Here is a 56,453-nt window from a genome sequence, read left to right as displayed (position 1 = left end):
CCTGCGCGCGGCTTACGCCATGCTCAAGGCGCGCTCGGCGCGCTGACCGCCCGGCAATGCGGCGGGGGCGTCCCGCCGCATCCAGTTGCTTGGCCAGGGACCGCACACACACCGCAACCTCGCACGCAGCGCTCGTCCCGGCGCGAATCCGCAAGCCCTGCACAAAACGGATGGCGCCCGCGAATTGGCGCGGAAGTCGTGTATCGCCGCGCGCAAAGAGCGTGAAACCATGACGTTTGTCATGAAAAACCGCCGACACCGGCGCTGACAAAAACTGACTTTCTGCACGTTGGCGCGCAAGGGCTACCGCAGTCACACTAGCCAATATCTGGCGTCTTGGTTGTGACCATGAGTGCATCCGCTGATCTGCTGAAAGAGCTCCGCATCGACCGCAATCGTCCGCCCGAGCGCTCCGGCCCGGGTCGTGGCCTGTTCATCGGCATCGCCGTGCTGATTCTCGTCGTACTCGGCATCGCCGCCTGGGCGATGTTCGGCCGCAACGGCGGCCCCCGCGTGGAAACCGCCACGGTCACCGCGATCGGCGGCGGCAACGGCGCCGGCGCCTCGGTGCTCGATGCCTCCGGCTATGTGGTCGCGCGGCGCATGGCCACGGTCTCGGCCAAGATCACCGGCAAGGTCCGCGAGGTCATGATCGAGGAAGGCCAGCGCGTCGAGGAAGGCCAGATCATGGCGACGCTCGACCCGATCGACGCCAACGCCCAGCGCGAGCTCAGCGCCGCCCAGCTCGGCGCGGCGCAGAGCGAGACCGCGCGCGTGCAGGCGCAGCTCACCGAGGCCGAAGCCAACGCCAGGCGCCTGGCGACGCTCGCCGGCCAGCAGCTCGTGTCCAAGTCGCAATACGACCAGGCCGTGGCCACGCGCGATGCACTGCGTGCGCAACTGCTGACCGCGCAGCGCAACGTCAAGGTCTCCGGCGACGGCTTGCGCATCGCCGACATCGGCGTCGACAACACCATCGTGCGCGCGCCGTTCTCCGGCGTGGTCACCGCCAAGGCCGCCCAGCCCGGCGAAATCGTATCGCCGCTGTCGGCCGGCGGCGGCTTCACCCGCACCGGCATCGGCACCATCGTCGACATGGATTCGCTGGAGATCGAGGTCGACGTCGGCGAGGCCTTCATCGGCCGCGTGCAGCCCAAGATGCCGGTCGAGGCCGTGCTCAACGCCTACCCCGATTGGAAGATCCCGGCCGAGGTGATCGCGATCATCCCGACCGCCGACCGCGGCAAGGCCACGGTCAAGGTGCGTGTGGCGATCAAGAACCGCGACCCGCGCATCGTTCCGGACATGGGCGTGCGGGTGAGCTTCCTGGAGGCGGCCAAGCCGGCCCAGGCCGCCCAGCGCAAGCCCAGCGCGATGGTGCCGGCCGCGGCCATCGTCCAACGCGACGGCAAGGACAACGTGTTCGTCGTCGCCGACGGCAAGGTCGCGCAGACCGCGGTGACCCTGGGCCGCAAGCTCGGCGAAGACCAGGAAGTGACCCAGGGCCTGAGCGGCGGCGAGACCGTCGTGCTCGCCCCGCCGGATTCGCTCGCCGACGGCGGCCCGGTGCGTGTCGAAAACGACGCCCCCGGTTCGTCGGATAGCAAAGACTGAGCGAGCGCGAGCCGCTCGCCTGCCGAATCCGCCTGCCAAATCCGCGAGCGGCGCCGCCTCCGGCGCCCTCGCTCCTTCACCGATCCACGTTCGAGGAAGTCGAAGATGGACACCCTGGTTTCGATCAACAACCTCACCAAGACCTATCAGCGCGGCCCGGAAAAGGTCGAAGTGCTGCACGGCATCAACCTGGACATCGCCAAGGGCGATTTCGTCGCCCTGATGGGACCGTCGGGTTCGGGCAAGACCACCTTGCTCAATCTGATCGGCGGCCTCGACAACCCCAGCGGCGGCGAGATCTCGATCGAAGGCGAGCGCATCGACCGCATGAGCTCCGGCCAGCTGTCGCAGTGGCGCAGCCGCCACGTCGGCTTCGTGTTCCAGTTCTACAACCTGATGCCGGCCTTGAGCGCGCAGAAGAACGTCGAATTGCCGTTGCTGCTGACCCCGCTCAACGGCGCCCAGCGCAAGCGCAACGCCGAGATCGCCCTGACCCTGGTCGGCCTGGCCGACCGCGGCAAGCACCGCCCGAACGAACTGTCCGGCGGCCAGCAGCAGCGCGTGGCGATCGCACGCGCGATCGTCTCCGACCCGACCTTGCTGATCTGCGACGAACCGACCGGCGACCTCGACCGGCATGCGGCCGAGGAGATCCTCAATCTGCTGCAGCTGCTCAACCGCGAACACGGCAAGACCATCGTGATGGTGACCCACGATCCGAAGGCCGCCGAATACGCCACCCACACCCTGCATCTCGACAAGGGCACCCTGGTCGAGCAGCAGTCGCACGCGGCCTGAGCCGGGAGCGGCCCTCATGAAATATTTCCATCTGATCTGGGCGGAGCTGATGCGTCGCAAGACGCGCACGCTGCTGACCCTGCTGTCGATCATCGCCGCGTTCCTGCTGTTCGGCCTGCTCGACGGCGTGCGCGAGAGTTTCGAGCAGGCCGGCAACAGCGCCAACGGCGCCAAGCGCCTGCAGACCGGCTCGCGCCTGTCCTTCATCCAACCGCTGCCGATGTCGCTCAACGACCGCATCGGCCAAGTGCCGGGCGTCAGCCAGGTGTCGTACGCGAACTGGTTCGGCGGCGCCTACCAGGACCCGCACAACCAGATCTTCAGCTTCGCGGTGGCGCCGAACTACCTCGACCTGTATCCGGAAATCGCCGTCGACAAGGCGCAGCGCAAAGCCTTCGAGGCCACCCGCACCGGCGTGCTGGTCGGCGAAGGCCTGATGAAGCGCTTCAACTGGAAGGTCGGGCAAAAACTGCCGCTGCAATCGACCATCTTCCCGAACCGCGACGGCAGCAAGAACTGGATCTTCGACATCTCCGGGGTGATCTCGGCGACCGACAAGAAATCCGGGGCCTGGTTCGACCAGATGATCCTGCTGCACTGGAAGTACTTCGACGACTCCACGCCGTACAACACCGGCCAGGTCGGCTGGTACGTCACCGAGGTCAAGGACGTCAACCAGGCCGACCGCATCGCCAAGGCCATCGACGCGATCTCGGCCAACTCCGACCACGAGTCCAAGACCCAGACCGAAGCCGCAGCCTCGGCCAGTTGGATGAAGCAGATGGCCGACATCGGCCTGATCGTCGGTTCGATCATGGGCGCGGTGTTCTTCACCTTGGTTCTGCTGACCGGCAACACCATGGCCCAGGCGGTGCGCGAGCGCACCTCCGAGCTGGCGGTGTTGAAGACGATCGGCTTTTCCAGCCACAGCGTGCTGTGGCTGGTGTTGGCCGAATCGGTGCTGCTGATGTTGATCGGCGGCGTCGTCGGCGTGGCCATCGCCGGCGTGCTCGGCCCGATCGTCAGCACCGCCAGCGGCGGCGCGATCAGCGTGCCGCCGATCGGCCTCAACAGTTGGTCGCTGGGCCTTGGCCTGATGATCGCCATCGGCCTGCTGGTCGGCGCCTTGCCGGCGATCCGGGCGATGCGCCTGAACATCGTCGATGCATTGGCCGGACGCTGAGGAGAACGCAATGAAGAGACTCAAATCGTTCGCACGCGGCCTGGCCGTATTCGTGGCCCTAGTGGCCGGCCTCGTCGCCTGGTCGATGCTGCCGTGGCCGGCCCTGCTGGGCTTGGCCGCGCTGTTCGCGCTATGGATGTTCTTCACCCGCAGCGGCCGCCAGGCTGCCTCGGTGGCCGGCGTCGGCATCAGCACCCTGAGCCAGCGCCTGGGCTCGTCGTCGGTGGTCGTGATCGGCATCGCCGGCGTGGTCGCGGTGCTGGTGGCGATGCTGTCGATGGCCGAGGGCTATCAGCAGACGCTGCGCCGCACCGGCAGCGACGACAGCGTCATCGTCCTGCGCGGTGCGTCCGCGGCCGAGGTGATGTCCACCCTCAGCCTGGACAGCATCAACGTCATCGCGCAGGCGCCGGGCATCGCCCGCAGCGCCGACGGCCGCCCCTTGGCTTCGGCCGAGACGGTGGTCGCGGCGAACCTGCCGATCAAGGGCGGCGCGCCCGACGAGGACGGCAGCGTGCAGTTGCGCGGCGTCGGCGACCGCGCCTTCGACGTGCGCCCGCAGCTCAAGATCGTGGAAGGCCGCAAGTTCGAATCCGGCAAACGCGAAGTCGTGGTCGGCAGCGGCGCGGTACGCCAGTTCACCGGCATGCAGGTCGGCAAGCAGATCCGCCTCGGCAGCGAACTGTGGACCGTGGTCGGCGTGTTCCGTTCCGGCGATGCGATGGATTCGGAGCTGTGGGCCGATGCGGAGATGGTCGCCTCGACCTACCGTCGCGGCGCTTCGCGCAATTCGGTCATCGCCAAGCTCAGCGACGCCAAACAGTTCAAGAGCTTCAAGGCGGCCCTGGCCGGCGACCCGCGTCTGCAGGTCGACACCACGACCACCGCCGAATACTTCGCCAAGCAATCCGAAACCATGACCAAGGTGATCCGGGTGATCGGCATCGTGGTCGGTTCGATCATGGCGATCGGCGCGGTGTTCGGCGCGCTCAACACCATGTTCGCCACCGTGGCGACGAGGGCGCGCGAGATCGCGACCCTGCGCGCGATCGGCTTCCGCGGCGTGCCGGTGGTGGTGGCGGTGATGCTGGAAACGATGTTGCTGGCCTTGCTAGGCGGAGTGATCGGCGGCGCCTTGGCGTGGCTGATCTTCAACGGCTACACCGCCTCGACCATCGCCGGCGGCGTCGGCCAGCTGACCTTCGATTTCCGCGTCACCGGCGAACTGCTGTGGAGCGGCCTGAAGTGGGCGCTGGCGATCGGCTTCGTCGGCGGCCTGTTCCCGGCGTTGCGCGCCGCCAACCTGCCGGTGACTTCGGCCCTGCGCGCACTGTGAGGGATCGCACGGCGGGCCCGTCGGCGACGATGGGCCCGCCGCTTTTGCCGGATTGACCGGTGCGCTAGCGTAGGCGCCGGCGCATGGAAGCCGAGCCGTAATGAACGCAACGATCCGCCGACGTTTTTACCGTGTCCTCAGCATCGTGCTCGGCGCGATCGCCCTGCCGCTCGCCTTCAACGAGCAAGGCCTGTCGCCGCAGCACCCGCCCTGGCTCACTCTGGCGCTGTTGCTGGCATGCCTGGCCGGCCTCTGCGCCAGCGTCGTTGCGGTATATCGCATCGACCGTCGCGAAGACGATCACCTGCACCGTTCGACCCGCGAGGCACTGGGCACTGGTTCGGTGCGCGGTATCGCCCATCATCCACGCACGACCTTGTGGTGGCTGACCGGGGCGAGTGCGGCGACGGCTCTGCTCGCCTGGGTAGCCTGGGGCCCCGGCCATTACGGCGCATCGGCAATGCTCGGCGCGCTCGCGGCGCTGCTGGCGGGCAGCGCGTTCGTGCTGCGGCGTATCAACCGGGCCGAGCTCGAGTTGCGCATCGACGCCGCCGGCATCCATTGCCCCGATTTCGGCCTGATCGTCTGGCACGACGTAGTCGGATTGCGGCGCTATCGCGACGACCGGTTCGAGGTGCCGCGCGAAGGCCTGCAGGTCTGCCTGAGCGCGCCCGGCCGCTACCTCGCCCGGCTGCCGGCCTGGCAACAGGATCTGCTTTCCTTCGACGGCGCCTCGGCGCGGCGCTACGCACCGGTGCTGCTGTTTCTCGATCGCTATCGAATGCCGGTCGACACCGCCTATACGACGGCCTTGTCGCTGCGCCGGCGGGTGCCGGCGCCGTTCGTCGACGACTGGGAACCGCAGATGGACGATGCCGAGGTCGCCGAGTACCTGCTCGCGCGCGCTCCGGCCCTCGCATCGACGCACCAGGCGAATGCGCCTGCGTTTACGCCTGCGCTGATCGATGCCAACGGCGATGCGACGACCGCCGCGCCCGACTTCGCGCGACGTCTGCAGGCGCAGCAAGAGGCCGCCGCGCTCGCGACGGTTTCGCAGCGCCGCCAGCAGGTTCGCCAGCGCACGCGCCAACGGCGCTGGCATGAAGGCGCGCTCGGCCGCGGCCTGCTCGCAACCGCAATAGTGACGGCGTACGTACTGGCGAAGGCGTTCTCGGAGGGTTTGATCGGTTGAGAGCGGGCGCACGGCGGCGGCGCTGTCCGTGGGTTGCTCGCGACTCAGAAGCGAGGGAGGGCGATGTGTGCACTGTCGGCTTCGCAAGGCGCTGTCGCTGAAGAGACTGCCCGCATCCAGCGAACTGGGATCGCCTCGCACATCTCAAGCTGTTGCAGCGACCCCCACCCGCCGCGAGCGCAGCACGCCCTCGCCGGCGAAGATCATCAGACCGATCCAGATGATGACGAAGCCGATCGCGCGCTCGGCGTTGAACGGTTCGCGCAGGATCAGCACGCCGATCAGGAACTGCAGGGTCGGGGCGACGTACTGCAGCAGGCCGATCGCGGTCAGCGACACGCGCCGCACCGCATAGGCGAAGCCGATCAGCGGCAGCGCGGTCAGCGCACCGGCAATCACCAGCAGCAACGCGGTACCGAGCCCCCAGCCGCCGATGAAGCTGCCCTGCCCGTGGGTTTCGCCCCAGAACATCAAGGCCAGGGCCGGCACGAACAGATAGACGTTCTCGACACCGAGGCCGGTCACCGCCTCGACCGCGACCAGCTTGCGGATCAATCCGTACAGGGCGAACGACACCGCCAGGCCGATGGCGATCAGCGGCGGCCGGCCGTATTCGAAGGTCAGCCAGGCCACGCCGGCGAAGGCGAAAGCGATCGCGATCCACTGCGCCGTGCGCAGGCGCTCGCCGAGGAAGACCACGCCGAGCATCACGCTGACCAGCGGGCCGATGAAATATCCCAGGCTGGTCTCGATCACATGCCCGGCGTTGACCGCCCAGATGTAGAGGCCCCAGTTGAAGGCGATCAAGGCGCCGCTGACGCCGAGCATGGCGGCCTTGCGCGGCTGGCGCAGGACCTCGCGCAGCCAATGCCGGCCCAAGGTCCAGCCGAGCCAGGCGGCGACCAGCAGCGTGCTCCAGACGACGCGATGGGCGACGATCTGCAGCGACGGCACCGCCTTGAGCAAATGCCAATACAGCGGCATCAGGCCCCACAGGACGAACGAGGCGACCGCGATCCACAGTCCGCGGCGGTCGGTGGCAGCATTCATGCGCGTGTTTCCTTTTCGGCCGGTGCGCCGGGCTCGATCGCATCGATCGCGTCGATTCTGCTTTCCACGAGCTTGGGCACGGCCGGCTTGGCCGCGCGGGCGCGGGCCAGGGTGATGATGACGACGCCGACCAGGATCACCGCCATGGCGCCGAGGTCGTGCGAGGTGAAACGCTCGCCGGCGAGCAAGGCGCCGAACAGCACCGCGATCGGCGGGTTGACGTAGGCGTAGCTGGTCGCCAGCGCCGGGCGCACGTGGTGCAGCAGCCAGATGTAAGCGGTGAAACCGAAGATCGAACCGGCGACGACCAGGTACAGCATCGCGCCGGTGGCGGCCCAGGTCGGCATCGCGGTGATGCGCTCGCCGGTCACGACCGCGGCACCGAGCATCCAGATGCTGCCGGTCAGCATCTGCGCGCTCGCGGCCATGAACGGCGACGGCAGGTCCTGGTCGCGGCTCCAGATCGAACCCCAGGCCCAGGCGATCGGCGCGACGGTCAGGCACACCAAGCCGAGGATCGAGGCCGACAGCTTGCTGCCGGCGTTGAGCCAGATCACCCCGAGGAAACCGATCGCCAGGCCGATCCACTCGATCTTCGAGGGATGGCGCCCGCGCAACATGGCGAACACGCCGGCGAACAACGGCATCGAGGCGACCGCGATCGCGGCCAAGCCGGAATCGACCTCGGTCTCGGCCAGGTTCACCAAACCGTTGGACAACAGCACCATCCAGATCGACAGCAGCCATAGGGTGCGCCACTGCTTGCGGCTCGGCGGGGCGACGCCGCGCCAACGCAAGACCGCATACATGATCGCGCCGGCGAGGAACATGCGGCCGGCGCCGAGCAGGAACGGCGGATAGCTTTCGAGGGCGAAACGGATCGCCAGGTAGGTCGATCCCCACAGCACATAGACCGACCCCAAAGCGAAGGCGACCGCGAGGGCGCCAGGGGCCAGTCGTTCAGCGGTCGGTGAAACGGCGCTCATGACGCGGATTCCGGGGGAAGAGCAACAGCGGAGGGACGGACGACGCGGGTCGGCCGGTGGTGACGTGCATTCGGGTCGAAACGGCGAGGAGCGAAAACACCGGCGTCGCGATCTCGACGATCGCGCCGCCCTCGATCAGGGATGCGGCCCGTAACGCGACACCGCCGTCCTGCGGCTGCCTACGTCGCGGCGACGCGGATCGTCGAATACGTCGATCACCACGAAGCCGGCCTTGCGCATCATTCCGGCCGAACCTTGGTTTTCCTCGTGGCGCTCGACGTAGATCTCGATCAAACCCATTTGCAACAGGCGCGAGACCGCCGCCTTCAACAATCGAGTGCCGAGTCCTTGTCCGCGATGACCGCGGTGCACTACGACTTCGCCGACATGACCCTGCCATTCGATCTCGCGACCGGACGGCTGGTAGCGATGAAAGGCATCGCTCGGCTCAAATGTGACGACGGCCACGATTTCTCCGTCGTGCAAAGCGACGACCGCCTGCGTTCTTCCTCGCCGGATCGCCGACAGATGTGCGGCGAGCTCGACGTCGGGCAGGAAATTCCAGGGATTGGGGCCGTGTTCGCGGATCAGCGCGAGAATCTCGCCGACCTGCTCGGGCATAGCGGCTTGCATCACGTACCGGGACATCCCGGGGGCGTCCGTATCGAATAGGTCGGGGGAGCGATCCCGCACATAAAAATTCCTCATGCGACGGGATCGTGAATAGCGTATCGATGTCAGTCAAATTGCGGTTGAATATTTGCCCGCATCAACGCAAAAATCTTGCATGAGCACCCCACCCCTGGTTTTGGACGAGTTCGACCACAAGCTGCTCGAACTGCTGCAGCGCGACGCTTCGGCGACCCTGAGCGAGCTCGGCGACGCCATCGGGCTGTCGCCGAGCGCGGTACAGCGGCGCATGACCCGCTACCGCCAGGAAGGCCTGATGCGCCAGGTGGCGGTGCTGGATCCGCTGTCGCTCGGCAGCACCCTGGCCGCGGTCTGGGTCACGATGGAGCGCGAGTCGGCCGAACGCCATGCGGCCTTCCACGCCCGCGTGCGCGCCGCGCCCGAGGTCCAGCAGTGCTACACCCTGGCCGGCGAGTGGGATTACCTGGTGATCCTGGCCACGACCGGGGTCTCGCACTGCCGCCAGGTGGTCGACCGCCTGTTCCTCGACGAAGGCAACATCAAGCGCTACGACACCCACCTGGTGTTCGACGTGGTCAAGCACGGCCTGGAACTACCGACGCGCGATGCGCCGCGGGCCGCGCGCAAGCGGAGGGGCTGAGCCCAGCGGCGGCGCCGCTGGGCGGGAATCGGGAATGGGGAGTCGGGAATCGTAGAGGCACGAGCTCGGCAATCGCTTTTTACGATTCCCGACTCCCCATTCCCGATTCCCGCTTCTCAGGCCGCCCGCTCGCGCTGCAGCAGGCGCTCCTTGAGCGGCAGGCCCCAGCGGTAGCCGCCGAGCGAACCGTCGCCGCGCACCACGCGGTGGCAGGGCACGACCACGGCGACGCGGTTGTTGGCGCAAGCCTGCGCCACCGCGCGCGCGCCACGCGGCGCACCGACCTGTTCGGCGATCTGCGCATAGCTGCGGGTCTGCCCGGCCGGAATCTTCATCAGCGCGTCCCAGACCTTCTTCTGGAAGGCGGTGCCGATCAGGTCCAGCGGCACGGCATGGCCCTGCCCGCCCAGGGTATCGGCGACCGCGCGCAAACGCGGGGCCAGGAATTCGTCGCGGCCGGCATCGACGCGCTCCAGCAGCGCCTGCGGGAACTCGCTGCGCAACTTCGCTTCCAGCGCCTGCGGGTCGTCGCCGAGCTCGACCATGCAGATGCCGCGCGCGGTGGTGGCGACCAGGGCGGTGCCGATCGCGGTCGGCGCCAGGCTCCAGCGGATCTGCTCGCCGGCGCCGCCGGCGCGGTAACGCCCCGGGGTCATGCCGAGCTTGGCCGCACCGCTTTCGTAGACCCGCGACGGCGAGCCGTAGCCGGCGTCGTACAAGGCGGCGCTGACGTCGTGGCCTTCGCGCAACGCCGAACGCAGGCTACCGAGCTTGCGTTGCGCCAGGTACTCGGCCGGGCTCAGGCCGAAGCGCGCGCTGAAACGCCGCTGCAGGTGCGAGGGGCTGAGGCCAACGGTCTCGGCCAGTTCGGTCAGGGAAGGCTCGCCGCCATCGAGCAGCGCGCGGGCCTGTTCGAGCTTGTCGTTGTGGGGTTTGCTGTTCATAGCCGACAGACTAGGCCTCGTGCCGCGGCCTCGCTATCCGGATCTTGCGCGGCGCCGGGTCGGATTTTCGGCCGTGGTTCATCGGGGCGGAAGAAGCCGCCGATGACCGGGCCCGGCGCGGCGAGACAGTCGCTACGCGGTCGCGGCTCGTGAGCGAAGGACATCCCGCTGAGACGCCGCTCCTGCCCTTCAGCTTCGGGGGCTATCGCTTACCCGCGACACAAAGAAAAAGCGCGCCACACGGGCGCGCTTTTCGTTTCGCGATGCGGAACCCGGCTCAGTCGGCCCAGTGCCCCGGCATGGTCGCGGTCGGCAATACCTGCGCCGACAGCTGACGGTCGTTGTTGAGCAGGCGCACCGCGTCGGCGAGGATCGAAGCCGATTCGCGCAACAGCGGGTCCGGACGCTTTTCGGCCAGCTTCTCGCGCGCCGCATCCTTGGCGATATCGCGCTCGGCGGCGGCGAGGCCGTCGTCGTTGGCATCGTCGGCCAGCGGATCGAGCTCCAGGCCCAGTTGCTTGCGTTCGGCCTGGCGCTGCTTGCGCTTGGCATCGTCGCGGTCGCGCTCGGCGCGGCGCTCGGCCTCGTTGAGCGAGATCCACTTCTTGGCGCGCTCTTCGCGGAACTGGGCGACGTCCTGCGACCACCACTGGAACTCCTTGTCGCCGGCGATGCGGCTGCTGTGCAGCGTCTCCAGCTTGGGCAGCAGCGGTGCGAAGTTGCCGTAGCTGGTGTGCGGCACGGCGGCGATCTTGGTCCACGGCAGGGCGTTGTCGTAGGTGCTCTCGCCGTACTCGGTGGCGTCGACCGACACCGGGAACGCCAGGTCGGGCACCACGCCCTTGTTCTGGGTCGAGCCGCCGCTGACGCGGAAGAACTGGGCGATGGTCAGCTTGACCTGGCCGAAGCGCGGACCTTCGTTGGCCGGCCAGCGGTCGAGATCGACCAGGTTCTGCACCGTGCCCTTGCCGAAGGTGGTCTCGCCGATGACCAGGCCACGGCCGTAGTCCTGGATCGCGCCGGCGAAGATCTCCGAGGCCGAAGCCGAGCCGCGGTTGATCAACACCGCGAGCGGGCCTTCCCAGGCGATGCCGGTGTCGCTGTCGCCTTCGACGCTGACGCGGCCGCCGGATTCGCGCACCTGCACCACCGGGCCGCGGTCGATGAACAGACCGGTGAGTTCGATCGCTTCGTTGAGCGAACCGCCGCCGTTGTTGCGCAGGTCGAGGACCACGCCGTCGACCTTGTCGCCGCGCAGCTTGGTCAGCAGCTTGGCGACGTCGCGGGTGGCCGAGGCGTAGTCGTTGGCGTTCTTGCGGCGGCCTTCGAAGTCCTGGTAGAAGCCCGGCAGCTTGATCACGCCGATGCGCTTGGCCGGCGCGTCGCCGGCGGCGGGGATGTCGATGACCTCGGACTTGGCGGCCTGGTCTTCCAGGCGCACCTTGTCGCGCACCAGCACGATGCGGTTAGGCTTGCTGTCCAGGCCCGACTCGGCCGGCACCACGTCCAGGCGCACCTTGGTGCCCTTGGCGCCGCGGATCTTGGCGACCACATCGTCGATGCGCCAGCCGATCACGTCTTCCATCGCGCCGCTGTCGCCTTGGCCCACGCCGACGATGCGGTCGCCGGCCTTGAGCAGGTTGCTGCGCGCGGCCGGACCGCCCGGGATCACTTCGCGGATCGCGACCACGTCGTCCTGCTTCTGCAGTTGCGCGCCGATGCCGTCCAGCGACAACGACATGGTCATGTTGAAGTTGTCGGCCGACTTCGGCGTCAGGTAATCGGTATGCGGATCGATCGCGTTGGCGTAGCTGTTGACGAAGGTCTGGAAGACGTCTTCGCCCTTGAGCTCGGCGATGCCCTTGGCCATGTTGGCGTAGCGCTTGTCGAGGGTCTTGGCGATGTCCTCGGGCTTCTTGCCGGCCAGTTTCAGGCGCAGCCAGTCGTTGCGCACCGACTGCTTCCACAGCGCGTCGAGCGCGGCGGTGTCGGCGACCCAGGGCGCGTCCTTGCGGTCGTAGTCGTAGCGGTCGTTGCCGGTGAACTCGAAACCGGCGGGCTGCTTGAGCAGGCCGCGGGCGTAGGCGACGCGTTCGTCGACGCGCTGCTTGTAGGTGGCGAAGATCGCGTAGGCCGGCGACAGGTCGCCGCTCTTGATCGCGTCGTCGAGCTTGTTCTTGCTGGCGTCGAAGCGGGCGATGTCGACGGCGCTGAAGAACTGCTTGCCGCCGTCCAGCGATTCGAGATAGCGCTTGTACATGTCGGCCGACAGCGCGTCGTCGAGCGCGCGCGGCCGGTAGGCGTAGCGGCTGTCGGACAACAAACCGTAGACGAGTTTCGCCGCCGTGGTCTGGTCCGCGGTCGGCGCGCTCGGCAATGCCGTGGACGCCTTGGGAGCGCTGACTGCGTCGGGCCGCGCCAACAGCGCCAGCGGAGCGGTCAGCAGGAAGCCTGCTAGCAGGGTAACGGCACGCTTGTTCTTGAGGGTCATCGCGAAGTCTTCTCGGCCAAGAGGGCCGATGTCTAGGATGTAGCGGCTTTGGACAAGACCACAGTGCCGAAAGTTGCCGGCCCTGTCACGTCCGCAACGCGCGATTAGGCGTTACCGGCGTGAAAGCGGTTCAGTTTGAGCGTGATCGGCGTTAGCGAGTCGTTATCGCGGCCGGCAAACGCCTGTTTCGGCGTTCATGTCGGGCCGTCCCGGCCGTCGCGGCGGGACGAGACTGTGCCACTGGATCAGCGTTGCGCGAAGCAACGGCGCCGGTCGCTGCGACCGGATACCAGCCGCCGGCGAGGTCCGCCGGCCGGCTTTGCGCGGGCCGGCGTTCGAGGCGGCCCTGCGGCCGCCGCGCGGCTCGGGCGAGCCGCGAAGGCTTAGACCGCGGCGCGGTCGGTCCAGTCGTTCGAGGTCTCGGCGAAGCCGGCTTCGATCGCCTGGCGGTCGGCATGGTACGAGGAACGCACCAGCGGGCCCGAAGCGACGTGGGTGAAGCCCAGCGACAGACCGTAGACCTCGAGTTCCTTGAACTCTTCCGGGGTCCAGTAACGCAGCACCGGGTGGTGGTGCGCGGTCGGCTGCAGGTACTGGCCGATGGTGATCATGTCGACGTCGTGCGCGCGCAAGTCGCGCAGGGTCGCCTGCACCTGCTCCATGGTCTCGCCGAGGCCGAGCATGATCCCGGACTTGGTCGCGACCTGCGGATGCTGGGCCTTGAACTTCTGCAGCAGGGTCAGCGACCACTGGTAGTCGGCGCCGGGGCGGACGTTGGTATACAGGTCCGGCACCGTCTCGACGTTGTGGTTGAACACGTCCGGCGGATTGGTGTTGAGGATGTCCAGCGCGCGCTCCATGCGGCCCTTGCCGCGGAAGTCGGGCGTGAGGATCTCGATCTTGGTGCGCGGGCTCTCGCTGCGGACCGCGGCGATGCAGTCGACGAAATGCTGGGCGCCGCCGTCGCGCAGGTCGTCGCGGTCGACGCTGGTGATGACCACGTACTTCAGGCCCATGTCGGCGACGGTGCGCGCCAGGTTGGCCGGCTCGCTCGCATCCGGCGGCTTGGGCCGGCCGTGGGCGACGTCGCAGAACGAGCAGCGGCGCGTGCAGACCTCGCCGAGGATCATGAAGGTCGCGGTGCCGTGGCTGAAGCACTCGTGGATGTTCGGGCAGCTGGCTTCTTCGCACACGGTGACCAGGCGGTTCTCGCGCAGCTTCGCCTTGAGCTGGGCGACCGAATTGCCCGAGGGGATGCGCACCCGGATCCACGAAGGCTTGCGCAGCGCCGGCACGTCGGCGAACTGCACCGGCGAGCGGCTGATCTTGTCGCTGCCGATCTGCTTGGCGCCGGGCGTCATGGTGGTCGACTCCAGCACCGCCGGCACGAGCGCCTCGGGCGCGCCGCCGCTGACGACGGTGAGCGGGATGGACTTGGAGACGGGGTTGGTCATGACGTTGCTTCGACTCTTGGCGGTTGAATCCCTCGCCCGCGAGCGGGAGAAGGCTGGGGCGAGGGCATGGCTACCGCGAGTCGCGGCGGCTGGCGGATAGGCGCGCCCTCATCCGCCCTGCGGAAATCAAAAGCTCAACGGCGCCGCATCCTCGACCGTCAGTCCGAACTGGCGCGCAAGCTGCGCGACCAGCACCGGCTTGACCTGATCCAGGCCCGAGGGGCCGCCCAAGTCTACCACCGAGGTCACCTGCAACCCCTGGTAACCACAGGGATTGATACGCCGATACGGCTCCAGGTCCATGGCGATATTGAAGGCCAGGCCGTGGAAGGTGCAGCCGCGGCGGACCCGGATGCCCAGGGCCATGACCTTGGCCCCGGCCACGTAGACGCCGGGGGCGCCGTCGCGGCGGGCGCCCTCGATGTTCCACTCGGCCAGGGTGTCGATCACCGCCTGCTCGATGCGGTCGACGTACTCGCGTACGCCCACCTTGAGGCGGCGCAGGTCCAACAGCGGGTACAGCACGATCTGGCCGGGGCCGTGATAGGTCACCTGGCCGCCGCGATCGACGTGGATCACCGGGATATCGCCCGGCATCAGCACGTGTTCGTCCTTGCCGGCCTGGCCGAGGGTGAACACCGGGTCGTGCTCGACCAGCCACAGCTCGTCGGGCGTGTCGGCGTCGCGGGCGTCGGTGAAGGCTTGCATCGCGCGCCAGACCGGTTCGTAGGGCTGGCGGCCGAGGTCGCGCAACTGCGCGCGCGGCGGCGCGTTGACGCCGCCGAGCACGGCGGCGACGGCGTCGATTACAGCGTCCACTTCACTTCCGGATGCTCGCGCAGGACCTGGTGGGCCAGGTCGTACTGCTCGCGGTTCTCGGCGCGGAAGCTCAACCGTACCGACACGTATTTGCCGGTCGAGGAATGCTTCCACTGGATGGTTTCGGTTTCCACGCTGATCCCGGCCTGGAACAACAGCTGCGGCAGTTCGCGCTCCAGGCCGGCGTCGGCCGCTCCCATCGCGCTGAGCTCGAACGAGCCGGGGAACTGGAAGCCGTGGTCGGGGTTATCGGAATGAATGTCCATGAGCGCCATTATGGGTCCGCTGGCGGGGCAACCCAAGCGCAGGGATGGGACGGCGGCGTGCCGGGGGTGGAACGGACCGAGACGGCACGCAACCCTGTCCAAGTCGCAGCGGCGCGCACCATGACGACGGGCACCGCCGATGTCCCGTAAAGCGTGGTTTCCGTACCTGAACTCGTGCGACGCGGCAAGCGAAAGGCACACGGTCGCGGCTTGCGCCGCTCCTACCCTCGTACGAACGTGGCTTCGTGATGAAACATTGCGCCGTATCGATTCGGGGTTGGAGCGGCGCAAGCCGCGACTACGTCGATCCGCATTCCAGCGCTTCCGCCTAGACTCTTCGTGCCATTGAAATCTGAATCCGGCACTGTTTGCGCCTCGCGTATTCAGTGGCAAAGCTGGCCGCGCGCGCGCAACACTGCCGTTCTCAACGAATGAGTCGAACAGGCGGTAATTTACCCACGGACCAGCGCCCGCTCACAAGGAACGACCATGCCCGCCAGCCAATCCGTCGCCCTGCCCTTGCGGGGCCAGTTCCGCAGTCTTTACACCTCGCTCAAGCGCGCTCGTCTGTTGGAACGCACGCCGGTGATCTTCTGTGAAGGCGATTCGTGGTTCTCCACGCCGCTGGCGATGAACCTGCTCGACTGGATCGTCTCGCCGGCCCCGGAGGACGAGGAGCGCGGCATACCGCTGTTCGGCCAGGGCGGCCTGTTCTTCCGCGCCGAGCACAGCGGCGACCACGCCTCGCGCAACGAGGACCATCCCAAGCGCTCGATGTTCGTGCCCGAGAACATCGAGGACATCATCGGCTGGTACGGCAGGTTCGAGTTCGACCTGATCCTGCTCAGCGCAGGCGGCAACGACTTCGTCGACCAGTTCCTCAAGCGCACTTTCGCCGGCCAACAGAATCTCTCCGCCGAAGCCGCGTTCCAGCGCGTGCTCGACACCGGCAAATACGAAAAGGTCCGCCAGGCCTATGCGCTGTTCGTGCAGGCGGCGCTGGCGGCCCGGCCGAATGCGCCGATCCTCGCCCATAGCTACGACTATCCGCAGCTGGTCGGGCGGCCCGGTGCGCTGACGCCGGGCAATATCGGCGTCGCCGCGCTGCTCAAGAAGAGCGTCGGGCCCTGGATCGGGCCGCACATCAACGCCATCGTCCATGCCGACCCGGCCAAGACCCCGGACGAGCGCCGACGCTTCGGGCGCATGCTCATCGACGGCTTCGAGAAGCACGTGCTGCGCGAGCTCAAGCACGATGCGCGCTTCGCCGGGCGCTTCGATTACGTCGACCTGCGCGGCACGCTGTCCGCCGAAAGCCAGTGGTTCGACGAAATGCATCCCAGCGAAGCCGGCTTCCACGCCTTGGCGACGAAGTTCCGCAGCGCGATCATCGCCAAGCTGCCGCTCGCCAAGCGATAGCCTTCGATCCTGCGACGCCGCCTCCGTGCGCGCCCGGCGCGCGCCGACGCCTGACCTCGAGCCGGCGCGTGCCGCGACCCCGCGGCCCCGCCCGTCTTCACAAATCCCCCTGCGAAACGCTTAACACGGTGCCGCACCGGCATGGGCCGGTGCACGCGATCCCGTGTGGCGAGGGCCGGACGACTCGCCTCGACGTCACCCGCTATGTTCGCAGGAAGATTGCTCATGAAGAACGTGTTCTTTGGCCTCGGTCTCGAGTACGAAAAAGGCATCCATGCCCGTGTCGCCTTGGGCCGCGACGGTCGCATCATCGAAGTCCACGAATCGGCCGACGCCAGCGGCCTGAACTATTGCAGCGGCCGGCTCAGGCAGATGGCGATCGAATGGGACGACAGCGTGGCGTTCGGCGAAGGCGCCGAGCCGGGCATCGCCATCGAGGGCCGGGTTATGGTCGAGGTGCATCGCGCGGCCGGCGGATCGGACCTGTATTGCCGCATCGGCGTATGGGACGAGGACGGCATCGTCTTCGGCGAGAGCGTCAAATACGCCAGCGGCGAAGCCCCCTGCGTGGCGATGAACCGGCAGGCCATCGTCGAGGTTCACGAATCGTCCTGGAACGCCAAGATCTGGTGCAACCTGGGCCGGCTGGACGAGGACACCGACTCGATCGTCTGGCAGGGCAATACCTATCTGGATGCCGGCATCCAGCCCGGCATCGCGATCAACGCCCAGAACGACGTGGTGATGGTGCGCGGCAACACCTCGGACTCCGATCTGCACTACCGCGTCGGCAAACTCGGCCTCAACGGAATCAGCTGGGGGCCACCGACTCTCTATGGCGCCGGCAGCCACGCCTCGGTCGCGCTGACCCCGGAAGGCGAGGTCATCGTCGTCTACGAAAACACCGACCAGAAGACCGTGCTGCAGCGGTTCGGCAGGATCCGCGGCAAGAGCATCGACTGGGCCGGCGAAGCGGTGTACTTCGACGACGGCGCCCGGCCCAGCGTCGCCTGCAACGGCGGCATGGCGATCCAGGTGCACCAATCGGAAAACTTCAATGCGTTGTGGGCGTCGACCTCGCGCGTCGCCGACCGCTCGCGCTGGATGCAGGACAATCTGCGCGTGCTCGGCGATCTCACCCTGCCGTGGCTGACCACCGGCGCCTCGCACGACGCCGGCATGTACCAGCACGGCCTGCTGATGTCGCTCGGCAAGACCCAGAACCTCGATCTGTACCAACAGCTCAGCAACGGCATCCGCTACTTCGACCTGCGGCCCAAGTGGGACGGCAGCGCACTCTACGTCAGCCACGGACCGATCACCGGGCCGGCCTTGGCGGAAATCGTCGACGACGTCAGGCGCTTCATGAACGAAGGCAACCGCGAGCTGGTCATCCTGAAGTTCTCGCACTACGCCAAGTTCACCGACGGGATCTACGAGCAACTCGTCGAGATGCTGCAGGACAAGCTCGGCCGCTGGCTGTTCCAGAACCTCCCGCAGGGCGCACGCCTGTCGGATATCCCGCTGGGCGAGTACCTGCGCCAGTCCGGCGTGGTCCTGGTCGTCTGCGACGAGGACTATCCCGTCGACATTCCCGCCGCCGGTATCTGGGTGTATCGCGATTCCGACTCGCCCACGGCCGAGCTCGGCGATCTGCGCATGTACGACAAGTACTCGAACACGACCAGCTACGACACCATGAGCACCGACCAGATCGCCAAGTTCCAGGCCTACGACGGCACCTGCGTCGACCGCCCCGAACTGCCCTGCGATCAGTTCCTGTTGTCGTGGACGCTGACGCCGCCGACCGGCGTGTGGCTGCTGTCGAAGGAGGCCAACCGCAACCTGGGCGCGGCGATGGCCGCCCTGCCCCGCGAGAACGCCAGCGGCCGCGTGATCAATCAGCTCTACGTCGATTACGCCGAGTATTCGCGCGCCACCGACGTGGCGATGTCGATGAACAGGATCCCGTGATCGGCGCAACCGCGCGTCGCAGCACCAGGCCCCAAACGCGACGAGCCGGCAATGCCGGCTCGTCGTTTCAACTCGTGCGGGATCGCTGGAAGCGATCGGTCACTCCGACTCCCACCACATCCAGAACTCGTCCCACAGGCGCTTGAAGAAACCGCCTTCCTCGACCGCGGCGATGGCGACCAGCGGCCGCTGGGCGACGACCTTGCCGTCGAGCATGACCTTGACCGTGCCGAGGGCCTGGCCCTTCTTGATCGGCGCGACCAGCGTCTTGGGCACGTCGATACTCGGCTTGAGCTGGGCGTACTTGCCGCGCGGCACGCTGACCAGCATCGGCTCGGCGACGCCGAACTGCACCTCGTCGGCCTGGCCCTTCCAGACCTTCTGCTTGGCGATCACCTTGCCGGTGTCGTAAAGCTTGTGGGTTTCGTAGAAACGGAAGCCCCAGTTGAGCAGCGCCTGGCTGTCGGTTGCGCGCTGGGCTTCGGAGGTCGAACCCATCACCACCGAGATCAGGCGCTGGTCGCCGCGCTGGGCCGAGGCCATCAGGCAGTAACCGGCCTTGGAGTGGTGACCGGTCTTGATGCCGTCGACCGTGGAATCGCGCCACAGCAGCAGGTTGCGGTTGGGCTGGGTGATCGGCCCGACCTTGAGTTCCTTGATCTTGTTGTACGAGTACGCGACCGGGAAATCGTGGATCAGGGCGCGGCCGAGCAAGGCCAGGTCGTGCGCGGTCGAGTAATGGTTCGGATCCGACAGGCCGTGCGGATTGACGAAGTGCGAGCCCTTCAGGCCGATGCGCGCGGCGTACTGGTTCATCAGCGCGGCGAAGGCGTCTTCGCTGCCGGCGACGTGTTCGGCCAGGGCGATCGCGGCGTCGTTGCCGGACTGCACCACCATGCCCTTTTCCATGTCGACCAGCGCCGCGGTCTTGTTGACCTCGAAGCCGGAGTAGCTGCCGTCGGTGGCCGCGCCGCCCTTGCGCCAGGCGTTCTCGGTCATCATCACCTGGTCGGTGTCCTTGACCTTGCCGCCGGCCATTTCGGCGGCAATCACATAACTGGTCATGACCTTGGTGATGCTGGCCGGCTCGACCCGGACGTCGGCGTCCTTGCTGGCCAGGATGTTGCCGCTGGCGGCATCCATGAGCACCCAGGCGGTGCCCTGGATCGCCGGCGGCGGCGGCACCGGCAAGGCGTCGCTGGCCGGTCGCGCGGCAGCCGGCGCGGCGGTCGCGGCGGCGGGCGTCTGCGCCCAGGCCGAGGCGGCGCCGACGGCGGTGGTGACCAGGAAGGCCGAGGTCAGCGCGGCGAAGGCGGCGGCGCGCGGGGTGAAGCGGACTTTCATCGTTGAACTACTCCGGGAGCCGGCGCTGCGCCGGCCAAGGTGTTGGGTGGTCTCCGGCGCGGCCGTCCTGGCGCCCGCCGCTGAAATTGCCGGAACCGGGCGATCCTTCCGGTTCCGCGAAACCGTGCATCCTGCCTCAGATGCGCGGTCGCTGCAGCCGCCGGCGGCGCCGGGGCGGCATGAATCGATCAATCGCGCACGCGCTGCGGCTGTCCGAACCCCAGACCGACGATACGCGCCGCAAGTTCCGGCGCGGCCGAGGCCTGCAGCGGGCCGACCCGCAAGCGCCAGACTTTCTGGCCGTTGGAGGCGTTGCCGTCGAGCAGGCGGGCGGCACCGATGCCGGCCCCACGCAGCATCGACAGGGCCCGGTCGGCATTGCTGCGGGCCGAGAAACTGGCGACCTGCAGGGTCACGTCGCTGCCGCTGGGGGCGGCGTTGCCTTCGACCGCGGCGGCGACCACGGCGGCCGCCTTGGACGGGCTCGGCGGCGGCGGCGCGGCGGCGGGCGCCGGCAAAGTGGCCGCGGACGCGGCGGCGACGGCGGTCGCGGGCGGCAGCTTGCCGGCCTTCTTGGCCGCCTTCTGCGCGGCGGCCAGGGCACGGGCCTGCTCTTTCTGCTGCTTGGCCATGGCGCGTTGCTCGGCCCGGGTCAGCGGCTTCGGCGGGGCAATGTCGGCGCCCTTGCCGGTGGCGACCCGGACCTGGCGCGACTTCATCCAGGTGTCGAACTCGTCGGCCGTCATCGACTTGCCGTTCTGCATCATGTCGAAGCGGTAGTCGTTGCCCGGCAGCAGCTTGCCGCCGGAAGCGGCGGACGGCTTGGCCGCGGCGACCGTGGTCGCCGGCTTGGCTGCGACAGCCGATGCGGCGGGCTTGCCGGTCGCGACCGTGGTCTTGACCGCGGCGCTGGCGGGCGCGCTGGCGAGCGTGGCCGGCTTGCCGGTGGCGATGCGCACGCCCGGCGGCAGTTCGCCGGCATTGGCGCTGGCGATCGGCATGGCTGAGACCAGCCGGTCGATCGCCGACGGCGAGCTCGGCTTGGCCGCGGCCGGCGGTGGGTTGTTGGCGGCGCTGGCGTAGACCGGCGGCGCGGCATCGCCCGGGTGCAGCGCGCGCACCTCGACCCGGCCGGTGCCGCGCTGGGTGATGCCGAGCTTGACCGCGGCGGCGTAGCTGAGGTCGATCACGCGGCCGTCGTGGAACGGGCCGCGGTCGTTGACGCGCACGGTCACCGACTTGCCGTTGTCGAGGTTAGTGACGCGGGCGAAACTCGGCAGCGGCAGCGACTTGTGCGCGGCGGTGAAGGCGTACATGTCGTACACCTCCAGGTTGGAGGTGCGCCGGCCGTGGAATTTCTGGCCATAGTAAGAGGCCGTGCCGCGCTCGAGATAGTCCTCGTGCGAATCGAGCACCTTGTAGCTCTTGCCGAGCACCTTGTACGGCGAACGGTTGCCGAACTGCGAGCGCGCCTCGGCGACGACCTCGGGCTCGGGAATCGCGTCGACGTCGGGGATATAGGTCGGCGTGGTGTCGGACACGCCCGGCGCGTACAGGCCGCCGGCCTTGTAGTTGCCGCGCTTGCTCAGGTCTTCCTGGGCCGGCGCGTACGGCGACTTCTTGCGGCCGCCGTGCGACTGCGCCGACGGCAGGCCGCTGGCGTGGACGCGATCGCGCTCCGGCAGGGCCAGGGCCTCGGAGGAGCCTTTCTTCGGTGCGCTGGCGCAGGCGGCCAGGGCCAGCGGCAGGACGGCGGCGGCCAGTCGCCCGATCATCGCGATCGGCGGCCGCTTCGTGCCCGGCCCGCTCATGCCCCGCCTGTCCATGCATGCACCGCATTGGCCGCAGGAGCGTTGGCTGCGGGGGCCTTGCCGGCAGCGGCGTTGCCTGCCGGAGCGGCGGGCTGGGCCAGCGCGGCGGGCGGAGTGGCGATATCGGTGGCCAAGGGATTCTCCCGTCCGGCGATCGCCTCGGCCAGCTGGTACACCGCCATCGCGTAGTGCTTGGAGATGTTGTAGCGGGTGATCGCGTAGAAGTTGCGGAAACCGAGCCAATACTCGGGACCGTTGACGCCGTCGAGGTTCAGCAGCGTCGCGGTCTCGGTCGGCGCCACCGTGCCCAGCGGACGATAGCCGCGTGCGGCCAGGTCGCTGAGCGAATACACCGGGTCCATGCTCTCGGGTACGAAATCCTGCGCGGTCGCGTCGCGGTTGGCGCGCACCGTCACCGGCCCGCCGCGCACCCAGCCGCCCTTCTTGACGAAGTAGTTGGCGACCGAGAAGAACACGTCGTCCAGATCGGTGAACAGATTGCGCTTGCCGTCGGCGTTGCCGTCGACCGCGAACTCGCGATAGCTGGACGGCATGAACTGGCCCCAGCCCATCGCCCCGGCGTAGCTGCCGATCAGGGTGGTGATGTCGATCTGCTCTTCCTTGCCGAGCGCGAACAACTGCGCCAGCTCGCCGCGGAAGAAGGCCTCGCGGCGGTTCTCGCGGTCGGCCTTGGCCGGGTCGCCGCTGCGCGGATAGGCGAACGCCAGGGTATAGAGCGCATCGACCACCGAGTACTTGCCGGTGTTTTTGCCGAAGCTGGTTTCCACGCCGATGATCGAGACGATGATTTCGGCCGGAACGCCGGTCGCGGCCTCGACCCGCGCCAACTGGGCGCGGTGCTCGGCCAGGAAGGCCTGGCCGCCGTCGATGCGGGCCTGGGTGATGAAGATCGGGCGGTAGTCCCGCCACGGCTTGGCCTCGGCCGGGCGCGACATCGCCGCGACGATGCCCTCGCGGATCTGCGCCTTGGCCAGCACCGATTCGATGTAGACCGGATCGACGCCGTAGCGGCTGGCGGTATCGCGCACGAACTCGGCGCGCGCCTGCGCCAGCGGCATCGGCTTGACCGGCTCGGGCAGCGCGGGCGTGCCGACGACGGGCGTCGGCGCGGCGACCGGGGCCGGCGGTTTCGGCGCCGGGGCGGCCGCGAGGGTAGACGTCGGGATCGGCGGCGTCTGCGTGGCGCAGGCAGCCAGGGCGATCATGAGTGCGCAAAACAAGGCGCGACGGGCAGTTTGGCGTCGGGTCATCGCGGCGAGGTTAGCACGCGAAAGCGGGGCAAAAAACCTTGGGTTTGCGGGACTTAACCGATTTTATTCATGTCAGGTTGTCGAATCGGAAGCGGGCGGCGCGAGGCGACGGCGCCGCCCGCACCGTCATGCTCAACATGAATAGCGCTCGTCGAGACTGTCGTCTCGGCGCGGCTCATCCGAGCAAGGCGTTGCCGATGGTGAGGTGCAAGGCCGGTTGCGACTCGCGCGGCAGGCCGAGTTCCTCGCGCAGGTCGAGCAGCGCGGGACAGCGCACCTCGCACCAGACATAGCCCTGTGTTTCTTGTGGATACGGGTCGTAGTCGAAGGCTATCGTCGCCCCGTCCAAGCGTTTCCACGCCGCCGGTTTCGGCGGCGTTTCGCCGCGCACCACCGAGACATGCGTCCCCCACAACGGCGCCTGCAGGCTGCGCGTGCGGCGATGGCCGATCCAGAACTGCTGGCGCAGGTAGCGGCCGAGCTCGGGGTCGCCGTCCACGATCAGCCACCACAAGGTGCTGCCGCCGTCGCGGCGGGTGTGGCCGCCGCGGCCCAATGGCGGGCTGTAGCGCAGAGTGCCGCTGGAGGGAAGCCAGATGGACGACATGCGATGGCCCACGAAAACAGGCATCAAAAACGATACCCGGATATGCGCATGGTGATGCGCGCACTCAAACATCCGATGTGATCGAAGCCGTGCGCGACGGCCCGGGCCAGGACGCCGAGCGTACGCGCGTTGCTGGCGGAACCCGCGGCCACGACGACCGCCGGCGCTTGAGTGCAGTACGCGGCAGCTCACTTAGGCTCGTACCCACAGCGGACACGATCGCCGCCGGCATCAACCCCGATTGAAGAACGACGCCTGCAGGAACCGCATCCCCGCCAGCACCTGGGCCACGCGCTCCTCCGACAACGCCCCGATCCGCTCGCCCAATCGCGTTTTGTAGATCGACGACACCTGCGAAACGACCACCACGCTCTGCTTGAGCAGGCCGCCCTCGCCGGGTTCGAGCAAGACGTTGCCGGGCTCGCTGATACGCCCGATGTTGGAGCTGAGCGCGCACACGATCACGGTGCTGATGCGCGAGTGGTTGAACAGATCGTCCTGCACCACGACGTGCGGATGCGCGACGCCGGGCACCGAACCTCTCGACGGGTCCGGCGGCAGCCAGAACAGATCGCCGCGGTTCACGGTTCCACGGAAAACACTGCGGTGGGCCTCTTCTTCTCTATCCATCGGATGCATCGCTCGGCATGTCTGCGGTTCGCTTCGCTAACGGATCGGACTGGGAAGCAGCGAAGCCGGACGCCGCCCGATCAGGCAGATCACCTGGACTGCCTGACGAAACGCCAGCCAAGAATGCCGGTGCCGGCCGAGAATACGACGAACAGCCAGAAAGCGATCCTTCCGTTGCTCAAGCGCGCCTGATGGGCCGCTTGCGGCTGCACGACTATCTGCTCGTTGACGGTGAGGGCCCAGACCCCGGAGTGGTCGGCCGGCGAAAAACCGACCGTTGCCGTATTGCCTGGTTTGATCAGGCGGCGCGCAAGCGCCGCCTTCGGCAGGATGCTTGTGTAGCCGAATTCGCGCCCGGCGACGAAAAACTCGATGCGGTTGCGATGCACCTCCGTATTGGAGATCACGCCCGTCAGATACTCGAAATGAGTCGGCATCGGCTCCAGCGACGCTCGCCAGCCCCACAGCGCGGCCAGCGATACCGCGGCGCTCAGCGCAACGTGATACCAGGCAGTCCGCTCCGCCTTGCTACGAAATGCCGCTTTGTCAGTCCTGATGATCATCGAACTTGCCGACCCAACGAGCCCGGCAGTTTAACGGCTTCGCTACCGAAGCTCGTCCAAGCGAGATGGCAGCCATCGCCCCTGCCAATCGGCAAACGCCCGCTGCACTGCCGCCCTGCCCCGCATCCGCCATCGCTCCACGGATCTTCGTTGAAGATCCGGACAGCGCAGGACGCCATCTCATCGAGACTCGCCGGCCTGCTACTTCAGCGACCGAAACTGGCCTAGACTTTGAATCGACAGCGACGTCGTTCAGCTGCCGCGCGTTCGAGCCAAGACCTGCCGCTACCCACCGAGGAAGCAAGCGCATGATTGATGGCAACCGACTCGTCGATCTTCTCGGACACTCCTCGGCCCAGGCCAGCCTGGCCCGCTACCTCACCGATGCCGGCATGATCGAGCGGCCGCAAGGCCCGGACGTCGTCCAGTACCTCGACTTCGACGACCTCGGCCTCGCGCTGATCTTCACCGTGGCGAGCCTCTACCGGGAAGAGATCGGAGAGCCGCGCGACGACGGCTATTGGATCCTCAGCGGCATCCATTTCTACAACCGCCACCAGAACGGCCAGAACGACAAGTTCGCCGGCGTGCTGCCGTACGAGTTGAGCTTCGAATTCAACCGGGCCCGGACCGCGGCCGCCCTGGGCACGCCGATCGTCGACGAGGAAGACGACGGCTATGTCATGAACACCTTCCGGGCCGATAACGAAATCGTCGTCACCACCTCGACCGCCGTCGATCACGGCGAGGCGCTTTGGTTCAAGGTCGAGAAGATCGACAAATTCCACAAGGAACGGGGCGACGTCTGATCGTTCTTCCGGGGACGCGACTGCAGCAGCGGCAGCGTTGCCGGCGAGAACGCCGGTCCGCTCGGCGGTCTGGGCTTATCGCCCGAACTCCGAATCCAGAATCGGTTCCACCGCGAGCACATGCCAAGCCCCGAACACCACCAAGACGCGGTCGTGCTCGCGCATCGCCCGTTCGATGGAAGCGATCAGGCGACGATCCCTCACGGCATTGGTACTGCGCGCCAATTCGCTGAGCCGACCGTTGTCATGAATCGGGCTGGCCAGGTCCGGGTTCCAGCCCTTGCTCGTCAAAGGCTGGCCGACCAGGCGTCGATATTCGTGCAGAAAGCCTGACCATCGGTCCGAGCCCTCGCGCTTCGGCAGACCGTTTGCAACCAGATAGTCGGTGTAGAAGGCCGCGTATTGGGCCGCGGACGCCTTGAGGTCCGGATTGCGGCGGGTTCCTATCAGGCGCTGCGCCACCATGAATACGAGAATTTCTTCGGCGCTGTGGTGGGCCAGCAATGCCGCGATCTCTTCCCTTACCGATGCATCGCCGCTGCGGATCGGGACACCGCGCCGGTGCGCCAGATAGGCGATGAAGCCGAGATCGGCGCCACGCGCTATCGCCGCATCCTTCGACATGGTCTTGAGGTCGTCGGGGATTTGGCTTTCGTGCAGCACCAGCTGCGGGCGGACACGCTCGAACACGGCTTCGATGTCGCCGTACATTGGCGAGTGCGGATTACTGAGGTGCCTGGTACCGAGCACTACGAGGTGCTTGGCGCCGACCTTGCGCTCCCACACGTAGGGTCGCGTCGCCGACTTTCCGCCCTCCGGCAGTTTCAGGTAGCTACGCGCCGCGACGCGCCTTCCGCTTTCGCCGGCGAGCGCCTGCGGTAAGGCCGCAATGACGAGCAATAGAAGTACCAAGGGTACGGAACGAACGATCGCGAATCCTTTCATGCCGCCTCCTGCGAGAAAGAAATGCTCAGCCCAGCTCGGAACCGTTCCGCTACGCGCGCGCGATCAGACGCCGGCGCACCCCGTCGAACTCAACGCCCGCCATGCACCGGCCGGTGCGCGCGCACCGCCATCACCACGCCGAGGCCCGCCAACAGAGACACCGCCGAGGTGCCGCCGTAACTGAGCAGCGGCATTGGCACGCCGACCACCGGCAACAGGCCGGAGATCATGCCGCCGTTGACGATGACGTAGACGAAGAAAGCCAGGCCCAAGGCGCCTGCGATCAATCGCGAGTAGCCGTCGCGGGCGTCGGCGGCGATCCACAGGCAGCGGCCGACCACGAACAGGTACAAGGCCAGCACCACGATCACGCCGACCCAGCCGAACTCTTCGCTGAGCACGGCGAAAATGAAGTCGGTGGTGTGTTCGGGCAGGTAGTTGAGGTGCGACTGCGAGCCTTGCAGCCAGCCCTTGCCGGTCATGCCGCCGGCGCCGATCGCGATCTTCGACTGGATGATGTTCCAGCCGGTGCCGAGCGGGTCGGTTTCGGGGTTGAGGAAGGTCAGGATGCGGTCTTTCTGATACGGCCGCAGCAGCCAGAACCAGGCCACCGGCGCGGTCGCGGCGACGGCGCCGAACGCGGCGCCGAACCACCACCACGGCAAGCCCGCCAGGTACAGGGCGAAGGCGCCGCTGATGCCGACCAGCATCGCGGTGCCGAAGTCGGGCTGAAGCAGAATCAAGGCGGTCGGTGCGCCGATCAACACCGCGGCGATCAGCACGGTCTTGAGCTTCGGCGGCAAGGCCTCGCGATTGAGATACCACGCGACCATCATCGGCAGGCTCAGCTTTAGCAACTCGGCCGGCTGGAAATAAAACACCTTCAGGTCGATCCAGTGCCGACCGTGTTTGCCGGTGCCGACGATGAGCACCAGCAGCAAGGGAATCATCGACAGCGCGTAGACCAACGGGGTCCAGTTGCGCAGCTGCGACGGCGGCATGCGCGACAGCCCCCACATCGCCAGCAGGCCGACGCCGAAGCGCGAACCCTGCGCGATCACCATGCGCATGGAGTGTTCGCCGGCGCTGTACAGCACCGCCAGGCCGATCGCCATCAGCGCCAGCAAGGCGGCCAACATCATCAGGTCGAGGGTGCGGGTGAAGCGCTGCAGCAGATCCCACAGGTAGCGCAGGATCACTTTCATCGGCGCGGCTCCGCCGCCGGCGCGACGGTCGGCGCGGGCTCGGGTGCGACGGGCTCGTCCTCGGGTTCGCCGGAGGCGTCGTCGGCGGCATCGCTCGGCACGGCATCGGCCGGCGCTTCGGCGCCCGGCAATTGCGGGCGCAGCAGCGGCCGGCGTTCGAGCGCCTGCGGCGCACGGCCCGGTTGCGCGGCGACCACGGCGTTCGCCGCGGCCACGCTCTCGGCCCAGGCGCCGTTGACGGCGACCGGCACGATCCTGGGTTCGCTCTCTGCGGGCGCAGCCTCGTCGGCCTTGTTGGCGTCGGCCGCGGCCAGTTTCGGCACCGCCGGCGGCTCGTTCTTGCCCGGCAGGGGCTCGGGCATCTTGCCGAGCAACCAGGCGTCGAAGATCTTGCGCGCGATCGGCGCGGCGGTGCTGCCGCCGTAACCGCCGTGCTCGACCACCACCGCCACCGCGATGGTCGGGTTCTCGGCCGGCGCATAACCCACGAACAAGGCCTGATGGCGCAGATGCAGCGGCAGCGAATGCGGATTCATGCTGACGTTGCCCTTGCGGCTGATCTTCTGCGCGGTGCCGGTCTTGCCGGCCATGCGGTAGGGCGCGCCGCGCGCCATCACCTTCGCCGTGCCGCGCCCGCCGTGGATGGTCGAGACCATGCCTTCCTGCACCGCACGCAGGTGCGCGGGGTTGTCGGTGATCAAGGTCGGCGCGGCGACTTGCTTGGGCAGCCACGGCGCTTCGTAGCCGGTGCGGCTTTCACGCACCAGGTGCAGTTGCTGCAGATGGCCGCCGTTGGCGATCGCGGCGGTGCCGCGCGCGAGTTGCAGCGCGGTCACCACCCAATAGCCCTGGCCGATGCCGGCGATGACGGTTTCGCCCGGGTACCAGCCTTCCTTGCTGCGCTTGGCCTTCCACTGCGGCGACGGCAGGATGCCGATGTTCTCGCCGGCCAGGTCGATGCCGGTCTTCTGGCCGAAGCCATAGCGCGTCATGTACTGGTCGAAACGGGCGATGCCCATCTCCAGCGCGAGCTTGTAGTAGTAGGTGTTGACCGACTGGGCGATGGACTCGCGCAGGTCGACCCAGCCATGGCCGCCGCCGTGCGAATCGCGATAGCCGCGCTTCTGCCCGGGGATGTGGAACTCGCCGGTCGACAGGGTGCGGTCTTCGGCGCGGCGCAGGCCGCTGTCGAGGCCGGCCAGGGCGACGAAGGGCTTCATGGTCGAACCCGGCGGGCCGCCGCCGAGCACGTTGCGGTTGAACTGCGGCCGCGACGGATTGCCCGACAGCGCCTTGTAGTCGACCGAGGAAATGCCGTTGACGAACAGATTGGTGTCGTAGCTCGGCAGACTGACCATCGCCAGCACCTCGCCGGTGCGCGGATCGACCGCGACCGCCGAACCGTCCATGTCGCCGAACGCGGTGATCATGGCCTGCTGCAGGTCCATGTCGATGCTCAGGCGCAGGTCGGCGCCGGGCTTGGCCGGGACGTAGCCGACCTGGCGGATCGGCCGGCCGTCGACGTTGGTCTCGATCTGCTCGTAGCCGATCTGGCCGCGCAACTGCTCGTCGTAGAAACGCTCCAGGCCGGTCTTGCCGGTGTGGGTCAGCACGCCGGCGTTCTGGCCCATCGCCTCCTCGTCCTTGGTGTCGATGCGCCCGACGTAGCCGATCACGTGCGCGAACAGCGAACCATAGGGATAGCGGCGGTTGAGGTAGGACACCAGTTCGACGCCGGGGAAGCGCCAGCGGTCGACCGCGAACGCGGCGACCTCTTCGTCGCTGACCCGCATCTTCAGCACGATCGGCTTGAAGCCGCGCGTGGCCTTGCGCTCGCTCTCGAAGCGGGCGATCTCCTCGGGCGTCAGCGCAACGACCTGGGCCAGCTGCGGCAGCCAGTCCTTGCTGTCGCCGGCTTCGCTGGGGGTGACCTCGATGCGGAACGCCGGCACGTTGTCGGCGAGGATGCGGCCTTGGCGGTCGTAGATCAGCCCGCGCCCCGGCACCACCGGCCGCAGCTTGACCCGGTTGGCCTCCGAACGCATGGCGTAGTCGTCGTGCTGCCAGACCTGCAGGCGGAAGTACCAGAACCCCAGGCCGATCACCCCGAGCAGGACGAAGGCGAAGGCGATCGCGGCGCGGGCGCGGAACTGGTCCGCCTCGGCCGCGGCGTTCTTGAGGACGCGTTTCTTGATCGGGCTGCGGCGCGGGCCCATCTCAGCGCCTCCGCCAGCTGCCCAGACGCAGCGCGTCGAGCAACAGGAAAATCAGCGGCCACAGCAGCATGCCGGCCAGCGGCGACAGCCAGAACGTCGACGGCAACGCCGGCTCGCGCAGGACCACATGGATCGCCGAGGTGACGATGCGGTCGTTGAGCATCAGGCCGCCGACCGCGAGCGCTTGCTGCGACAGCGGGAAGAACCGCAGGCGGGCGCGGAAGCGCTGCAGGATGAAGGCCATGACCACCAGGCGCAGGGCCTGTTCGCCGAGCAGGCCGTCCGAGACCAGGTCGCCGGCCAGGCCGACCAGGAAGGCGAAGCCCAGGCCGACCCGGTCTGGGTCTTCGATCACCCAATAAGCCAGGACCAGACCGAGCCAGTACGGCCGCAAGGGCAGCAGGAACTGCGGCAACGGCAACAGGCTCAAGGTCAGCGCCGCGATCAGGCTGACCGGCAACACCCAATGGTGGCGGGCGCGGGTCATCGATCGTCTCCGGCGGCAGGCGCGGACGGGGCGGTGGACTTGGGCGCGGCCGGGATGCGGTCGCGCGCGACCGGCGTCTGGGCCGGCGCTCGGGTGGCCGAGGCGGTAGGCGTCGTGGGGGTGGCGTTGCGGCCGGCGCCATTGCCGCCAGCGCGGGCGTTTGCGACCGCAGGCACGGCCGCCGTGTTCGGCGTCGCCGCAGCGCCGCTGGCGGTCGCAGGCGCGGTAGCGGCAGCAGGACCCGGCGCCATCGCCGGCTGCGTGTCGAATTGCGTGGTATCGGCCGGCGGCGGCGGCAACGACAGCAGCACCAGCACTTCGCGGCCGCGATCGAGCTGGGCGGCCGGGCGCACCTCGCCGACCAGGAAGGCGCGGCTGTCGTCGGGACGCAGCGCGGTGATGGTGCCAACCGGGAAGCCCGACGGGAAGCGTCCGCCCAGGCCCGAAGTCACCAGTACGTCGCCGACCCGGACGTCGCTCGACAGCGGCACGCTGCGCAGGGTCAGGCTGTCGCTGCGGCCTTCGCCGTAAACGACCAGACGCACGCCGTTGCGCGCCACCGCGACCGGCACCGCATGCGAGGCGTCGGTGATCAGCAGCACGCTGGCGTGCAAAAGGGTAATGCCGGTGATCTGGCCGAGCAGGCCGCCGGCGTCGATCACGCTCTGGCCCACCCGGACCCGCTCGCGGCTGCCGGCGTCGAGCACCAGGCGCTGGCGGGTGGGGTCGAGGTCGATATCGAGAATCGGCGCCAGGACCACGTCCAGGTTGCCGCGCTCGGCCGCTTCGAGCAGGCCGCGCAGGCGCTGGTTGTCGGCGGCGACCGATTGCAACCGTGCCATGCGCGCCTGGTTGACCAGGGCTTCGTTGCGCAGGCGGCGGTTTTCGTCGGTGAGCTGGCTCATGGTGCCGGCGTCGTCGCTGACGCGCTCGACCAGGCGCCCGGGCCATCCGGCGACCGCCCACAGCGGCGCCACGAACAGCGCGGTCTGCTTGCGTGCCTGGTTGAGCCAACCGCCGCGATGATCGAGCACGATCAGCACGACCGCCAGAGCCAGGTACGCCAACAGGCGCAGCGTGTCGGCGACTTCGCCGCTACGGGCTGCGGTGGGTGGACCGGCGTAAGGGGGCATTAGAGCCGGAAATGGGCAATGGAGAGTGGGGGATCGGAAAAGCGCGACGCGGCGACCATCGGGCGCCGCGCACGAAACCTTACTTCAGTTTGCGGACCGCGTGGGCGAGAGGGAAACCGGGACGACGACGAAACGGCTTTCGACGATTTCCGAATCCCCATTCCCGCCTCTCCTGCTTACTCAGGCGCGAAGAACTCGTTGCCGTGCATGTCGACCAGTTCCAGGGCGCGGCCGCCGCCACGGGCGACGCAGGTCAGCGGATCGTCGGCGACCTGCACGTGCAGGCCGGTTTCCTCGCTGATCAGGCGGTCCAGGTCGCGCAGCAGCGCGCCGCCGCCGGTCAGGACGATGCCGCGCTCGGCGACGTCGGCGCACAGTTCCGGCGGGGTCTGCTCCAGCGCCAGGCGGATCGCCGAAACGATGCCGGCCAGCGGCTCGCGCAGCGCTTCCAGCACTTCGTTGGAGTTGATCTTGATCATCTTCGGCACGCCCTCGGCGAGGTTGCGGCCGGAGACCTCGATGGTGGTGGCGCGTTCCTGCGGGTAGGCGCAGCCGATCTCGAGCTTGATGCGCTCGGCGGTGGCTTCGCCGATCAGGGTGCCGTAGGTGCGGCGCACGTAGTTGATGATCGCCTCGTCGAAGCGGTCGCCGCCGATCCGGACCGAGGCCGAGTAGACGATACCGTTGAGCGCAATCACCGCCACTTCGGTGGTGCCGCCGCCCACGTCGACCACCATCGAGCCGCGCGCCTCGGTCACCGGCATGCCGGCGCCGATCGCCGCGGCCATCGGTTCCTCGATCAGGTAGACCTCGCGGGCGCCGGCCTCTTCGGCCGATTCCTTGATCGCGCGGCGCTCGACCTGGGTCGAGCCGCAGGGCACGCAGACCAGCACGCGCGGGCTCGGGCGCAGGAAGCGCGATTTGTGCACCTTGCGGATGAAATGCTTGAGCATTTCCTCGGTGTAGGTGAAGTCGGCGATGACGCCGTCCTTCATCGGCCGGATCGTGGTGATGTGCCCCGGGGTGCGGCCGAGCATCTGCTTGGCCTCGCCGCCGACCGCCGCCACCGTCCGGTTTCCGCCGATCAGCCGGTCCTGGCGCACTGCGACCACGGACGGCTCGTTCAGGACAATCCCTTGCCCGCGCACATAAATAAGTGTGTTGGCCGTGCCCAGGTCGATGGACAGGTCATTGGAGAACATGCCGCGAAACTTCTTGAACATCGGGGGATTGGGCCGTCAAAAGTAGGGGCGGAGTGGGGGCGTTAGCCTAGCAACCGCCCCCCCTGCGAGCAAGGAAAATCAACGGTTTCGAGCGAACTGGGCCGTTCAGGAGCGGCGGTGGATACCCTGGGGATAACCCTGGGTCGGGGTGCCGGCGGACCCTGCCGGCCACCCCGGACCGACCCGGTCGAGGCCCGATCCGCACCCTGCCCGACCCCGGACCCGGGTCACCGATCGAGTGGGTCGCAAGCCCGGCAAAGCACATTAGGAACTGGCCGCGAGAGGTCTCAGCCGCTACCCTACGCCGCCGGCCGGTGATGGACCGCCGCGCTTTTCTATTTCTTATTGGGGTGAACATGTCTGCGCTGATCTGCGGCTCACTGGCTTACGACACCATCATGGTGTTTCCGGACCAGTTCAAGAACCACATCCTGCCGGACAAGGTTCATATCTTGAATGTGTCGTTCCTGGTGCCGCGCATGCGCCGCGAGTTCGGCGGTTGCGCGGGCAACATCGCCTACAACCTCAAGCTGCTCGGCGGCGATCCGATTCCGATGGCCACCGTCGGCCAGGACTTCGGTCCGTATCGCGAGTGGTTCGTCGATCAGAAGATCCGCCTCGACCACGTCAAGGAAATCCCGGAGCTGTTCACGCCGCAGGCGTTCATCACCACCGATCACGACAACAACCAGATCACCGCCTTCCACCCCGGCGCGATGATGCGTTCCTACGAGAACCACGTGCGCGACGTGAAGGACGTGAGCTTCGGCATCGTCAGCCCCGACGGCCGCGAAGGCATGTTGCAGAACGCGACCGAATTCGCCGAAGCCAACATCCCCTTCATCTTCGATCCCGGCCAGGCGATGCCGTTGTTCAACGGCGAAGAACTGCGTCACTTCATCGAGCAGGCCGACTACGTCACCGTCAACGACTACGAGTCCAACCTGCTGCAGGAACGCACCGGCTGGAGCGAAAAAGACATCGTTTCCCGGGTCAAGGCCTACATCACCACGCGCGGCCCGCACGGCTCGCAGATCCACACGCCGGAGAAGAGCTACGACGTTCCGCCGGCGCACGAGCGCCGCGTGACCGACCCGACCGGCTGCGGCGATGCGTTCCGCGCCGGCCTGATCTTCGGCATCGAGAAGGGCTACGACTGGCTGACCATCGGCCGCATGAGCAACCTGATGGGCGCCCTGAAGGTCGAGCACCCGGGCACCCAGAACCAGCGCTTCGACTACGAAGAATTCGCCGAACAGTTCCGCCAGCAGTTCGGTTACGCGCTGTAAGGCTGGGAATCGGGAATCGGGAATCGAAATTATTCGAAACCGCCCACCGAAACCGCACCAGCGCCTGCCGCATGCGACAAACAAAAATCCCGGCCCCGGCCGGGATTTTTCGTTTCCGCGTACTCCCCCGCCTGTGTAGGAGCGACGTAAGTCGCGACCCAAGATCACCGCACACCCCACCGGGTAGGAGCGGCGCAAGCCGCGACACGCCATCGCAACAACGACGCAACCGCGATGTCGCGGTCGCGACTTACGTCGCTCCTACAGGGGGCAGCACGCGGGCACGGACATTCCGTTCCCCCTGCCTTCCCAAGGCTCGTGTAGGAGCGACGTAAGTCGCGACCCAAGATCGCCGCACCACACCAGGGTAGGAGCGGCGCAAGCCGCGACACGCCACCGCAACAACGACGCAACCGCGATGTCGCGGTCGCGACTGACGTCGCTCCTACAGGGGTCAGCACGCGGGCACGGACATTCCGTTCCTCCTGCCTTCCCACGGCTCGTGTAGGAGCGACGTCAGTCGCGACCCAAGATCGCCGCACCCCACCAGGGTAGGAGCGGCGCAAGCCGCGACATGCCACCGCAGCAACGACGCCATCGCGATGTCGCGGTCGCGACTTACGTCGCTCCTACAGGGGTCAGCACGCGGGCACGGACATTCCGTTCCCCTGCCCTCCCAAGGCTCGTGTAGGAGCGACATAAGTCGCGACCCAAGATCGCCGCACCCCACCAGGGTAGGAGCGGCACAAGCCGCGACATGCCACCGCAACAACGACGCTACCGCGATGTCGCGGTCGCGACTCGCGTCGCTCCTACCCTTAAGGCGGCGGCGCGATGGACTCGCCGCGCCAACGCTCGAACGCGGCCGCATCACCGGCATACACGTTCAGATCCACCGGCCCGACGATGCCGTCGACACGGGCGCGATTGTGGTACTGCCACAGCGCCCAGGCCGCACGCATATCCGGCGCATGCACGATCGAACGCCGCCACAGCGCGCGTGCCGGCAGCGACTCGCGATAGGCATCGAAGAATTCCGGAGTGACGTACAGCAGCGCCGGTTTCGCATAGGCGCTTTCGACCACAGCGAGGAAGGCGTCGAGCTCGACCCGCATCGCCGCGCCATCGGGGCGCGCCCCGCAGTTGCCGCCGAATTCCAGATCGACCGCGGGCGGCAGGGCGTCGGCCTCGACCGGCACGGCCGCGATGAAGTTGCGTGCCTGCTCGGCGCCGCTGCGGCAGAAGGTGAAGAAATGATAGGCACCGGTCGCGATCCCCGCCGCCCGCGCGCCACGCCAATTCTCGGCGAACAAGCGGTCGCGATGGTCGCCGCCTTCGCTGGCCTTGAGGTAGGCGAAAGCGACATCGTCGCGCGCCACCGCCGTCCAATCGATCGCGCCTTGGTGATGCGACACATCGATACCGCGCAAGGGATAGCGCTCGCGATCGGGCTGCCAATGCAGGAAACCCCACCATGCCAGCGCGGCTGTGGCAGCGGCGATCAATGCCAGAGCCAACACCCAGCCGAGCAGTTTCTTCAGGCGCGTCATGCGGGCGGTTGCGATGGGACCACTGATTACTTCCAGCCCGGCAACTTGTCCTGCTTCAATCCGCCCACGTCGAAGCTCGCCGTGCGGGTGCCGCCGGCCTTGACCGGGAATTCGATGGTCAGTTCCTTCGCCTGGCCGACGCCGCGCCACAACGCACGCTCGTCTTCGACGAACATGGCGATGGCTTCGTCGGTCTTGGGGCGGCTGCCGGCCATGACCTTGGTTTTGCCGTCGAAGCCGATCTTGAGCTTGCAGCCGCCATAGCAGTTGAAGTCGCCGACCTGCAGCACGAGGTAGCTGCTGCGGCCCCAGTCGGGGTGGTCGCGGAAGATCAGCTGCACCGGGCGCGGCGTCTTGCCGTCGGTCTCGACATTGGCACGGGCGTAGATCGAGGCCGACAACTGCGTACCGGCCTTGCCCTTCGCGGTCTTCACCGGCGTACTCATGTACGACCACAGCGATTCGACGCGGCGCTGCTCGCGCACTTCCTTGGCCTTGGCCTGCGCTTCTTCGTACAGGGGACGCACGCGGTCGGCGGTCGGCGTGCCCGGGTATTTCGAGGTCACTATCTCGCCGTGGGCCGCGGCCATTTCCCAGTTTTTCTGCCCGTAGGCGCTGTCGAATTCCTTGGCGGCGGTGGCGGCAGCCTGTTCCTGCTGCGCGGCCTTGGCGGCTTCGGCGATCTTCGGGTCGGGCTGTTTGCAGGCGGCCAGCGCGATCGCGGCGGCGAGCAGGATGGTGGCGTTGCGCAGTGTCATCGCGGCGTTCCCTTGGCTATCAGTTGATCCACGGCCTCGGCGACGGCGTCGGGCTGTTCCATCACCGACATGTGGCCGCAACCGTCCAGCAGTACCCGCTGCGCTTGCGGCAGACGCACCGCGAACAGCTCCAGGGCGCTGGCATCGATGACCGCGTCCTGGCGGCACCATAGCAGCAGCGCGGGCTGGCCGATGCGCTCGGCCTCGTCGCCGGGCAGGAAGCGCTCGTCGCCGCGGCCTATCTTGTCGAGCACGGATTGCTCGAACCCCGCCTCGCGCTTGCGCCGCTCGATGTAGATGCCGTCGGCCGGCCACGGAATGACCGGCTTGGCGCGCTCGTCGTAGAACAGGATGTCGAGGTAGTGCTTGAGGCTGGCGGCATCGCTGACCGCGAACGGGTTCTTGCCCTCAAGCACTTCGCGGCCGAACACGTTGTCCTTGAAGCGCACGCCGGCCGAGTTGAACAGGGCCACGCGATCGACGTCGCGGGGATGGCGCGCGGCGGTCAATGCGGCAATGCCGCCGCCCATCGAATGACCGAGCAGCACGACCGGGCTGCCTGGCTTGCGCGCGACCTGCTCGATGAAGCGCGCGACGCGGTCGTTCTGGGCGACGAAACCGTAATCGGCGCCGCGCTTGCGCTCGCTCTCGCCCCAGCCCGGCAGGTCGGGCACGAACACGCGATAGCGGCCGCGCAGCCGCTGCGCCAGCAAGTACCAGTTTTCCTTGCCGCCGGTGAAGCCGTGCACCATGACCACGGTCGGCGCGTTCGCCGGCGCTTCGTCGTTGTAGGCGTAAACCCAGCGGTGATCGTCGACCTGCGCGGCATTGCGGCCCAGCCCGGCGACGAGGCGCTGGCGCGCGTAATCGCCGAGCACCACACGATAGGGATCGCGCCACAGCCACCACAGCAGCGCGCACAGCAAGACGGCCGCCACCAGGGCGACCGTCTTAAGCAGGCGACGCAGGGTCATGCGCTCGCGCTTAGTTGGCCGCGGCCTGCGGCGCGGACTTGGCCTTGGCGATCACCGCCTCGACCGAAGCGGTCGTGATCGGGTGATAGCCGGGCTTGGCCTTGGCGAAAGTGTCCTCGGCCAGCTTCAGGCCTTCCGGCGTTTTCACCAGTTCGCCGTAGGTCGGCATGATCAGCTTGCGGCGGCCGATCTTCTGCAGGAACGCGGCGATGGCCTGGTCGGCCTGGCGATAGCCGCTGCGCACCGTCAACGGATACCAGCGCTGGGCGATCTCGCCGTTCGGGGTGCCGGTGAAGCGATAGGCGGCATCGAGCGCGCTGAGCTGCTCGACCTTGAGCGTTTCCGGCATGCCCTCGATGAAGTGCACCCATTCCTGCGTGCTCCACTTCGCGGTCAGGGCCTTGTCCGGCAGCGTGCCGGCTTCGGTCCAGGCCTTGCGCGCGGCGTCGACCGCGTCGAAGCGCGGCGACTGCGTGGCCGGCGCCGACTTCGGGATGCCCGGGCCGTAGATCCATTCCTCCAGCTCGGCCTCGCTGACCTTGCCCGGATGCTTGGCGAGCAGGTTGGCCTTGGCGTATTCGACGAACTTGGTGGTCGGGATGCTCTGGAACGCGAAGTGGTCGAAGTAGCTGCGCAGGAAGGGGTCGAACACCTCGCGGCCGTAACGCTGCTCGAGGAACTGCAGGAACCAGGCGCCCTTGGTGTAGACGGTGGCGCTGCTGGCCTCGTCCGGGTCCTTCAGCGTGCCCGGCTTCAGCGCCAGCGCCTGCAGCTTGGGATCGATGGTCTTGAACTCGGCGGCGAGTTCGTTGCGGCCGATCACGTTCTCCATGTCGGAACGCTCCTTGCCGTACAGCGCCTCGACGATGCGGTTTTCGACGTAACTGGTGAAGCCTTCGTTGAGCCAGCCGTCCTTGCTGCTGGAGAAGGTCACCAGGTTGCCGGACCAGCTGTGCGCGAGTTCGTGCGCGACCAGCGACACCAGCGACTTGTCGCCGACGATCACGGTCGGGGTGGCGAAGGTCAGGCGCGGATTTTCCATGCCGCCGTACGGGAACGACGGCGGCAGCACCAGGATGTCGTAGCGCTCCCAACGGTAGGGGCCGTACAACTGCTCGGTGGTCTCCATCATCTTTTCGGTGTCGGCGAATTCGGTCGCGGCCTTCTTCACCATCGAAGGCTCGGCCCACACGCCGGCGCGGTTGGAGATCGGCTGGAACACCAGGTCGCCGGCCGCGATCGCAAGCAGGTACGACGGAATCTTCTGCGGCATCTTGAAGCTGTAGTCGCCGTCGCGCGCCGCCTTGGGATCGTTGTCGGCGCTCATCAGCACCATCGCGTCCTTCGGCCCGGTGACGTGGGCGGTGTAGGTGAAGCGCACGCTCGGCGTGTCCTGCAGCGGCACCCACGAACGTGCGTGGATCTGCTGCGACTGGCTGAACATGAAGGGCGTCTTCTTGCCCTCGGTCATCGACGGCTCCAGCCACTGCAGGCCCGAGGCGTTCGGCGAAGTAACGTAGCTGACGCGCACGCGCTTGCTGCGCTCCGGCACCTCGATGGTGAGCTTGCTGCCGAGGGTCTTATCGGCATCGGCCAGGGCGAACTTGAGGTCGACCCACTTGCCGTCGGCGCGCTCGCCGACGACTTTTTCGATCGTCAGGTCGCGGCTGTCGAGGACGAGCTGGTTGGCCTTGGGATCGGCCCAGTCGAGGGTGTAGGTGGCGCTGCCGGTGAGGGTCTTGCTGGCGAAGTCGACCGCGAGCTGCAAGGCCAGATCGTCGATGCGGACCAGGTCGGGCTGGGCGTAGGAATGCTCGTCGCGGTCGGCCGCGGCAGCGGTGTCGTTCACTTTGGCCTCCGGCGTCGTCGCGGGCGGGGTGGAGTCGGCGGCAGGGGTCGCGGCATCGCGCGAGCAGCCGGCGGCGGCGGTCAGGGCCGCGACAAGGCAAACGGTCAGGATCGAAGAACGCATGAAAGGTCCACGGACGACGGGTCGAGCGCCCGAGTTTAGCGCCTCGCCCGCGGCCCGGCATGGTGCAGCGCGTCGCCGCGCTTGGCGCTTGGCGGTTGGCGGTGCCGCGACCGGCCGCAGCGGCGCAACGCTGCTTTCCGCGACCGGGCGCACGCAACGATGCTTCCCATCGCCGCCGTAGGCGCGCGCGGGGCCGCCTGCCACGATCGGCGCCATTCCCTCCCCTTCTTCAAGGAACACCGACATGACGCTTCTCGCAGGCAAAGTAGCCCTGGTCACCGGCGGCAGCCGCGGCATCGGCGCAGCCATCGCACGCCGCCTCGCCGCCGACGGCGCCGACGTGGTGTTGACCTATGCGCGCGCCGCCGAGCAGGCCCAGGCGGTCGTCGCCGAGATCCAGGCCGGCGGCCGCCGCGCCCTGGCCATCGCCGCCGACAGCGCCGACCCGCAGGCGGTGACCGCCGCGGTCGAGCGCACCGTCGCCGAATTCGGCCGCCTCGACATCGTCGTCAACAACGCCGGCGTGTTCGCCTACGGCCCGTTCGAGGACGAGAGCGCCGAATCCTACGAGCGGGTCATGGCGATCCACGTGCGTGCGCCGTTCGTGGCCGCGCAGGCCGCCTCCAAACACCTGCCGCGCGGCGGCCGCATCATCACCATCGGCAGTTGCCTGGGCGAACGCGTCGGCGCGCCGAACATGACCCTGTACTCGATGAGCAAGGCCGCGGTGATCGGCTTGAGCAAGGGCCTAGCGCAGGACCTCGGCGCGCGCGGCATCACCGTCAACGTGGTCCAGCCGGGCCCAGTCGACACCGACATGAACCCGGCCGACGGCGAAGGCGCCGACGCGCAGCGCGCCGGCCTGCCGCTCGGCGAATACGGCCGCCCCGAAGATGTCGCCGCGACCGTCGCTCACCTGGCCGGCCCCGGCGGCAACTTCATCACCGGCACGGCGATTTCGGTGGATGGCGGGTTTTCGGCTTGAGGTTGGATAGAGGCTCGAGGTTCCGGCCATCCTCCGGACGACGGTGAGCCTCGTTTCCAAGCAGCTACACCGAAGACTTCAGAACGCTGTTGCGGTGTAGCCCTGGGTCCCCGCCTGCGCGGGGACGACGGTTGGTGGGTTGCGCCTCGCCCTGCAGGTAGGTTGCGCCGTGCCCTGTCAGCCGTCATCTCCGCGAAGGCGGAGATCCAGAGACTTCAGCGCCATGCATCGATAAACCCCCGAGAAAGCGGAAGCGCCAATAAAAACGCCGGGAGTTTCGTCCCGGCGTTTTTCGTTACTCACGCTGCGCCGAGCGCTCGCCTCAGACCTTGTAACCGGTATGGATGGCGCAGATGCCGGCGCTGAGGTTCTTGTAGTCGACGCGGGCGAAGCCGGCTTCGACCATCATTTTCTTGAGCTCGTCCTGCGGCGGGTGCTTGCGGATGCTCTCGGCCAGATAGCGGTAGCTCTCGCTGTCGTTGGCGAACAGCTTGCCGAGTTTCGGCAGCACGTTGAACGAATGGAAATCGTAGATCGGCTTGAACCAGTCGGCCTTCACTTCCGAAAACTCGAGCACGCGCGCCTGGCCGCCGACCTTGAGCACGCGCAACATCTCGCGCAATGCCGCGTCCTTGTCGGTCACGTTACGCAGGCCGAAGGCGATGGTGACCAGGTCGAAGCTCGCATCCGGGAACGGCAGCGACTCGGCATTGCACTGCACATACTCGAAACCGGAGATGCGGCCCTGGTCGGTCATGCGGTCGCGGCCGACCCGCAGCATCTCGCGGTTGATGTCGCCGAGCACGATGGTGCCGCTGTCGCCGACGCGGTCGCGCAGCAATGCGGCGATGTCGCCGGTGCCGCCGGCCAGGTCGAGCACGCGGTCGCCGCGGCGGACCTGCGCGGTCGCGGTGAAATAGCGCTTCCAGACCCGATGGATGCCCAGGCTCATCAGGTCGTTCATCAGGTCGTAGCTGCCGGCGACCGAGGAAAACACTTCGCCGACCAGCTTGCGCTTCTCGCCCTTGGGGACGTCGCGGAAACCGAAGTGGGTGGTGTCGGGCTTGGGGGTCTGTTCGCTCATGCCGGGATTATCGCACGCCCGCCGGCCGGGCTCGGTTGCGGAACCGGCCTGCACGGTCGCGTCGGCCCGGCCCGCCAAAGGCCCGGCAAGGCTTCCACTCGGGCCTGAGACGAACGACCAGCCCGCCCCGCCCCACGCCCCACCGGGCTCTGCCAGAATCCGGCCATGAACACCCTGAGCTGGCATGCCAAACCCTTCCGCGAGCTGAGCGCCGACGAGCTCTACGAGCTGCTGCGCCTGCGCTCGGAGGTGTTCGTGGTCGAGCAGAACTGCGTCTATCTCGATCCCGACGGCAAGGATCGCGATCCGGACGCAATCCACCTGTTCGGCCGCTTGGCCGACGGCACGCTCGCCGCCTACCTGCGCATCCTGCCGGCCGGGCTGAGCTATCCGCAGGTCAGCTTCGGCCGCGTTCTCACCGCACCCGCGCACCGCGGGCAGGGCCATGGCGGGCCGATGATCGAGGCCGCGCTGATCGAAATCGAACGGCGCTGGCCCGGGGCCGACGTGCAGATCGGCGCGCAGGCGCATTTGCAGGGCTATTACGGCCGCTACGGATTCGAGCCCTCGTCCGAGCCCTATGTCGAAGACGGCATCCCGCACATCGATCTGCTGCGACGCGGGCGGGGCTGAGCGCTCCGCGCGCAGGGCGAATCGAAGGCAGCGGGCTCGACCGCGCCGCGCCGCCGCGCCAGACTGGGCGCCATCGAACCGGAGCCTTTCATGATCGCCACGCCCGACTACCGCGCCCTGCTCAAGACCGCCGTCGCCGAAGCCCGCCAGGGCCTGGCCGAAGGCGGCATCCCGATAGGCGCGGCGCTTTACCACAACGACGGCCGCCTGCTCGGCTGCGGCCACAACCGTCGCATCCAGGAAAACGACCCCTCGGTGCACGGCGAGACCGACGCTTTCCGCAAGGCCGGCCGCCAACGCCGTTACCGCGACACCATCATGGTCACCACCCTGGCGCCGTGCTGGTACTGCAGCGGCCTGGTGCGCCAGTTCAACATCGGCACCGTCGTGGTCGGCGAGTCGGTGAACTTCAGCGGCGGCGTCGATTGGCTGCGCGAGAACGGCGTCAACGTGATCGACCTGGCCGACCCGGAATGCATCGAGATGCTCGGCGGCTACATCGCCGCAAACCCGGACGTGTGGAACGAAGACATCGGCGAGGACTGAGTCGCGCGCAGCGTGTGCGGCCGTTCGCGTTGCCGCACACGGCCCCGTGCAAGCCCGCGGCGACGGGTGCAGAATCCTTCGCAATGCGCCTACCGCCGACCGACGCCAGCATCCGTCCTTACCTGCTGAGCGATTGGCCGCGCCTGTGCGCAATCCACGACCGCGCGCGCCTGGACGAACTGCGGCTCAGCGCCGATGTCGCCGCCTTTCGCAGCCTGGCGCGCACCGCGCACAGCGAGGGCCTGTTCGACGGCCGTCTCGACGTCGCCTCGATCGACACCGTCGTGCAGGGCTTCGTCGCCTACAAACGCAATTCCTTGAATTGGCTGTACGTGCACCCGGACTGCTACGGCCGCGGCGTCGGCCGCCGCCTGTTGCGGCACGCGCTGGCCGATGCCGGGCCGGTGGTGACCACGCTGGCGCTGGCCGGCAACGAACCGGCCCTGCAGTTATACCGCTCGGAAGGTTTCGTCGAGATCGAACGCCGCCCCGGCTGGCTCGCCGGCAGCGAACAGTTCCCTACCGTGGGCGTGCTGCTCGAATTGCGCCGCTGATCAAACCGGTTTCATCACCATCAGCCAGAAGATCGCCATGACGCTGAGGAAGGCCGGCCAGCCGAGCCAGAACCACCAACGCATGGTGCGCCGATAGGCCGCCGACAGGGGCGCGCCGAGCGCCGCGGCTTCGGCCGCCAGACGCCGTGCCCGCGCCTGCAGCCACAGCACCGGCAACCAGCAGGCGCCGACCACGAAGAACAACAGCAACGCGGTCTTGAGCCAGAACACCGAGAACGGGATGCCGAGCCGCCAGGTCAGCCACATGCCGCTGACGAACTGCACGATCACCGCCGGCGCGGTGAAGCAGGCATCGGCGATCACCACCGTGCGCGCGGTCTCGGCGATCACCTTGGGGTCGCCGCGCCGATGCGCGATCCAGAAGAAAAACGCGATGCCCAGGCCGGTGCCGAACAACAGGGTCGACGACAGGATGTGAATCCACTTCACCCACAGATAATCCATGCTTACCTCCTATCCGCCAGCACCCAGGCCACCGCGAGCGCCGGCAACACGAGCAGATTCTTCGCCAGCCCGCCGAGCGGGTCCAGCCATTGCGCCGGCAGCAGCACGCCGAACGCGAGCGTGTAGGCGAGCACGCTGAGTCCCATCAGCCCGAGCACCGGACGCGGGCGCCAATCGATCAGCAACAGCAAGGCGAGCACCGCATCCAGAGAGGCGGTCGCGCGTGCCAACAGCACCGGCTGCCAGGCCTGCATCGGCGAACCCGCGGCCAGCGCTTCGATCGTCGCTGCCGGGGTCAGCCATCCGGCCAACGCCGAAATCAGCCACAAGGCGACGATGGCGATGCGCAGGGTCGGCGCGAGGAAGTACAGCTGCGCCTGCCAACGGTCCTGGACCTGGCTCGGCGTCGCCGCAAGCGCCGTCTGCAGATCGCGCGGCACGTGGCCGAACTCGGCCTGCAGGCGCGCGGGCGCATCGGGGCCGGTGACGTTGCCGCGCCGGAGCATGCGCCACATGGTTTCGCCGACCGGGCCGCGGCCGAGCCGCTCGCCGACCCCGACCTGCAGCGACACCAGCGCTTCCGGCACCGCGATCGCGGCCTCGCCGTCGATGCGCAGCCAGCGCCGCCAGGTCGCCTGGTACTCGCGCAGCGTCATCGACTGCGGCGCGCCGATTTCGAAGATGCCGCGCTGCTCGCCTGCGGTGGCGAGCGCGGCGATGGTGCCGAGGTCTTCGGCCGACACCGGCTGGATCGCCCAGCGTCCGTCGCCGGGCAACAGATGCCAGCCCGGAAACGCCGCCAGCGCGCGCAGCAACGAAGTGCCGCCGTAGGAACCGGACGCGGCGTAGACGATCGACGGCCGCAGCACTACCGCACACAGCGGCAGGGCGAGCAAGGCCTCGTCGAAGCGGTGCTTGGAGGCAATGAAGGCGCCGTCCTCGGGCTCGCCGAGGGCGGAGATCTGTACGAAGCGGGCGACACCGGCGGACACGCAGGCCTGGGCGAGCGCGAGCGGCCCATCGACGTGGATGGCCTGGAAGGTTTGGACGCCGGTCTCGCGCAGGATGCCGGCAACGTTGATCACCGCATCGACCCCGCGCAAGGTGTCGCGCCAGGCTTCGGGTGTGGTCATCCGGGCCAAGTCGGCCTCGCGCTCGTCGGCGCGCAGCGCGCGGTCGCTCGCACGCACACCACGCACCACCCGCCATCCGCGCTGGCGCAGCGAGGCGATGATGTAGCCGGCGAGAAACCCGTTGGCGCCGAGCACCAGGGCGGTGCCTGGGTTAACGGCGCGCGATGCCTCGGTCCCTGATGCGGGTGCGATGTCGTCCATGGGGCGACACGTTAGCAGAGCGTGCGGGGCGACGAAGGGGCTGGATCGCGACGCGTCCGTCGGCCCTCACCCCCCCCCCTCTCCCGTTAACGGGAGAGGGGCTAAGAGCTTCAGAGAATGTAACGGCTCAGATCCGGGTCCTGCACCAACTCGCCCAGGTGCTGATCGACGTAGGCGCGGTCGATGCTCACCGCCTGGCCGTCGCGATCCGGCGCCTCGAAGCTCAGGGTATCGAGCAAGCGTTCGAGCACGGTATGCAGACGACGCGCGCCGATGTTTTCCTGGCGTTCGTTGACCTGCGCGGCGATCTCGGCCAGGCGATCCACCGCATCGACGGTGAACTGCAGCTCCACGCCTTCGGTCTTGAGCAGTTCGATGTACTGCGTGGTCAGCGAGGCCTTGGGTTCGGTGAGGATGCGGACGAAATCGTCCTTGCTCAGCGCGCCGAGTTCCACCCTGATCGGGAAGCGGCCCTGCAGCTCCGGAATCAGGTCGCTCGGCTTGGCCAGATGGAACGCGCCCGAGGCGATGAACAGGATGTGGTCGGTCTTGACCGAGCCGTACTTGGTGCTCACCGTCGAACCCTCGACCAGCGGCAGCAGGTCGCGCTGCACGCCTTCGCGGCTGACGTCGCCGCCGCTCATGCCGGCTTCGCTGCGCTTGGCGACCTTATCGATCTCGTCGATGAAGACGATGCCGTGTTGTTCGCAGGCTTCGATCGCGGCGGCGCGCACATCGTCTTCGTTGACCAGCTTGGCCGCTTCCTCTTCGATCAACTGCGGACGCGCGGCCTTGATCGTCAGATGCTTCTTGTGGGTCTTGCCGCCGGACACCTGCGAGAACATCTGCCGCAGCTGCTGGCCCATTTCTTCCATGCCCGGGGGCGCCATGATGTCGACACCCACGTTGACCGCGGTTTCGATCTCGATCTCGCGCTCGTCGAGTTCGCCGGCACGCAGTTGCTTGCGCAACTTGGCGCGGGTATCGCTGTCGGGCGAGCTGGTGTCCTGCGCCGGCGTTTCCGAACCGAAGCCGAAACCGCCCGGCACGCGCTTGGGCAGCAACGCATCGAGGATGCGGTCTTCGGCGCGGTCTTCGGCCTGGGTGCGCACGCGCACCTTGGCTTGTTCGCGGTACAGCTTGACCGCGGTGTCGGCGAGGTCGCGAACGATCTGCTCGACGTCCTTGCCGACATAGCCGACCTCGGTGAAGCGGGTGGCCTCGACCTTGACGAACGGCGCGTTCGCGAGCGTCGCCAGACGGCGCGCGATCTCGGTCTTGCCGACGCCGGTGGGGCCGATCATCAGGATGTTCTTGGGCATGACCTCATTGCGCAGATCGTCGTTGAGCTGCATGCGGCGCCAACGATTGCGCAACGCGATCGCGACCGCGCGCTTGGCTGCGTGCTGACCGATGATGTGACGGTCGAGCTCCTGCACGATTTCGCGCGGCGTCATGGTGGCGTGACTGTTGTCGGGTTTCATAGAAAGAAGAAGTGAGATGAGAGGAGTGAGGAGTGAGGAGTGAGCGGACATGCTGCGAATGGAAGAGATAATGAAGGAAGCCGGTTTTTACTCGCTCCTCACTTCTCCCCACTCACTTCTAAAGCTCTTCGACCACCACATTGCGATTGGTGTAGATGCACACGTCGCCGGCGATGTTGATCGCCTCGGTGGCGATGGTGCGGGCGTCGAGTTGGGTGTGCGCGATCAGAGCGCGCGCAGCCGACAGTGCGTACATGCCGCCGGAGCCGATCGCGATGATCCCGTCTTCGGGCTCGATGACGTCGCCGGTGCCGCTGATGATCAGCGAGGTTTCTTTATCGGCCACCGCGAGCAGCGCTTCTAGCTTGCCGAGGCGGCGCTCGGTGCGCCAATCCTTGGCCAATTCGACCGCGGCACGGGTCAGTTGCCCGTGCTTTTCGAGCTTGGCTTCGAACAGTTCGAACAAGGTGAACGCATCGGCGGCGGCACCGGCGAAACCGGCGAGCACCTGGCCATCGCGGCCGAGGCGGCGCACCTTGCGCGCGTTTGATTTCATGACGGTGTGACCGAGCGTCACCTGACCGTCGCCGGCCACGGCGACGCGACCGTCGCGGCGTACCGAGACGATGGTGGTGGCGTGAAAAACAGTGGGGTTCTGACTGGGGTCCATGCTGGCCTCCGGGGTAACCCTCACGAAGTGGGGCTGCGGCCGGCCGGTTCAAGTCCCAGACCGGGAGCGGCGGCGCCGCTCCCGGTTGCATTCACTCAGCGTAATCCCGCTCCCGGCACTCGGATGGGCCACCGGACTCGACTTCGTAATCGAACCAGAAATAGCCATGCCACAGACGCGCGCTGCGCAGCGGCTTGCCCTTCCAGGCTGTGAGGTGAATGCCCTCCATGCTGTTGCAGGCGCGCAGGGAGCCCGGGGCAGCGGCATCGAAAGCGACCATGCCGCTCCACGAACCCTCCTGCCACGATGCCATGTCCAGACGCACGGCGTAGGCCTTTGCCGCTGGCTCGTCGGGATCTACCGACGCGCTCGTCAGCGACTTGCACGGTTTGGACAAGGCCGAGACCACCTGACCCCGCAACGGCGGCGATGCGTCGTAACCGGGCTGCGGAGTGACGATGGTTATCGGCAGCGGAAAGCGGGTGATCTTGCGATGGGTCAAAACGCAGCCGACCTGTTCCCGGCCGCCGGCCAAGCCGTAACTTTCGCGGGCGGGCGCCTGCTTCGCCGCCGGCGCGCTCGCCGCTGCGCCCACCGCCAGAAAAATTGCCAGTACTGTCTGCATACACCGTTCCTTGGTTGGTTCTAGAGGAGCGCGATATTAGTGCCTTGGCAGGAGCCTTCCGGCGCGGCGTAATGGCGAATCGGTCACGCTTGTACACATGCTGCGAGATGTGGTGCGAGGCTCGGTCAGCGCAAAGCCAAGAGCAAATCCCCCCTGCCCCCCTTTTCCAAAGGGGGACTCTCCGGGTCGGCTCATTACGAATTCTCGCTGGTTCTTTCTGGCCAGTAAGGCCAGCGAATCGGGATGCGCCGACGAAGCAACGGCTTCATCCGCTCGCTCTTCGCTCTCTCATCTCACTCTTCCCACTCACTTCTCGCGATCGGGCTTGCGCTTGGCCCGCGGGTGCGCGGCGTCGTAGACCTTGGCCAGGTGCTGGAAGTCCAGGTGGGTATAGATCTGGGTGGTGGCGATGTCGGCATGGCCGAGCAACTCCTGCACGCCGCGCAGGTCGCCCGAGGATTCGAGGATGTGGCTGGCGAAGGAATGCCGCAGCAGATGCGGATGCACGCGTTTGAACAAGCCCTGGCGTTGCGCCAGTTGACGGATGCGCAACTGGATCGCGCGCGGGGTGATCGGGCCGCCGCCGCGCCCCGGAAATACTTGTGCTTCGTTCGCCGCGCCGGTCGATGCGCGCCATTCCTGCAAGGCCGCGCGCGCGTGCGAGCCCAGCGGCACGCTGCGTTGCTTGCTGCCCTTGCCGAGCACGGTCACCAGGCCGTCGTCGAGATCGAGATCGCGCCAACGCAAAGCGCACAACTCGCTCAAGCGCAGGCCAGAGGAATAGAACAACTCGAGCACGGCACGATCGCGCAGACCCAGCGGCACATCGGTCGGCACTTCGACCAAGGCCTTGGCTTCGTCCGGGTCGAGCACCTGCGGCAGTTTGCGCGGCGACTTCGGCGCGCGGATCGCCGCCGCCGGACTGGCCATCAGCACGCCTTGCTTGACCTGCCAAGCGTAGAAACTACGGCATGCCGACAAACGGCGTTGCAGGCTCTTGGGGGTCAGGCCGCGCCGATGCTCGGCGGCGATGAACGCGCGCAGGTCTTCCGCGTTCAGCCGCAGCGGATCGCCGCGGCCGTGGTGTTCGCACCATTGCGTCAAGGCATCGAGATCGCGCCGATAGGCGTCGAGGGTGTGCGCCGACATGCGGCGCTCGACGCGCAAATGATCGAGGAAGGCGTTAGTGGCGCTCATGGCGAAACCGCTGCGGCGTGTCGGCGCGGATCGCGCCGCGCGCCCGGCTCAGTCGAAACGCCTGAGCGCGACCGCCAGCGACTCGCCCATCATGCGCAGGAACAAGGTGCCCATGCCGGGGAAGAAGCGGTTCGCGTCGCGGCTGCCGACCGCGATCAGGCCGGTGCCCGGCAGCGGCAACAAGGCGGTCGACTGCACTTCCTCGGCGCGCTCGCCGTACAGCACGACGTGTTTCTCGGGCTGCAGGCGGCCGCACAGCGGTTCGCCGTCGCTCAGGGCATCGCGGAACGGCTGCAGACGCGCATCGCCTTCGGCGATGATCTGCAGCCAGTCGCTGTCGCCGAGGCCCTCGACCGGTTTGAACACGACCAGGCGCACGAGATCGCCGTTGAAATCCTCGGCCAGGCTCGCCGCCATCGCGCGCAAGGTGTCGGCGGCGCTGCCCTGGCGCAGCAGCGCCAAGGTCAACTGGTGGGTGCGCACCGCCAGGCGTTCGTTCTCCTGGGCGTTGCCGAACAGTTCCTGCAGGCGCCGCGACAGTTCGCGGTTCTTGTCGCGCAGCACTTCCAGTTGGTAGCTCGCCAGCGACGCCGCCGAGCCTTCCTCGCGCGGCACCACCAGGCTCATCGACAGGTCGGGAAACTGCTGCAGGAACCGCGGGTGACGACGCAGCCAGTTGGCGACTTCGTGGGCGCTGAACTTGTCGCTCGTTTGTTCGCTGAACTTGTCGGTCATCGGTTCCACTCTCCTTCGAACACGAAAGCCGCCGGGCCCGCCATCGACAGCGTCGCCGCGTCGTCGGGCCAGGCGATGCGCAATTCGCCGCCGGGCAGCCGCACGGCGACGTCGCGGTCGACCAGGCCGCGCCGGATCAACACCGCTACTGCGGCGCAGGCGCCGCTGCCGCAGGCCAGGGTCTCGCCGACGCCGCGCTCGTACACGCGCAGGCGGATGCGATCGCGAGCGATCACCTGGGCGAAGCCGACGTTGGCCGATTCCGGAAACGCATTGCTCGACTGCAACAGCGGGGCGATGCTGTCGAGCGGCGCGGCCTCGACGTCGTCGACCTCGATCACCGCATGCGGATTGCCCATCGACACCGCGCCGAAACCGATCACGGTGTCGTGGATGTCGACCACGTATTGATCCTGGTAGGCCGTGTAGCCGCGCATCGGGATGCGCGCGGGCTCGAAATCGGGGCGCCCCATGTCGATGCGGTAACCGCCGTCGCCGAGCGCCCACACCGCATGGCGGCCGGCCGGGCTGTCGACGGAGAAACTGCCGTCCTCGGCGCGGGCGCGGGCGGCGGCGCCGTCGCGGACCAGCCAGGCGGCGATGCAGCGCGCGCCGTTGCCGCATTGCTGCGAGCCCGAACCGTCGGCGTTCCAGATCCGGTAGGACGCGACCGCGCCCTCGCTGAGCGGGTCTTCGACGGTCAGGATCTGGTCGCATCCGACGCCGAAGTGGCGGTCGGCCAAGGCGCGGCACAGTTCAGCGTCGGGCTCGGGCGCGCCGCCACGCAGATCGAGCACGACGAAGTCGTTGCCGGCGCCGTGCATCTTGCTGAAGCGCAGCGGCGCGGCCTGCCCGGCCACGGCGGTCGCGGACTCAGCCATCGCCCTGCGGCACCGGCTCGGCAGGCTTGGCGTCGTCCTTGCCGTCGCCGTCCTTGTCTTGCGTGTCCGCATCCTTCGCGCCTTCGGCGGCCGGCTGCGAGCCGTCCAGCGGCGGCAGAGTCGGCAGCGACGTCTTGGCGTTCGGGTCGGTCGCGACCGGCGGATCGTTGGCGGTGGAAATGGTCACCGGCACTTCGCCCGGCTTGGCCACGGGCGCTTCCTGCGGCGCGGGCTCGGTCGGCAGGACCAGCGGGCCCTTGTTGCCGCAAGCGGTCAGGGCGAGGGTCAGCGCGGTCAAAACGAGAGGCGTTGCGATGCGTGCATTCATGGGCGAAGTGTAGCCCGCAGCCGGCGCCGAAACGAACCCGTCCGGGACCGCAGGGCGCGGCGCGGGTTCAGGCGGGCCGGGGCCGGCACCGCTGCGCTCAGGCCCGCGGCGGTTCGGGCCGCCGCCACAACCAGATCGCGACGACGGTCATGATTGCGGTGCCAGTCATCGCCATCCACAGCTTCGGCGAAGTCAGGAACATGATCGCCGCACAGACCGACATCATCGACACCGCCAGCCATTTGGAGCGCCGGCTGACCGCGCCGTGCTTTTCCCAGTCGCGGATGATCGGCCCGAACTGGCGGTGGCCGAGCAACCAGGCATGCAGTCGCTCGGAGCCGCGCCCCGCGGCGAAGGCCGACAACAGCACGAACGGCACGGTCGGCAGGCCCGGCACGACGATGCCGATCACGCCCAGGGCCAGGCTGGCATAGGCGAGCAGCTTCCAGGCCCAACGGAACCGCCCCTTGCGGGCCTTCGACGATGAGGCCCTGCCCTCGACCGCATCCGCGGCGGGCGCGGTCGGCGGCTCGGGGTCGGCAGGCGGTGGCGGAAACGGCATGGCGGAAGTATGCGGCGGTCGCAGGGGCTGTGGTCGAAATGCGGGTGCGGCCCTGGCTTTCAATCCGCTCCGCCGCCGCAAACGACGACGGCACCGGGGCGGGCGCCGCCGGTGCCGTCGAACGGGGACCGCGGGCACTTACTTCAGCGTGGGCCCGCTAACCTGCAGTTGGTCGAGCATGAACGCGTACATCTCCGACTGTTCGCGGAAGCGGCGGAAACGGCCCGACTTGCCGCCGTGGCCGGCCTCCATGTTGGTACGGAACAGCAACGGCTGCTTGCCGTCGCTCTTGTCGGACCGCTGGATATCGCGCAGACGGGCGACGTACTTGGCCGGCTCCCAGTACTGCACCTGCGAATCCCACAGGCCGGTGCCGACGAACATCGCCGGATAGGCCTGGGCCTTGAGGTTGTCGTAGGGCGAATAGCTGAGCATGTAGTCGTAGTAATCCTTCTTCTCAGGATTACCCCACTCGTCGTACTCGTTGGTCGTCAGCGGGATGCTCGGATCGAGCATGGTGGTGACCACGTCGACGAACGGCACCTGCGACAGGATCACCCGGTACTGCTGCGGCGCCATATTGGCGATCGCGCCCATCAACAGGCCGCCGGCGCTGCCGCCGTAGGCCGCGACGCGGTCGGGCGCGGCGTAGCCGGCCTTGACCAGTTCGGCGCTGACGTCGATGAAGTCGGTGAAGGTGTTCTTCTTGTTGAACAGCTTGCCGTCGTCGTACCACTTGCGGCCCAGTTCCTGGCCGCCGCGGATGTGGGCGATCGCATAGACCATGCCGCGGTCGAGCAGGCTCACCACGGTGCTGTTGAAGCCCGGGTCGGTCGAGGAACCGTAGCTGCCGTAGGCGTACTGCAGCAGCGCCGCCTTGCCGTTCTTCTCGAAGCCCTTCTTGTAGACCAGCGACACCGGCACCTTGACGCCGTCGCGCGCGGTCGCCCAGAAGCGCTCGGTCACATACTTGTCGGGGTCGTAGCCGATCACCGGCTGCTGCTTGAGCAGCTTGCGCTCGCCGGTTTGAGTGTTGAGCTCATAGGTCGTCGCCGGCGTGGTCATCGAGGTGTAGGTGTAGCGCAGCCACGGCGTGTCGTGCTCGGAGTTGGTCGCCAGGCCCATCGAGAACGCGGGCTCGTCGGCCTTGACGAATTCCTCCTTGCCGTCCTTGCCGATCAGGCGCAGGCGTTCGAGCGCATTGGAACGCTCGGCGACCGCGGTGAAGCCGTCGAACAGCTCGAAACCTTCGATGAAGACGTCGTCGCGGTGCGCCACCCAGTCCTGCCATTGCTTGCGCGAGCGGGCATCGTCGGCGGCGGTCACCAGGCGGAAGTTCGGCGCCGGCTTGCCGTCGGCGCCGGGCGCGTTGGTGCGGATCACCCAGCGGCCGTCGAGGTGGTCGGCGTCGTACTCGACGTCGCGCTCGCGCGGCGCCAGCACCACGAACTCCTTCGGATCGGCGGCCGGCGCGCAACGGGCCTCGCTCGACACGGTGCTGTGCAGGCTGATGCAGATGTAGGCATCGTCGCGGCTGCGGCCGATGCCCATGTAGAAGCTGTCGTCTTTTTCTTCGTAGACCAGCACGTCGGCCGAGGCCGGCGTGCCGAGCACGTGCTTCTTGACCCGCACGGTCAACAGGGTCTCGGGGTCGTTCTCGACGTAGAACAGGGTCTTGTTGTCGTCGGCCCAGACCAGGTTCGGCGAAACGTCGTCGATGACGTCGGGATAAATCTCGCCGGTCTCCAGGTTCTTGAAGCGGATCTTGTACTGGCGGCGGCCGACGGCGTCGTCGGCCCAGGCCAGGATCCGGTTGTCCTGGCTGACCTCGAAGTCGCCGACGTTGAAGTACTGCTTGTCCTTGGCCATCGCGTTGACGTCGAGCAGGATCTCCTCGGCGCCGTCCATGCTGCCCTTGCGGCGGGCCTGGATCGGATAGTCCTGGCCGGTCTCGAAGCGGGTGTAGTACCAGTAGCCGCGCTCGCGGTACGGCACCGAGCTGTCGTCCTGCTTGATGCGGCCGACGATCTCGTTGTACAGCGTGTCCTCGAGCGGCTTGAGCGGCGCCATGGCCGCATCGACATAGGCGTTCTCGGCCTTGAGATAGGCCAGCATCTCGGGGTTCTTGCGCTTGTCGTCGCGCAACCAGTAGTACTCGTCGCTGCGCTGGGCGCCGTGCGGGGCCCTGACCTCGTGCGGCTTCTTGGCGGCGTCGGGCGGCGTGGGCAGGCCGGCTGCGGTGGCGGAAAGGGTCGTGGTCATCAGGAGCGTCGCCGCAAGCGTGAGAAAGGTCGGTTTCATATTGGGTCCGATATCGGGATGCGCAACCGCGGGGCGGTGAGGATTCAGCCAGCCCAGTCGGGCAGGGCCGGGGCGCAGACGACGACGGGCGCCTGGGCGCCCGTCGGTTCACGCATCGGCCGGCCGGCCCGTCACTTGGCCAGCTGTTCCCACAGGAAGGTGAAGGCCAGCGCGTTCATGTGCGCCTGCTGGGCGTTGTTGGCCGCGCCGCCGTGTCCGCCTTCGATGTTCTCGTAGTAGCGCACGTTCTTGCCGGCATCGAGCATCTTCGCCGCCATCTTGCGCGCATGGCCCGGATGGACGCGGTCGTCCTTGGTCGAGGTCATGAAGATCACCGGCGGGTACTCGCGCTTGGCATCGAACAGGTGGTACGGCGAGAAGCCCTGGATGAACGACCAATCGGCGGTGTCCGGATCGCCGTACTCGGCCATCCACGAGGCGCCGGCCAGCAGGTGGCTGTAGCGCTTCATGTCGAGCAACGGCACCTGCACCACCACCGCACCGAACAGGTCCGGGTACTGGGTCAGCATGTTGCCGGTGAGCAGGCCGCCGTTGCTGCCGCCCTGCACGCCCAGGTGCGGGGTGCTGGTGATCTTGCGCGCGATCAGGTCCTGGCCGACCGCGGCGAAGTCCTCATAGGCCTTGTGGCGGTTGGCCTTGAGCGCGGCCTGGTGCCAACGCGGGCCGTACTCGCCGCCGCCGCGGATGTTGGCGACCGCATACACGCCGCCCTTCTCCAGCCAGCCCTTGCCGATGCCGCCGGAATAGCTCGGGGTCAGCGAGATCTCGAAACCGCCGTAGCCGTACAGCAGGGTCGGCGCGCTGCCGTCGAGTTTGAGATCCTTCGGCCGCACCAGGAAGTACGGCACGCGGGTGCCGTCCTTGCTCTTGGCGAAGTGCTGTTCGATCACGTTCTTGGACGCGTCGAAGAAGGTCGGCATGGTCTTCAGCACGTCCGGTGCCTTGGCGTTCTTGCCGACTTCGCCCATCGCCAGAGTGCTGGGGGTCAGGTAGTCGCTGGCGCTCAGCCAGACCGCGTCGCTTTCGTCGGAATCGACCGCGCCGACCATGACCGTGCCGAACGTCGGCGCGCCGGCCAGGGCCTCGCGCTTCCACTCGCCCTCGCCCGGGGTCAGCACGCTGAGCTTGTACTTGACGTCGTCGAGCACGTTGAGGATCAGGTGATTGCGCGTCCACACCGCGTTCGCCAGCGAGGTGGTCTCGGTCGGCGCGAACAAGGTGGTGAAGTCGCGCTTGCCGGCCTGGAAGTCGTCGAACTTGATCGCGATCAGGCTGCCGGAGGCGTACTTCTTGCCGCCGGCTTCATAGGGATCGCGCAGCTCGGCGATCAGCCATTCGCGATGGACGTACTTGTTGGCCGAGTTCGGCAGGTCGATCTTGCTCAGCTTGCCGTCGGCGCCGCGCAGGTACAGCTCGTCGTTATAGAAAGCGAGCGTGCGCTGGACGAAGTCGCGCTCGAAGCCCGGGGTGTGATCGTGCATGGCGCCGATCATCATGTCGGTCGGCTTGCCCTCGTAGACCAGGCTGGCCGAGGCCATCGGCGTGCCGCGCTTCCACAGCTTGACCACGCGCGCATAGCCCGAGGTGGTCATCGAGCCGGGGCCGAAATCGGTGGCGACGTAGACGTGGTCGCGGTCGATCCAGTTCAGGCTGCCCTTGGCCTCGGGGCGGACGAAGCCGTCCTTGACCCAGGCCTTGGTGGTCAGGTCGAACTCGCGGGTGACGTCGGCATCGGAGCCGCCGCGCGACAGCGCGACCAGGCAGCGCTGATAGTCCGGACGCAGGCAGTCGGCGCCGTGCCAGACCCACTGCTCGTTCTCTTCGCGGTTGAGCGCGTCGAGGTCGATCACGGTCTCCCACTTGGGCTGGTCCTTGCGGTACTCCTCGAGCGTGGTGCGGCGCCACAGGCCGCGCTGGTGCTGCGCGTCCTTCCAGAAGTTGTAGTAGTAGGCGCCGATTTTCTCGACGCCGGGGATCTTGGCGTTGGAATCGAGGATCGCCCGGATGTCGGACTCGAGCTGCTTGAACTGCGGCGTCGCGGCGAGTTCGGCCTCGGTCTTGGCGTTGCGCGCCTGGACCCATTCGAGCGAGCGCTTGCCCTCGACCTCTTCGAGCCAGGCGTAGGAATCGTTCATGGCGGCCTCCTTGGCGGGTGCGGCACCAGAGGCCGAGGCGGCGGCGATACCTGCTGCGAACAACAGGGATTGACAGGTCTGCGACATCGAGGACATGGCTCATCCGGTGCAAAGGAAGGCCGCCACGCTAGCACAGGGCCGCGCGGCCGCCGCCCTGCCCAAGGTCATGTAGGGAGTTGCCTGGTTTGGCGCGTTGAAGGGCCGGCGGCGGCCGCTCGGCCCGGCCCCGCGGCCCGCTCGTGCCGGCCCGCCCGAAGCACCGGGCGGGCCGATGGTTCAGGCGGCGCGCGGCAGCGGGCGCGCGACCAC

General features: G+C 67.6%; 51 protein-coding genes and 1 pseudogene (1 of these 52 running past the window's edge). 15 read left to right on the top strand and 37 right to left on the bottom strand.

The genetic code is table 11. The features are described 5' to 3' along the window. The 6 genes from LC490_RS22945 to LC490_RS22920 all read left to right on the top strand — a co-directional run. Positions 1-46, top strand: the 3' portion of a protein-coding gene (locus LC490_RS22945; RefSeq protein WP_223621731.1) for a leucyl aminopeptidase family protein. The gene continues 1,340 nt to the left of window position 1, outside the view; 46 of the gene's 1,386 nt are visible here — the last part of the coding sequence; its start codon lies beyond the left edge, outside the window; the stop codon is at positions 44-46. Between the two features lie 302 nt (positions 47-348). Beyond that, a complete protein-coding gene (locus LC490_RS22940) occupies positions 349-1,614 on the top strand; it encodes an efflux RND transporter periplasmic adaptor subunit (protein WP_223621730.1) in 1,266 nt (421 codons plus the stop codon). A 105-nt stretch (positions 1,615-1,719) separates the two neighbouring features. Beyond that, on the top strand, positions 1,720-2,412 hold the full coding sequence (locus LC490_RS22935; RefSeq protein WP_031372051.1) for an ABC transporter ATP-binding protein: 693 nt from the start codon (positions 1,720-1,722) through the stop codon (positions 2,410-2,412). A gap of 16 nt (positions 2,413-2,428) precedes the next feature. Beyond that, positions 2,429-3,595: an FtsX-like permease family protein gene (locus LC490_RS22930; protein ID WP_223621729.1), complete on the top strand. Its 1,167-nt coding sequence runs from the start codon at positions 2,429-2,431 to the stop codon at positions 3,593-3,595. Between the two features lie 10 nt (positions 3,596-3,605). After that, positions 3,606-4,931, top strand: a complete 1,326-nt coding sequence (locus tag LC490_RS22925; protein ID WP_223621728.1) for an ABC transporter permease — start codon at positions 3,606-3,608, stop codon at positions 4,929-4,931. A 100-nt stretch (positions 4,932-5,031) separates the two neighbouring features. Continuing rightward, on the top strand, positions 5,032-6,123 hold the full coding sequence (locus LC490_RS22920) for a hypothetical protein (protein WP_223621727.1): 1,092 nt from the start codon (positions 5,032-5,034) through the stop codon (positions 6,121-6,123). A gap of 144 nt (positions 6,124-6,267) precedes the next feature. Here LC490_RS22920 and rarD read toward each other — a convergent pair whose 3' ends face one another. From rarD to LC490_RS22905, 3 genes are all read right to left on the bottom strand, one after another. Beyond that, on the bottom strand, positions 6,268-7,173 hold the full coding sequence (rarD, locus tag LC490_RS22915; RefSeq protein WP_223621726.1) for an EamA family transporter RarD: 906 nt from the start codon (positions 7,171-7,173) through the stop codon (positions 6,268-6,270). Next, entirely contained in the window at positions 7,170-8,159 is a 990-nt protein-coding gene (gene yedA / locus LC490_RS22910) for a drug/metabolite exporter YedA (RefSeq protein WP_081930869.1), read from the bottom strand. Before yedA ends, rarD begins: the two co-directional genes overlap by 4 nt. A 135-nt stretch (positions 8,160-8,294) precedes the next feature. Beyond that, positions 8,295-8,807 carry a GNAT family N-acetyltransferase gene (locus LC490_RS22905; protein ID WP_031372057.1) on the bottom strand — a complete coding sequence of 171 codons (513 nt, stop codon included), beginning with the start codon at positions 8,805-8,807 and terminating at the stop codon, positions 8,295-8,297. Positions 8,808-8,946: 139 nt separating this feature from the next. On the opposite strand from LC490_RS22905, the gene LC490_RS22900 reads away from it, so the two are divergent. Continuing rightward, on the top strand, positions 8,947-9,450 hold the full coding sequence (locus LC490_RS22900; RefSeq protein WP_051884961.1) for an Lrp/AsnC family transcriptional regulator: 504 nt from the start codon (positions 8,947-8,949) through the stop codon (positions 9,448-9,450). A gap of 116 nt (positions 9,451-9,566) precedes the next feature. Here LC490_RS22900 and LC490_RS22895 read toward each other — a convergent pair whose 3' ends face one another. The 5 genes from LC490_RS22895 to LC490_RS22875 form a co-directional block, all read right to left on the bottom strand. Continuing rightward, on the bottom strand, positions 9,567-10,394 hold the full coding sequence (locus tag LC490_RS22895; protein WP_036148599.1) for a methylated-DNA--[protein]-cysteine S-methyltransferase: 828 nt from the start codon (positions 10,392-10,394) through the stop codon (positions 9,567-9,569). A gap of 277 nt (positions 10,395-10,671) precedes the next feature. Beyond that, positions 10,672-12,885 carry a carboxy terminal-processing peptidase gene (locus LC490_RS22890; RefSeq protein ID WP_036148601.1) on the bottom strand — a complete coding sequence of 738 codons (2,214 nt, stop codon included), beginning with the start codon at positions 12,883-12,885 and terminating at the stop codon, positions 10,672-10,674. A 383-nt stretch (positions 12,886-13,268) separates the two neighbouring features. Continuing rightward, a complete protein-coding gene (lipA, locus tag LC490_RS22885) occupies positions 13,269-14,339 on the bottom strand; it encodes a lipoyl synthase (RefSeq protein WP_057916705.1) in 1,071 nt (356 codons plus the stop codon). A 126-nt stretch (positions 14,340-14,465) separates the two neighbouring features. Continuing rightward, positions 14,466-15,146: a lipoyl(octanoyl) transferase LipB gene (lipB, locus tag LC490_RS22880; RefSeq protein WP_223621787.1), complete on the bottom strand. Its 681-nt coding sequence runs from the start codon at positions 15,144-15,146 to the stop codon at positions 14,466-14,468. Next, positions 15,146-15,424: a DUF493 family protein gene (locus LC490_RS22875; protein ID WP_031372063.1), complete on the bottom strand. Its 279-nt coding sequence runs from the start codon at positions 15,422-15,424 to the stop codon at positions 15,146-15,148. The genes lipB and LC490_RS22875 overlap by 1 nt, the downstream gene beginning before the upstream one ends. A gap of 489 nt (positions 15,425-15,913) precedes the next feature. On the opposite strand from LC490_RS22875, the gene LC490_RS22870 reads away from it, so the two are divergent. Both LC490_RS22870 and LC490_RS22865 read left to right on the top strand, forming a co-directional pair. Then, complete coding sequence (locus tag LC490_RS22870; protein ID WP_223621725.1) at positions 15,914-16,843, top strand: hypothetical protein; 930 nt, start codon at positions 15,914-15,916, stop codon at positions 16,841-16,843. A 225-nt stretch (positions 16,844-17,068) separates the two neighbouring features. After that, a complete protein-coding gene (locus tag LC490_RS22865; protein WP_223621724.1) occupies positions 17,069-18,817 on the top strand; it encodes a hypothetical protein in 1,749 nt (582 codons plus the stop codon). Positions 18,818-18,916: 99 nt separating this feature from the next. On the opposite strand, the gene LC490_RS22860 is transcribed toward LC490_RS22865, so the two are convergent. The 6 genes and pseudogenes from LC490_RS22860 to LC490_RS22835 form a co-directional block, all read right to left on the bottom strand. Next, positions 18,917-20,161 (bottom strand): D-alanyl-D-alanine carboxypeptidase family protein, encoded by a 1,245-nt coding sequence (locus LC490_RS22860; RefSeq protein ID WP_036148605.1) that lies wholly within the window; start codon positions 20,159-20,161, stop codon positions 18,917-18,919. 188 nt (positions 20,162-20,349) lie between these two features. Beyond that, on the bottom strand, positions 20,350-21,936 hold the full coding sequence (locus tag LC490_RS22855) for a septal ring lytic transglycosylase RlpA family protein (RefSeq protein ID WP_223621785.1): 1,587 nt from the start codon (positions 21,934-21,936) through the stop codon (positions 20,350-20,352). 164 nt (positions 21,937-22,100) lie between these two features. Beyond that, positions 22,101-23,243 (bottom strand): annotated as a pseudogene (gene mltB / locus LC490_RS22850) (lytic murein transglycosylase B); the annotation flags it as partial. Between the two features lie 175 nt (positions 23,244-23,418). Then, positions 23,419-23,850, bottom strand: coding sequence for a hypothetical protein (locus tag LC490_RS22845; protein ID WP_223621723.1), 432 nt, complete (start codon positions 23,848-23,850; stop codon positions 23,419-23,421). 231 nt (positions 23,851-24,081) lie between these two features. Continuing rightward, positions 24,082-24,480 carry a type II toxin-antitoxin system PemK/MazF family toxin gene (locus LC490_RS22840; protein WP_223621722.1) on the bottom strand — a complete coding sequence of 133 codons (399 nt, stop codon included), beginning with the start codon at positions 24,478-24,480 and terminating at the stop codon, positions 24,082-24,084. An 89-nt stretch (positions 24,481-24,569) separates the two neighbouring features. After that, positions 24,570-25,043 (bottom strand): hypothetical protein, encoded by a 474-nt coding sequence (locus LC490_RS22835; protein WP_223621721.1) that lies wholly within the window; start codon positions 25,041-25,043, stop codon positions 24,570-24,572. Between the two features lie 308 nt (positions 25,044-25,351). Here LC490_RS22835 and LC490_RS22830 point away from each other — a divergent pair, with 308 nt between their 5' ends. Further along, positions 25,352-25,852 carry a hypothetical protein gene (locus LC490_RS22830; protein WP_223621720.1) on the top strand — a complete coding sequence of 167 codons (501 nt, stop codon included), beginning with the start codon at positions 25,352-25,354 and terminating at the stop codon, positions 25,850-25,852. 75 nt (positions 25,853-25,927) lie between these two features. Here LC490_RS22830 and LC490_RS22825 read toward each other — a convergent pair whose 3' ends face one another. From LC490_RS22825 to LC490_RS22800, 6 genes are all read right to left on the bottom strand, one after another. Continuing rightward, positions 25,928-26,797: a hypothetical protein gene (locus tag LC490_RS22825; protein ID WP_223621719.1), complete on the bottom strand. Its 870-nt coding sequence runs from the start codon at positions 26,795-26,797 to the stop codon at positions 25,928-25,930. An 89-nt stretch (positions 26,798-26,886) separates the two neighbouring features. After that, complete coding sequence (rodA, locus tag LC490_RS22820) at positions 26,887-28,002, bottom strand: rod shape-determining protein RodA (protein ID WP_031372075.1); 1,116 nt, start codon at positions 28,000-28,002, stop codon at positions 26,887-26,889. Beyond that, positions 27,999-30,218, bottom strand: coding sequence for a penicillin-binding protein 2 (gene mrdA, locus LC490_RS22815; protein WP_343223038.1), 2,220 nt, complete (start codon positions 30,216-30,218; stop codon positions 27,999-28,001). Before mrdA ends, rodA begins: the two co-directional genes overlap by 4 nt. 1 nt (position 30,219) lies before the next feature. Then, positions 30,220-30,705 (bottom strand): rod shape-determining protein MreD, encoded by a 486-nt coding sequence (gene mreD, locus LC490_RS22810; RefSeq protein WP_031372077.1) that lies wholly within the window; start codon positions 30,703-30,705, stop codon positions 30,220-30,222. Further along, positions 30,702-31,838, bottom strand: a complete 1,137-nt coding sequence (mreC, locus tag LC490_RS22805) for a rod shape-determining protein MreC (protein ID WP_223621718.1) — start codon at positions 31,836-31,838, stop codon at positions 30,702-30,704. The genes mreD and mreC overlap by 4 nt, the downstream gene beginning before the upstream one ends. 176 nt (positions 31,839-32,014) lie before the next feature. Continuing rightward, positions 32,015-33,061: a rod shape-determining protein gene (locus tag LC490_RS22800; RefSeq protein WP_031372079.1), complete on the bottom strand. Its 1,047-nt coding sequence runs from the start codon at positions 33,059-33,061 to the stop codon at positions 32,015-32,017. 356 nt (positions 33,062-33,417) lie between these two features. Here LC490_RS22800 and LC490_RS22795 point away from each other — a divergent pair, with 356 nt between their 5' ends. Beyond that, the gene (locus LC490_RS22795; RefSeq protein WP_031372080.1) at positions 33,418-34,350 is read left to right on the top strand and encodes a carbohydrate kinase family protein; all 933 of its coding nucleotides are present in this window, start codon (positions 33,418-33,420) and stop codon (positions 34,348-34,350) included. An 818-nt stretch (positions 34,351-35,168) separates the two neighbouring features. On the opposite strand, the gene LC490_RS22790 is transcribed toward LC490_RS22795, so the two are convergent. From LC490_RS22790 to LC490_RS22775, 4 genes are read right to left on the bottom strand one after another with little or no spacing between them, the layout of a single operon-like run. Then, positions 35,169-35,900 carry a GH25 family lysozyme gene (locus LC490_RS22790; RefSeq protein WP_223621717.1) on the bottom strand — a complete coding sequence of 244 codons (732 nt, stop codon included), beginning with the start codon at positions 35,898-35,900 and terminating at the stop codon, positions 35,169-35,171. Positions 35,901-35,926: 26 nt separating this feature from the next. Then, on the bottom strand, positions 35,927-36,658 hold the full coding sequence (locus tag LC490_RS22785) for a hypothetical protein (RefSeq protein ID WP_223621716.1): 732 nt from the start codon (positions 36,656-36,658) through the stop codon (positions 35,927-35,929). Continuing rightward, on the bottom strand, positions 36,655-37,632 hold the full coding sequence (locus LC490_RS22780; RefSeq protein ID WP_223621715.1) for an alpha/beta fold hydrolase: 978 nt from the start codon (positions 37,630-37,632) through the stop codon (positions 36,655-36,657). The genes LC490_RS22785 and LC490_RS22780 overlap by 4 nt, the downstream gene beginning before the upstream one ends. A gap of 10 nt (positions 37,633-37,642) precedes the next feature. Further along, entirely contained in the window at positions 37,643-39,604 is a 1,962-nt protein-coding gene (locus tag LC490_RS22775; RefSeq protein ID WP_223621714.1) for a M1 family metallopeptidase, read from the bottom strand. Between the two features lie 244 nt (positions 39,605-39,848). Between LC490_RS22775 and LC490_RS22770 the strand changes: the two genes are divergently transcribed. Beyond that, the gene (locus tag LC490_RS22770) at positions 39,849-40,589 is read left to right on the top strand and encodes a 3-oxoacyl-ACP reductase family protein (RefSeq protein WP_223621713.1); all 741 of its coding nucleotides are present in this window, start codon (positions 39,849-39,851) and stop codon (positions 40,587-40,589) included. 322 nt (positions 40,590-40,911) lie between these two features. On the opposite strand, the gene ubiE is transcribed toward LC490_RS22770, so the two are convergent. Continuing rightward, the gene (ubiE, locus tag LC490_RS22765; RefSeq protein WP_031372828.1) at positions 40,912-41,673 is read right to left on the bottom strand and encodes a bifunctional demethylmenaquinone methyltransferase/2-methoxy-6-polyprenyl-1,4-benzoquinol methylase UbiE; all 762 of its coding nucleotides are present in this window, start codon (positions 41,671-41,673) and stop codon (positions 40,912-40,914) included. 165 nt (positions 41,674-41,838) lie between these two features. On the opposite strand from ubiE, the gene LC490_RS22760 reads away from it, so the two are divergent. From LC490_RS22760 to LC490_RS22750, 3 genes are all read left to right on the top strand, one after another. After that, positions 41,839-42,306 (top strand): GNAT family N-acetyltransferase, encoded by a 468-nt coding sequence (locus LC490_RS22760; protein WP_223621712.1) that lies wholly within the window; start codon positions 41,839-41,841, stop codon positions 42,304-42,306. A gap of 90 nt (positions 42,307-42,396) precedes the next feature. Then, the gene (locus LC490_RS22755) at positions 42,397-42,852 is read left to right on the top strand and encodes a nucleoside deaminase (protein WP_031372830.1); all 456 of its coding nucleotides are present in this window, start codon (positions 42,397-42,399) and stop codon (positions 42,850-42,852) included. Positions 42,853-42,935: 83 nt separating this feature from the next. Continuing rightward, on the top strand, positions 42,936-43,406 hold the full coding sequence (locus tag LC490_RS22750) for a GNAT family N-acetyltransferase (RefSeq protein WP_031372831.1): 471 nt from the start codon (positions 42,936-42,938) through the stop codon (positions 43,404-43,406). Here the strand turns inward: LC490_RS22750 and LC490_RS22745 are convergent, their stop codons facing one another. The 12 genes from LC490_RS22745 to LC490_RS22690 all read right to left on the bottom strand — a co-directional run bounded on the left by LC490_RS22745 (position 43,407) and on the right by LC490_RS22690 (position 56,231). Beyond that, positions 43,407-43,871 (bottom strand): DUF2269 domain-containing protein, encoded by a 465-nt coding sequence (locus tag LC490_RS22745; protein ID WP_057916683.1) that lies wholly within the window; start codon positions 43,869-43,871, stop codon positions 43,407-43,409. 2 nt (positions 43,872-43,873) lie between these two features. Next, complete coding sequence (locus LC490_RS22740; RefSeq protein ID WP_223621711.1) at positions 43,874-45,205, bottom strand: NAD-dependent epimerase/dehydratase family protein; 1,332 nt, start codon at positions 45,203-45,205, stop codon at positions 43,874-43,876. Positions 45,206-45,315: 110 nt separating this feature from the next. Beyond that, positions 45,316-46,662 (bottom strand): ATP-dependent protease ATPase subunit HslU, encoded by a 1,347-nt coding sequence (gene hslU, locus LC490_RS22735; protein WP_223621784.1) that lies wholly within the window; start codon positions 46,660-46,662, stop codon positions 45,316-45,318. A gap of 145 nt (positions 46,663-46,807) precedes the next feature. Next, entirely contained in the window at positions 46,808-47,359 is a 552-nt protein-coding gene (hslV, locus tag LC490_RS22730; RefSeq protein WP_031372835.1) for an ATP-dependent protease subunit HslV, read from the bottom strand. A 91-nt stretch (positions 47,360-47,450) separates the two neighbouring features. Next, positions 47,451-47,984, bottom strand: a complete 534-nt coding sequence (locus tag LC490_RS22725) for a hypothetical protein (RefSeq protein ID WP_223621710.1) — start codon at positions 47,982-47,984, stop codon at positions 47,451-47,453. Between the two features lie 306 nt (positions 47,985-48,290). Next, on the bottom strand, positions 48,291-49,181 hold the full coding sequence (gene xerC, locus LC490_RS22720) for a tyrosine recombinase XerC (RefSeq protein WP_031372837.1): 891 nt from the start codon (positions 49,179-49,181) through the stop codon (positions 48,291-48,293). 48 nt (positions 49,182-49,229) lie between these two features. Further along, entirely contained in the window at positions 49,230-49,916 is a 687-nt protein-coding gene (locus LC490_RS22715) for a DUF484 family protein (protein ID WP_031372838.1), read from the bottom strand. Beyond that, positions 49,913-50,797: a diaminopimelate epimerase gene (gene dapF, locus LC490_RS22710; RefSeq protein WP_223621709.1), complete on the bottom strand. Its 885-nt coding sequence runs from the start codon at positions 50,795-50,797 to the stop codon at positions 49,913-49,915. The genes LC490_RS22715 and dapF overlap by 4 nt, the downstream gene beginning before the upstream one ends. Beyond that, positions 50,790-51,125 (bottom strand): lipoprotein, encoded by a 336-nt coding sequence (locus tag LC490_RS22705; RefSeq protein ID WP_223621708.1) that lies wholly within the window; start codon positions 51,123-51,125, stop codon positions 50,790-50,792. The genes dapF and LC490_RS22705 overlap by 8 nt, the downstream gene beginning before the upstream one ends. 97 nt (positions 51,126-51,222) lie before the next feature. Next, complete coding sequence (locus LC490_RS22700) at positions 51,223-51,687, bottom strand: YbaN family protein (RefSeq protein ID WP_223621707.1); 465 nt, start codon at positions 51,685-51,687, stop codon at positions 51,223-51,225. 138 nt (positions 51,688-51,825) lie between these two features. After that, positions 51,826-53,988: a S9 family peptidase gene (locus tag LC490_RS22695; protein ID WP_223621706.1), complete on the bottom strand. Its 2,163-nt coding sequence runs from the start codon at positions 53,986-53,988 to the stop codon at positions 51,826-51,828. A gap of 131 nt (positions 53,989-54,119) precedes the next feature. Beyond that, positions 54,120-56,231, bottom strand: a complete 2,112-nt coding sequence (locus LC490_RS22690) for a prolyl oligopeptidase family serine peptidase (protein WP_152566294.1) — start codon at positions 56,229-56,231, stop codon at positions 54,120-54,122. Between the last annotated feature and the right edge of the window lie 222 nt (positions 56,232-56,453).

Source organism: Lysobacter sp. ESA13C (assembly GCF_019970005.1).
Lineage (GTDB): Bacteria > Pseudomonadota > Gammaproteobacteria > Xanthomonadales > Xanthomonadaceae > Lysobacter > Lysobacter antibioticus_B.
The sequence above is the reverse complement of the archived record's forward strand: the minus strand, read 5'-3'. Positions and strand labels throughout refer to the sequence as shown.

Bases quoted from the DNA above. Each gene is read 5' to 3' on its own strand.
- mreD (WP_031372077.1), bottom strand. From the start codon at position 30,705: ATGACCCGCGCCCGCCACCATTGGGTGTTGCCGGTCAGCCTGATCGCG.
- LC490_RS22830 (WP_223621720.1), top strand. From the start codon at position 25,352: ATGATTGATGGCAACCGACTCGTCGATCTTCTCGGACACTCCTCGGCC.
- LC490_RS22760 (WP_223621712.1), top strand. From the start codon at position 41,839: ATGAACACCCTGAGCTGGCATGCCAAACCCTTCCGCGAGCTGAGCGCC.
- LC490_RS22855 (WP_223621785.1), bottom strand. From the start codon at position 21,936: ATGATCGGGCGACTGGCCGCCGCCGTCCTGCCGCTGGCCCTGGCCGCC.
- LC490_RS22695 (WP_223621706.1), bottom strand. From the start codon at position 53,988: ATGAAACCGACCTTTCTCACGCTTGCGGCGACGCTCCTGATGACCACG.
- LC490_RS22835 (WP_223621721.1), bottom strand. From the start codon at position 25,043: ATGATCATCAGGACTGACAAAGCGGCATTTCGTAGCAAGGCGGAGCGG.
- LC490_RS22745 (WP_057916683.1), bottom strand. From the start codon at position 43,871: ATGGATTATCTGTGGGTGAAGTGGATTCACATCCTGTCGTCGACCCTG.
- LC490_RS22905 (WP_031372057.1), bottom strand. From the start codon at position 8,807: ATGTCCCGGTACGTGATGCAAGCCGCTATGCCCGAGCAGGTCGGCGAG.
- LC490_RS22825 (WP_223621719.1), bottom strand. From the start codon at position 26,797: ATGAAAGGATTCGCGATCGTTCGTTCCGTACCCTTGGTACTTCTATTG.
- LC490_RS22715 (WP_031372838.1), bottom strand. From the start codon at position 49,916: ATGACCGACAAGTTCAGCGAACAAACGAGCGACAAGTTCAGCGCCCAC.
- ubiE (WP_031372828.1), bottom strand. From the start codon at position 41,673: ATGAGCGAACAGACCCCCAAGCCCGACACCACCCACTTCGGTTTCCGC.
- LC490_RS22770 (WP_223621713.1), top strand. From the start codon at position 39,849: ATGACGCTTCTCGCAGGCAAAGTAGCCCTGGTCACCGGCGGCAGCCGC.
- LC490_RS22785 (WP_223621716.1), bottom strand. From the start codon at position 36,658: ATGACACTGCGCAACGCCACCATCCTGCTCGCCGCCGCGATCGCGCTG.
- LC490_RS22780 (WP_223621715.1), bottom strand. From the start codon at position 37,632: ATGACCCTGCGTCGCCTGCTTAAGACGGTCGCCCTGGTGGCGGCCGTC.
- LC490_RS22920 (WP_223621727.1), top strand. From the start codon at position 5,032: ATGAACGCAACGATCCGCCGACGTTTTTACCGTGTCCTCAGCATCGTG.
- LC490_RS22900 (WP_051884961.1), top strand. From the start codon at position 8,947: ATGAGCACCCCACCCCTGGTTTTGGACGAGTTCGACCACAAGCTGCTC.
- LC490_RS22795 (WP_031372080.1), top strand. From the start codon at position 33,418: ATGTCTGCGCTGATCTGCGGCTCACTGGCTTACGACACCATCATGGTG.
- LC490_RS22895 (WP_036148599.1), bottom strand. From the start codon at position 10,394: ATGAACAGCAAACCCCACAACGACAAGCTCGAACAGGCCCGCGCGCTG.
- mrdA (WP_343223038.1), bottom strand. From the start codon at position 30,218: ATGGGCCCGCGCCGCAGCCCGATCAAGAAACGCGTCCTCAAGAACGCC.
- LC490_RS22940 (WP_223621730.1), top strand. From the start codon at position 349: ATGAGTGCATCCGCTGATCTGCTGAAAGAGCTCCGCATCGACCGCAAT.
- yedA (WP_081930869.1), bottom strand. From the start codon at position 8,159: ATGAGCGCCGTTTCACCGACCGCTGAACGACTGGCCCCTGGCGCCCTC.
- LC490_RS22845 (WP_223621723.1), bottom strand. From the start codon at position 23,850: ATGTCGTCCATCTGGCTTCCCTCCAGCGGCACTCTGCGCTACAGCCCG.
- LC490_RS22755 (WP_031372830.1), top strand. From the start codon at position 42,397: ATGATCGCCACGCCCGACTACCGCGCCCTGCTCAAGACCGCCGTCGCC.
- LC490_RS22935 (WP_031372051.1), top strand. From the start codon at position 1,720: ATGGACACCCTGGTTTCGATCAACAACCTCACCAAGACCTATCAGCGC.
- LC490_RS22930 (WP_223621729.1), top strand. From the start codon at position 2,429: ATGAAATATTTCCATCTGATCTGGGCGGAGCTGATGCGTCGCAAGACG.
- LC490_RS22890 (WP_036148601.1), bottom strand. From the start codon at position 12,885: ATGACCCTCAAGAACAAGCGTGCCGTTACCCTGCTAGCAGGCTTCCTG.
- rarD (WP_223621726.1), bottom strand. From the start codon at position 7,173: ATGAATGCTGCCACCGACCGCCGCGGACTGTGGATCGCGGTCGCCTCG.
- LC490_RS22840 (WP_223621722.1), bottom strand. From the start codon at position 24,480: ATGGATAGAGAAGAAGAGGCCCACCGCAGTGTTTTCCGTGGAACCGTG.
- LC490_RS22775 (WP_223621714.1), bottom strand. From the start codon at position 39,604: ATGCGTTCTTCGATCCTGACCGTTTGCCTTGTCGCGGCCCTGACCGCC.
- LC490_RS22740 (WP_223621711.1), bottom strand. From the start codon at position 45,205: ATGGACGACATCGCACCCGCATCAGGGACCGAGGCATCGCGCGCCGTT.
- LC490_RS22790 (WP_223621717.1), bottom strand. From the start codon at position 35,900: ATGACGCGCCTGAAGAAACTGCTCGGCTGGGTGTTGGCTCTGGCATTG.
- dapF (WP_223621709.1), bottom strand. From the start codon at position 50,797: ATGGCTGAGTCCGCGACCGCCGTGGCCGGGCAGGCCGCGCCGCTGCGC.
- hslU (WP_223621784.1), bottom strand. From the start codon at position 46,662: ATGACGCCGCGCGAAATCGTGCAGGAGCTCGACCGTCACATCATCGGT.
- LC490_RS22800 (WP_031372079.1), bottom strand. From the start codon at position 33,061: ATGTTCAAGAAGTTTCGCGGCATGTTCTCCAATGACCTGTCCATCGAC.
- mreC (WP_223621718.1), bottom strand. From the start codon at position 31,838: ATGCCCCCTTACGCCGGTCCACCCACCGCAGCCCGTAGCGGCGAAGTC.
- LC490_RS22870 (WP_223621725.1), top strand. From the start codon at position 15,914: ATGCCCGCCAGCCAATCCGTCGCCCTGCCCTTGCGGGGCCAGTTCCGC.
- LC490_RS22925 (WP_223621728.1), top strand. From the start codon at position 3,606: ATGAAGAGACTCAAATCGTTCGCACGCGGCCTGGCCGTATTCGTGGCC.
- hslV (WP_031372835.1), bottom strand. From the start codon at position 47,359: ATGGACCCCAGTCAGAACCCCACTGTTTTTCACGCCACCACCATCGTC.
- LC490_RS22750 (WP_031372831.1), top strand. From the start codon at position 42,936: ATGCGCCTACCGCCGACCGACGCCAGCATCCGTCCTTACCTGCTGAGC.
- LC490_RS22725 (WP_223621710.1), bottom strand. From the start codon at position 47,984: ATGCAGACAGTACTGGCAATTTTTCTGGCGGTGGGCGCAGCGGCGAGC.
- LC490_RS22690 (WP_152566294.1), bottom strand. From the start codon at position 56,231: ATGTCGCAGACCTGTCAATCCCTGTTGTTCGCAGCAGGTATCGCCGCC.
- xerC (WP_031372837.1), bottom strand. From the start codon at position 49,181: ATGAGCGCCACTAACGCCTTCCTCGATCATTTGCGCGTCGAGCGCCGC.
- LC490_RS22875 (WP_031372063.1), bottom strand. From the start codon at position 15,424: ATGGACATTCATTCCGATAACCCCGACCACGGCTTCCAGTTCCCCGGC.
- lipA (WP_057916705.1), bottom strand. From the start codon at position 14,339: ATGACCAACCCCGTCTCCAAGTCCATCCCGCTCACCGTCGTCAGCGGC.
- LC490_RS22705 (WP_223621708.1), bottom strand. From the start codon at position 51,125: ATGAATGCACGCATCGCAACGCCTCTCGTTTTGACCGCGCTGACCCTC.
- LC490_RS22860 (WP_036148605.1), bottom strand. From the start codon at position 20,161: ATGAAAGTCCGCTTCACCCCGCGCGCCGCCGCCTTCGCCGCGCTGACC.
- LC490_RS22700 (WP_223621707.1), bottom strand. From the start codon at position 51,687: ATGCCGTTTCCGCCACCGCCTGCCGACCCCGAGCCGCCGACCGCGCCC.
- LC490_RS22865 (WP_223621724.1), top strand. From the start codon at position 17,069: ATGAAGAACGTGTTCTTTGGCCTCGGTCTCGAGTACGAAAAAGGCATC.
- rodA (WP_031372075.1), bottom strand. From the start codon at position 28,002: ATGAAAGTGATCCTGCGCTACCTGTGGGATCTGCTGCAGCGCTTCACC.